The following is a 57,671-nucleotide window of genomic DNA, read 5'->3' on the forward strand; positions in this document are numbered from 1 at the left end:
GAAAATCCTCGAACCGCTGCGCGATCAGATTCCTGAGGAAGTGTTCACTCAAGTCTTCGAAGCGCCGAAGACCGATGGCAGCGGGATCATCCGTGACAAGCAATTGCAAGCGCTCGATTTGCTCGAGCAGGCCGGCTGGAAACCGGACGGCGATCAACTCGTCAACAACGCCGGTGAGCCATTGAGCTTCACCTTTCTGGTCAGCCAGAACGGCATGGACCGCCTCCTGCTGCCATACAAGCGCACGCTGAAGCAGATCGGCATTGAGCTCAACATCCGCCGCATTGACTCGTCGCAATACGTCAATCGCCTGATGAGCCGCGATTACGACATGATCGTTACCGGCTACCCCGTCACGACGTCTCCGGGCGGCGAGCTGCTCAACTACTTCGGCTCGGCAGCGGCCAACGATCCGGGCGCGAACAATTACATGGTGCTGAAAAACCCGGCGGTCGACACGTTGATCAACGGCCTGATCCGCGCCTCGACTCAATCGGACATGTTGCATTACGCCCATGCACTGGACCGAGTGCTGCAATGGAACTACTACTGGATTCCCAATTACTACCCGCCGGGCACTTCGACCGTCTGGTGGAACCGCTTCGGCATTCCCACGGTCCAGGCGAGCAATGACGAAGCCATCGAGAGCTGGTGGGAAATCAGCCGGACGCCGTTGACCAACCAACAAATGACCGCTGAGAAAATCAGTCGCAGCAGACCCGGAGGGCCGCACTGATGTGGGGTTACATACTGCGGCGCCTGCTGCTGATCATTCCGACGCTGGTGATCATCCTGCTGGTCAATTTCGTGATCATTCAGGCCGCGCCCGGCGGACCGGTGGAACAAGCCATCGCCCATCTGCAAGGCATCGGCGGCGCCAGCGTCGGCGGCGGAGCCAGCGAGACATCGAGCAACGCTTCGCGCGCCAGCCGTGGCCTCGACCCGCAACTGATCAAGGACATCGAGAAACAGTACGGCTTCGACAAGCCTGCCCACGAACGCCTGTGGCTGATGCTGAAAAACTACGCGCAGCTGGATTTCGGCAAGAGCTTCTTTCGCGGCGCGACCGTCACCGACCTGATTCTGGAGAAGATGCCGGTGACCATTTCCCTCGGGCTGTGGGCGACGCTGATCACCTATCTGGTGTCGATCCCGCTGGGCATCCGCAAGGCCGTGCACCATGGCAGCCATTTCGATATCTGGAGCAGCACGGCGATCATCATTGGCTATGCAATGCCAGCGTTTCTGTTTGCGATGTTCCTGATCGTGGTATTTGCCGGCGGCACTTCGCTGAACTGGTTTCCGGTGCGCGGACTGGTCTCGGACAACTTCGAATCGCTGTCGACGCTGGGCAAGATCGCCGACTATTTCTGGCATCTGGTGCTGCCGGTCACCGCACTCGTGATTGGCGGATTCGCCACCCTGACCATCCTGACGAAAAACTCGTTCCTCAATGAAATCACCCGACAGTACGTCGTCACGGCCCGGGCCAAAGGTTTGAGCGAACGCCGCGTACTGTACGGACACGTTTTTCGTAACGCGATGCTGCTGGTGGTCTCAGGCATACCTCAGGCGTTCATCAGCGTGTTCTTCGCCGGCTCGCTGCTGATCGAAGTGATTTTTTCCCTCGATGGCCTTGGGCGCATGAGTTACGAAGCGGCGGTTTCGCGGGACTATCCGGTGGTATTCGGCTCGCTGTTCATCTTCACCCTGTTTGGCCTGCTGATAAAACTGATCGGCGACCTCTGCTACACCCTGGTCGACCCGCGTATCGACTTCGCCGCGAGGAATGCCTGATGTTCAAGCTCTCGCCTTTGGGTCGTCGCCGTTTCGAACGTTTCAAGAAAAACCGTCGCGGCTGGTGGTCGCTGTGGCTGTTCATCGGCCTGTTCATCCTGACGCTGGGTGGTGAATTGATCGCCAACGACAAGCCGTTGGTAGTCAGTTATCAGGGCCAGTGGTGTTTCCCGGTGTTCAAGCGCCACACCGAACAGGAGTTCGGCGGGCAACTGCCCTTTCAGGCTGATTACCGCAGCGAATATGTGCAGAACCTGATCCGCAAGGACGGCGGCTGGTTATTGTTCCCGCCGATTCCGTTCAGCGATGACACGCCCAACTATGACCTGAACAAACCGGCGCCGAGCCCACCAACATCGGTCAACTGGCTGGGCACCGACGATCAGGCGCGTGATGTGCTGGCGCGCGTGATCTTTGGCGCTCGAGTATCGATACTGTTTGCCTTGATGCTCACGTTTGTCAGCGCGCTGATCGGTATCGCCGCCGGCGCGTTGCAGGGCTATTACGGTGGCTGGGTCGATCTGCTGGGGCAGCGGGTACTGGAAGTCTGGTCGGGACTGCCGGTGCTTTACCTGCTGATCATCCTCTCCGGTTTCGTCGAGCCGAATTTCTGGTGGTTACTGGGGATCATGGCGCTCTTTTCCTGGCTCGCACTGGTCGATGTGGTGCGTGCCGAGTTCTTGCGCGGGCGCAATCTGGAATACGTCAAAGCCGCACGCGCCTTGGGCCTGACTGACCGCAAGGTGATTTTCCGGCACATCCTGCCCAACGCGATGAACGCGACACTTAGCTATTTGCCGTTCATTTTGACCGGGGCGATTTCGACGTTGACCGCGCTGGATTTTCTTGGCTTCGGCATGCCGGCCGGCAGTGCCTCGCTGGGCGAACTGATCGGTCAGGGCAAGCAGAACCTGCAAGCGCCGTGGCTCGGGTTGACCGCGTTCTTTACCCTGGCGCTGATCCTTTCCTTGCTGGTATTCATCGGCGAAGCGTTACGTGACGCTTTTGACCCTCGATCCTGAAGCGTGACCATGACTGAAAACCTGATTGAAATCCGCAACCTCAATGTCGCCTTCCATGGCCAGACGGTGGTGCGAGAACTGTGCCTGGATATCCGCCCCGGTGAGTGCCTGGCGCTGGTCGGCGAATCGGGTTCGGGGAAATCGGTGACCGCGCATTCGATCCTGCAACTGCTGCCCGATACGGAGGCGCAAACCCGTGGCAGCATCCGCTATCGCGGACAGGAACTGCTCGGTGCCGAGCCGAAAGTCTTGCGAGAACTACGCGGCAATCGCATTGCGATGATCTTTCAAGAGCCAATGACCTCGCTCAATCCGCTGCACACCATCGAAAAGCAGATCGGCGAAACCCTGTTACTGCACCGTGGCCTCGGCGGCAAGCAAGCGCAGCAGCGTATTCTCGAATTGCTCGGACTGGTCGGCATTCAAAAGCCCAAGGAACGCTTGAAAGCTTATCCGCATCAGCTCTCTGGCGGGCAACGGCAACGGGTGATGATCGCCATGGCCCTGGCCTGCGAACCGGAGTTGTTGATTGCCGACGAGCCTACCACGGCGCTGGATGTCACCGTGCAGCGCAAGATTCTCTTGCTGCTCAAGTCCTTGCAACAGCGGCTCGGCATGTCGCTGCTGCTGATCAGTCACGATCTCAATCTGGTGCGCAGCATCGCGCAGCGGGTGTGCGTGATGAAGGCTGGCGAGATCGTCGAGCAGGCACCCTGCGAAACCCTGTTTACCGAACCCAAACACCCTTACAGCTGCGTGCTGTTGAACGCAGAACCGGAAGGTGAAGCCCTGCCCCGTGACGAACGTGAAAATGTGCTGGAAGTCGCTGACCTGCGTGTCGATTTCCAGGTCGGTGGCGGACTGTTTCGCCGCAAGCAATATTTGCGCGCAGTTGATGGCATCAGCCTGAATATTCAGCGCGGCAAGACCTTGGGCATTGTTGGCGAGTCCGGTTCGGGCAAGTCGACGCTGGGGCAGGCGATTCTGCGCTTGCTCGACTCCGAAGGCAGTATCCGCTTTCAGGGCGAAGCGCTTGATGGTCTCAATCAGAAGCAACTGCGGCCGTGGCGCCGAAAGATGCAAGTGGTGTTTCAGGATCCGTTTGGCAGCCTGAGCCCGCGCATGTCGGTAGCACAGATCATCAGCGAAGGCCTGGAAGTGCATTGCGAATCGACGGCTGACGAATGCGACGAGCAGGTAATTCGTGTTCTCAAGGAAGTCGGTCTGGATCCGGAGAGCCGCCATCGCTACCCGCATGAATTTTCCGGCGGTCAGCGCCAGCGCATCGCCATTGCCCGGGCACTGGTGCTCAAACCCGCGCTGATCCTTCTTGATGAACCGACCTCGGCCCTCGACCGCACCGTACAGAAACAAGTGGTCGCCCTGCTCCGTGATCTGCAGGAAAAACACGGTCTGACCTACCTGTTCATCAGCCATGATCTGGCGGTGGTGCGCGCCCTCGCCCATGACATGATCGTGATCAAGGACGGCCAGGTCGTCGAGCGGGGCGCCAGTCACGACGTGTTCGACAACCCGCAGCATCCGTACACCAAAGAGCTGTTGGCGGCGGCGCATCCGGGGTAGGCATAATCGGCGCTCGCCTCGGAACCGAGTCATGGCTATCGCGAGCAGGCTCACTCCTGCAATTGGAATGCGTTCCCCTGTAGGAGTGAGCCTGCTCGCGATGACGCCTTAACAGGCGAAATATTTTCAGGACCCTGCAGATGAACACCACCGAAAGCCTCAAGGACTATCAACGGGTTCGCACTCTGGCGATCCGTTCGCTGTTCGAGATCATCGAGCAGTCCAGCGAAGGCACGGTGATCGTCGATCGCGAAGCGAACATCGTCTGGATGAACGAACGCTACGCGCGACGCTTTGGTCTCGAATCGGCGGCAGGCGCCATCGGCAAATCCTGCGAAAGTGTGATCCCCGGCAGCTTGCTGCGCGAAGTGGTGCGCACCGGTCGCCCCATTCTGCTGGACATGCAGGACACGCCGAAGGAACCGCTGGTAGTGATGCGCCTGCCGATCCACGACGACGCCGGCAGCGTAATTGGCGCCATCGGTTTTGCCCTGTTCGACGAGTTGCGTACGCTGTCGCCGATGCTCAAGCGCTACCTGAGCATGCAGGAAGAGCTCGCTTCGACCCGCTCGCTGCTGCGTGCGCGGCAGACCAAATACAATTTCGCCCATTTCATCGGCACCAGCGCCGCCAGCCTCGAAGTCAAACGCCGCGCCCGGCGCAGTGCCAGCGCTGATTCGCCCGTTTTGCTGCTGGGGGAAACCGGCACCGGCAAAGAGCTGCTTGCCCAAGCGATTCACAGCGCCTCACCTCGGGCGCACAAAGCCTTCGTCAGCATCAACAGTGCGGCGATTCCCGAAGCGCTGCTGGAAGCCGAATTCTTTGGCACGGCACCCGGCGCTTTTACCGGCGCCGATCGCAAGGGTCGCACCGGCAAACTGCAGGTCGCTCAAGGCGGCACGCTGTTTCTCGACGAGATCGGCGACATGCCGCTGCCGCTGCAAAGCAAACTGCTGCGGGTGTTGCAGGAAAAAGAGTACGAACCGGTCGGCTCCAACGAAGTGATCCAGAGCGATGTGCGGGTAATCGCCGCGACCTCGACGGATCTGCAGGCGGCGATCAAGCGCGGCGAATTCCGCGCCGATTTGTACTACCGCCTCAACGTACTGCCGATCCAGGTGCCGCCGCTGCGCGAACGTCTCGATGATCTGCCGGCGCTGAGCGAGGCGATTCTGGAAGAACTGCGCAGCCAGCATGAACTGCACCGCGATGCGCTGGCGTTGCTGGGCCAGCATGCGTGGCCGGGCAACATTCGCGAATTGCGCAACGTACTGGAGCGGGCGGCGTTGCTCAGTGATGATCTGATGTTGACCGAACAGGATATTCGCGCGGCGATTGGCACGTTCACTCCGGTTGAGCGAACGCCCGAACCGAGTCTGCAAGCGCCGGCCGGTGAGACATTTGCCCAGGCGCGGGCGCGGTTTGATCGGCAGTTGATCGAGTCGACCTTGGCGCAATGCAATGGGAAAGTACCGGAAGCTGCGGCTCGGCTGGGGCTGGGGCGGTCGACCCTGTACAAGAAGATGGCTGCGCTGGGGATCGTCGAGTCTACATAAAGAGACATTGATCTCTTATCTTGGATAGTTTTTTAAGATCAAAAGATCGCAGCCTTCGGCGGCTCCTACAGGGTTGATAAGTATTTCCTTGTAGGAGCGGCCGGAGGCTGCGATTTTTTCGGTCTCACAAACGAGACAAATTTTCCGGCGCAATCTCACTTTTTCATGAAATATCTATAGATATCCACGTGTTAGGCACTTGGCACAGTAATCGCTAACACCTCTCCACACCCGTTCCACCCATAAAAACAACAATTCTGGAGAGACACACCATGAGTGTGATCATTGCCTTGGCAGCCCTGACGCTGCTGATGCTCGCCGCCTACCGTGGCTACAGCGTCATCCTCTTCGCCCCGATCGCCGCCCTCGGCGCGGTGCTGCTCACCGATCCGTCTGCCGTCGCACCCGCGTTCACCGGGGTGTTCATGGACAAAATGGTCGGTTTCATCAAGCTCTACTTCCCGGTATTTCTCCTCGGCGCGGTGTTCGGCAAGTTGATCGAGCTGTCCGGGTTCTCACGCTCGATCGTGGCTGCTGCGATTCGCTTGCTCGGGACTAAGCAAGCGATGCTGGTGATCGTACTGGTCTGCGCACTGCTGACTTATGGCGGCGTGTCGTTGTTCGTTGTGGTCTTTGCCGTTTACCCGTTTGCAGCGGAGATGTTCCGCCAGAGCAATATTCCCAAGCGCCTGATCCCGGCGACCATTGCCCTCGGTGCGTTCTCGTTCACCATGGACGCCCTGCCCGGCACCCCGCAGATCCAGAACATCATCCCCAGCACCTTCTTCAACACCACCGCCTGGGCGGCGCCGTGGCTGGGGGTGATCGGCACGATCTTCGTATTCTGCGCCGGGATGCTGTTCCTGCAGCGTCAGCGCAACAAGGCGCAGCGTGCCGGCGAAGGTTACGGCACCGAACTGCGCAACGAACCGGAAACGGCAGAAGATCTCAAGCTGCCGAACCCTTGGATTGCGCTGTCGCCACTGCTGGCCGTGGGCATCATGAATCTGCTGTTCACCCAGTGGATTCCGCAGTGGTACGGCAAGACCCATAGCCTCGCGCTGCCGGGCATGGCCGCGCCGGTCACCACCGAGATCGCCAAACTCACGGCGATCTGGGCGGTGCAGGCGGCGTTGCTGATCGGCATCCTCATGGTGTTAGCGTTCGGCTTTCAGGCGATTCGCAGCAAGCTTGCCGAAGGCAGCAAAAGCGCGGTCAGCGGTGCGCTGCTGGCGGCCATGAACACCGCTTCCGAATACGGCTTTGGCGCGGTGATTGCGTCGCTGCCCGGTTTCCTCGTGCTGGCTGACTGGCTCAAGCAGATTCCCAATCCGTTGGTCAACGAAGCGATCACCGTGACGCTGCTGGCCGGCATCACCGGTTCGGCCTCGGGCGGCATGAGCATTGCGCTGGCGGCGATGTCCGAGCAGTTCATCAGTGCGGCGCACGCGGCGAATATTCCGCTGGAAGTGCTGCACCGCGTCGCAGCGATGGCCAGTGGCGGCATGGACACCCTGCCGCACAACGGCGCGGTGATCACGCTGTTGGCGGTGACCGGGCTGACCCACCGCGAAGCCTATAAAGACATTTTCTGTATTACGCTGATCAAGACCCTGGCAGTTTTCGTGGTGATCGGCACTTTCTACGCCACTGGCATTGTGTGAGGTATTCATGACCACTCTTTCCGGCAAGACAGCTTTGGTGACCGGCTCCACCAGCGGCATCGGCCTGGGCATCGCGCTGAGCCTGGCTAAGGCCGGCGCCAATCTGATTCTCAATGGTTTCGGCGACGCCTCGAAAGTGATCGCTGACGTCGCTCAGTACGGCGGCAAGGTCGGCCATCATCCCGCCGATGTCAGCGACCCGGCGCAGATTGCCGACATGGTTGCTTACGCCGAGCGTGAGTTTGGCGGCGTCGACATTCTGGTCAACAACGCGGGTATTCAGCATGTCGCGGCAGTGGAAGAGTTCCCGGTGGAGCGCTGGGATTCGATCATCGCGATCAACCTGTCGTCGGTGTTTCACAGCACGCGTCTGAGCCTGCCGGGCATGCGCCAGAAAAACTGGGGGCGCATCATCAACATCGCCTCGGTGCATGGTCAGGTCGGCTCCACCGGCAAAGCCGCATATGTCGCCGCAAAGCATGGTGTGATCGGCCTGACCAAAGTGGTCGGGCTCGAAACCGCGACCAGCCATGTCACCTGCAACGCAATCTGTCCAGGTTGGGTGTTGACGCCGCTGGTGCAGAAGCAGATCGATGATCGCGCGGCCAAGGGCGTCGATCCGCAGCAGGCGCAGCATGATCTGCTCGCCGAAAAACAGCCGTCGCTGGAGTTCGTCACACCGCAGCATTTGGGTGAGCTGGTGCTGTTCTTGTGCAGCGAAGCTGGCAGCCAGGTGCGCGGCGCGGCGTGGAATATTGATGGTGGCTGGCTGGCGCAATAAACACCTGGCCCTCTGTAGGAGTGAGCCTGCTCGCGATAGCGGTACATCAGTCACCTGTTACGGGTCTGGCACACCGCTATCGCGAGCAGGCTCACTCCTACAGGGTATGTGTAATCCGATAAGAAGAGGCAACCCCATGTCCGAGATCCTCTGGCAACCCGACGCCCAGCGTATCGCCCGTTCGCGTCTGGACGCCTTTCGGCGCGAGATCAATCAACGGCATTCGCTGCAGCTCGATGGCTACCCTGCCCTGCACCAATGGAGCATCGAGCAGCGCCCCGCTTTCTGGCAGGCGATCGTCGATTTTTTCGACATCCGTTTTCACACCCAGCCTGACGCCGTCTTGCGTGAGGGTGCAGAGATGCCGAGTGCCGAATGGTTTCCGGGCGCGACGCTGAACTTCGCTGAACACCTGCTGCGCCGTCGCGATGATGCGGTAGCAGTGGTCGCCGTCGCGGAAAATGGCCAGCGCGAACAGCTGACCTGGGCCGAACTGGCCGAACACGTCGCCGGTTTTCAGGCGAGCCTGCGCGCGGCCGGTGTGGCTCAAGGTGATCGCGTGGCGGCGTGCATGCCCAACACCTGGCAGACGCTGGTGGCAATGCTGGCCACCACCAGCCTCGGCGCGATCTGGTCCTGCTCGTCGCCAGACTTCGGCACCCACGGCGTGATCGATCGCTTCGGCCAGATCGAACCGAAAGTGCTGCTCACCTGCGCCGGTTATCAATACGCCGGAAAAACCCTCGATCAGACCGCCAAGCTCAACGAAATCCTGGCGCAACTGCCGTCGCTGCAGCAGTTGATCATCGTGCCGTACGCTCGCCCGCAAGCTCGCATCGAGGACTACCAAACCCTAGCCTGCGTCTCCATCTGGGAAGATTTTTATCTACCCGGTGGCGAGCCGGATTTCACCCCGGTGCCGTTCAACCATCCGCTTTACGTGCTGTACTCCAGCGGCACCACCGGCGTACCGAAATGCATCGTCCACAGCACCGGCGGCGTGCTGCTGCAACACGTCAAGGAGCACGGCCTACATTGCGACCTCGGACCTGGTGATCGCCTGTTCTACTACACAACCTGCGGCTGGATGATGTGGAACTGGCTGGTCTCTGCCCTTGCCGTGGGCAGTGCCGTAGTGCTTTACGACGGCTCGCCGTTTCATCCGGACCCTCAGCGTCTGCTCGACCTGATCGACGACGAACGCATCAGCGTGTTTGGCACCAGTCCCAAATTCCTCGCCACGCTGGAAAGCAGCGGCGCCAGGCCCAGGGAAAGTCATGACTTGAGCAGCTTGAAAACGCTGTTGTGTACAGGCTCGGCGCTGTCGCCGCAAAGTTACGATTTCATTTACCGCGACTTGAAAACCGACGTGTGCCTGGCCTCGATGTCAGGTGGCACCGACATCGTGTCCTGTTTCGTCAACGGCAACCCGCTGTCACCGGTACGGCGTGGGGAAATCATGGGCAAAAGCCTCGGCATGGCCGTGGAGGTATGGAACGACGCAGGCCAGCCGGTAATCGGTGAAAAAGGCGAAATGGTCTGCACCCGACATTTCCCGGCGATGCCGATTGGTTTGTGGAATGACCCTGACGGCGCGAAGCTGCGACAGTCTTATTTCAGCCTGTTTCCTGGCGTCTGGGCGCAGGGTGACTACGCCGAACAATTGCCCCACGGCGCGATGATGATTCATGGCCGTTCGGATGCGGTGCTCAACCCGGGCGGCGTACGGATCGGCACGGCGGAAATTTATCGTCAGGTCGAGAAAATCACCGACGTGCTGGACAGCGTCGCCATTGGCCAGCAGTGGCAGGATGATGTGCGGGTCGTGTTATTTGTGCGATTGCGCGAAGGACTGATGCTCAACGACCAGCTGCAACAGCGCATTCGTGAAGTCATCCGCGCCAATACCACCCCTAGGCATGTACCGGCGAAGATTGTTGCGGTGACGGATATTCCACGCACCATCAGCGGTAAGGTTGTCGAGCTGGCGGTGCGAGACGTGGTGCATGGGCGGCCGGTGAAGAACACCGATGCGCTGGCCAATCCCGAAGCGCTGGAGCAGTTTCGAGATCGGCGTGAGCTCAGCGACTGCGCGCCATGAAGCAACGCTGCCCCATGCCAGCATGGGGCAGCGTTACGAATCAATCACCGTTCAACTCAATGAGAACTTCACTTTCTATCGTCCGACCGATGTGACGGCTGACCGCTGCATTGAGGATTTGGACGTTCTTGAAGTATGCAGCAGCATCCGTTTCCACCTGACTCAGCAGCGCAGTCAACACTGCATAAGAGTCGGCATTCGAACGAGCTTCAGCGGCACTGTGAAACCCGCCACCCGGTTTCGGCAGGCGCCCAGCCGCGAGATTCAGCAACGGTGCCACATCGAGGACGGCAGTGTTGTTCTGCATACTGGCCGGGGCGGTAATCAAATCAGTTTTGCCTGCCCCTGCGCGGAACATCTCATGAAGCAGATCGTCCGCAACCTCACCGTAATTAAAACCTGCTGCATTGAAACGGGAATTGAGATTTCGGTTGTTGATGATCAGGTACTCGACACTTTCCTTCTCGTGCAAGCCGGCCTTTTTCCATTCGCTGTATTGGGTCTGGCTGACTTCAATGGTTTGATCATCGATTTTTGCACTGTCCAGCACGAAATTGCTGGCGGACGTGTCGTAGACGTTCAATCGAACAGCCGTCAATAAAGTCGCAAACTCATCTCGCCCTCCAGGGGTGCTGCCTAAAAACAGGCCAATGGCAAAATCGGTCTTGGTATTGAGCTTTGGCATGCTGAGCAGGTTGACTGCCGCGTCAACCTTTTCCCGCGCAATCGGCAGACTGTTCTGAACGATATGTCGCGTATAGCTCTCGGGACGCACGCCGGGCACAGTGAACGCGTGCTGAAACTGGAAGTCAGCCAGCGTTTCCCCCACGGAGTACCGCGACTGCTTATCGCATACCATTGATTGTTTCTGTTCAACGCACATACGTTAACCACATCGGCGGCACCCGCCCGGGGTTTCCATTTGCCCTGACCGGCTTGGGGCAAACTGGATAACTTCAGAAAGTCCACGGATTGACGTCTACTGGTCAATCGATGCAATTGCGAGGTCGCTGAGTCGAGTAGCTTGACGCCCTGCCTGCTTAATTCAAGGCCGCTTTTCAAAAGTGACTTGGTCGCGAGGTATCCGGCCGTCGGTAACCCATCTATGGGGTTGAATGTCGACACCGTCAACTTCAAGGAATATTTCACGACGCTGGCGAGTTTCGCCGTCAGCGAAACTGTTCTTGCTGCAATCGTCAGTATCTTTGCCGGGGCGCCCAAGACAGTGAAGAAAATCCCGATCGCATCCATCGTGCAGGCATAAATGCCATCCACGACTTTGTTGCGCTCACCCGAAGCAATGTCTTCAATGCATCGTTTGAAGGGCACAACGAGATCAATTACAAACGTCACCCATTCGTCGGTCTTCTTGGTAAGAGACTCTCTTTCCGTAAGTTCTGTAAACGCCAATATCAGTTCATCGACGCTGCCGACAGGCCGGTGGGTTATCACGAATTGCGCGATATTGTTTATATGTTCGTCCATGAAGAACTGATAAAGACTGTGCTTGTCCGCTGGCGCAGTTGTCGGGGCAGCAAGCGTCCCCAGCTTTTCTATGACCATGATATCGGAGGCATTAGGGCGGGGGCGTGTGCCCTGCGTATAACTCTGAAAGTCAGTTGGAACCTGATGGGTTTCGGGCAGAGGAAAAAAGGCATCATTGCTATTCCCTTTGAAATCCAGCCTGGCCGGCATATTCATCTTTTGCGTTTTCAGAACAAGCTCACCCAGAGCGTCATTTCGTCGGCACTCGCCCAAAAGACTGAATAACTCATAGCACAGCATTTGATTATCGCCGTAAGAGGCGATCATGATCACCGCGAAGCGCCCCCTTGCCTGATCTTTCTTCGCTTGCACCTCGACGCGTTGAGGGCCTTTATTGCCTACGCCAACCAAGTTGTAATTGCTGTTTGGATAGACCAATTCAGTAACTGGCGCCCGAACAGTAAAAAACGTTATCCGGCTTTTAGCGAAAATATCGCGATCTTGCCGGGGCATACCCGACAAGGCTAGTTTGATATTGGATGCGATCGCGCTATGCAGGCACCGATGATACTGTCGAACTTCATCCTCAAAAACACTTTGATTGATCGCCAGCCTCATCAATTGCGGATACTGAGTGAGAATGTGCGGTGTTTCATTCCAGTCCCATTCGCCCGAAGTCAGTACACCCTCGATGTGCAAATCCAGCATTGAGACTCGTGTACCAGAGAACGTTTCTGGCCGAAGTAGCGGATCCTCCAGGAAATCACATTCCGGTAAAGCTTTTTGCAAAGCCTCCAGCGCAAGCTTCTTCCGATTGGGTACGAGCGCGGAAAACGCCTTCACGCCGTTGACCATCGTTTCTACATGTATTTGATAAGCACCCAGCGCTTTCTCGGCGGCATTGGCGACAGATGCATTCAGATCACTTTGCGCGATCACCTCGTTGATCAACGCCCAATCAATGATAACATCAACTGCAGCCAGGCCTTGGAGTTGGCCCAGTGCCTGACTGATCGACCCCATGTCGGCAAACAGCATTGCGTCATTGTAATGGACAAAGCGTGCAGCTCCTCTAACGCTGAGCTCGATCATGCCGACCGCCTGAGACAACGTTACCCATCCGATTGAACCCGCAGTCAGCCATGTCGGCACACCATCCATCAAAAGTGCCGGGGCCACCGCGGACAACAGCATATGTGATGCCAAAGGCACCAACGTGCGGGGCACGATTTTCTGGCCGACAAGATACTGCTCAAAGCTCTGCCGAATACTGGCCAGGCTCTTATCGGTGGCAACGGCCGGATGATAAATATCATAGCCAGCGATTACGTTGCGCTGTTTCTTGTTGCCAATACCTGGATCAAGTTGAAGAAGAATGGCCGTGTAGAGAACCTGCACGTAATCATTCGCATCACACTCCTCGCCAGCACGAGCGCCCCACCACTGCAGTGCATCAATATATTTCTTCGCCAAATCATAGGAAAACTGATGATGCACAAGTTCCTGCAGCACCTCGTCGGCAGTTTCCCAATCAACCCCATCATGTAAAACGGGCTTGACGTTTTCATACAACATACCCAGCAAACCTTTTCCGGCGGGAACCAGCTTCGCGGTCAATGTCCGAATTTCTTGACACTGAGTTACGGTCAATGCAGCTGAACCACCGTCGTGGCCGTTGATGTAGTCCCAATAATTGGCGATACGGTCACTACGGCGGAATTCCCATTGCAGAAAATTCAGCAGAGATTCCAGTTGCTCGACATCAGTCGGGACCAACAGCCCGTGAAAGCGCAGCCATTGAGCATAACTGGCATCGTCTGTTACCGAGCGGACTGCTCCACCCGATTGCGCTGCGCCCTCCATGATTATTTTCAGGACTGCCTGCTTATTCGGGTCAGATTGTATTTTCTGTCGTATGCTTTCAGCGCCACTTCCATTGTTGATCCAGACGTCAAGCCCGGCGCTGGTGACGATTGCAACCGCGTTACGATCGTATGGCTTGATCAGATCCGCCAGCATTTTGCTGAAGGTCTTGTGCACATAATAAAAAGAGGATTCCTCCTCCAAGGTCAAAGTAATTGACTCCATATCGATCAACGCTGCACTTTGTCGCACTTTATACAACGCATAAAGCACTGACGTTATTTTTTTCCGCTCTAACCCATCAGCTTTAATGCATAACTGATTTTCCTGCGCAGCCATAACTGCACTACCAGAGGAACCACTTCTGATCTTCATGTTCTGTCCTAGTTTAAATTCATTAGCGTCATAATCGACGCCTTTAAACTTTAAACAGAACCAAACATCAATCAACCAGTTAGTTATTAACCGACATTTCAGAGCGAAAACTTCAACAGAACAAACACGAACTCAGTAAACATCCACTTTACTCAATCAACCCCCAACCACCCGACGAGTCATCTTTGATTCTATCGTCTGAGTGCAGCTTTATCCGCAATCTTAAATTATTCACAGAATCTGCATGTTTAATTGCTTCATCTACATCGACGACACCTTCTTCAACCAGCTTATAAAGCGCGGAGTCGAATGTTTGCATACCTGCACCCTCCGACTTTTCCATAACGCTTTTAAGTTCTCCCAGTTCATTTCGCCGAACCAGATCTCCCACCGTTGGCGTGCCTAGCAATACCTCAACAGCAGCCCTTCGTTGACCATCAACAGTACGCACCAAGCGCTGTGAGATAAATGCTTTCAGGTTATTGCCTAGCGCTTGCAGCAACTGCGGTCGCCGCTCTTCAGGGAACATATTGATAATCCGATCCAGCGCCTGATTGGCATTGGTCGCGTGCAAGGTCGACAACACCAGATGCCCGGTATCGGCGAATGACAACGCATGCTCCATGGTTTCGCGATCACGTATTTCGCCGATCAATACCACATCCGGGGCCTGGCGCAGCGTGTTCTTCAAAGCAGCTTGGAAACTGCGTGTGTCGACACCGACTTCGCGCTGATTGACGATCGAGCGCTGGTGCCGGTGGATATATTCGATCGGGTCTTCGATCGTCACGATGTGCCCGGCACTGTGGCGGTTGCGGTGATCGATGAGTGCCGCCAGCGACGTCGACTTGCCTGAACTGGTTGCGCCTACAAACAGGATCAACCCTCGCTTGAGCATCACCGTTTCCAGCAACACCGGCGGCAGCTTCAGGTCTTCGAATCGCGGGATGTCGAGTTTGACATTGCGGATGACAATCGACACGTCGTTGCGCTGCTTGAAAATGTTTACCCGGAAGCGCCCGACGCCCGTTCGGGAGATTGCCAGGTTCATTTCCAGATCCCGGTCGAACTCCCGGCGTTGCTCGGCGTCCATCAGGGAGGCGGCGATGGCCGCGGTTTCGCCGGGTTTGAATGGCTGATCGCTCAACGCTCTCAGCACACCGTCAATGCGCGCGCTCGGCGCTGCGCCGGTAGAGAGGAACAGATCAGAACCGTTTTTTTGCGACAATATTGTCAACAGTGCATCGATTTCCATGGCTGACAGCACCCGCGAAGCATTGAATGAGCAGATTTGGCCTACGCTTGGCGCGGCTCCTGCAACAATGATAGACCCCGTCTCACCGAACCACGCTCAGGATTGAAACATGAATGCTGTACCCACCACCGATGACGCTCAGGCCCTGATTGCCCGCACCGACTGGAGCCGCAGCCCGCTGGGCCCCGCCGGCACCTGGCCGCAGAGCTTGCGCACGGCGGTGGATATCGTCATTCATTCACCGATGCCGATGCTGCTGTTATGGGGTCCGCAACTCACGCAGATCTACAACAATGGTTTTGCCCTGCTCGCTGGCAGCAAACATCCCGAAGCGTTCGGGCAACCGACTCATGACGTCTGGCCGGAAGTCCGGGATTTCTCCGAACCGATTTATCAGGCGGTGTTACAGGGCCAGGTACGCAGCTTCAGCGAGCAACGTTTCAGCGTGCAACGCGACGGCAAGAAAACCGATTTCTGGCTGGATCTGACCTATAGCCCGATTCGCGATGAAACCGCCCAGGTGGCTGGAATTCTGATCACCGCCATCGAAACCAACGAACGCCGCCGCATTGCCCTGGAATTGCAGCGCCGTTCCGAGGAAAGCCTCAAGGCCCAGCGCCAGTCCGAAGAACGCCTGCAACTGGCCTTGGCCGCCACCGACGCGGTAGGTACCTGGGACTGGGACATTGGCGAAGACCGCTTCATCGCCGATGCGCACTTTGCCGAATTGCACGGTGTCGATCCGGCCAGGGCCGGGCAGTTGCCGATCAGCGAATATCTGCACGGGGTACACCCCGAAGACCGCGCCATGGTCGCGCGCGGCATCAAGTATTGCATTACTCATGGCACTGAGTACGCCGAGGAATACCGCTTGCTGCAGGCTGATGGCACGCTGCGCTGGGTGTTCGCACGCGGCCGTTGCTACAAGGATCATCATGGTCGGCCGGTGCGTTTTCTCGGCGCGGCGCTGGACCTGACCGAACGCAAACACACCGAACAAGCGCTGCGTCAGAGCCAGACCGAATTGCAGCTGATCATCAACGCCATGCCGATCCTGATCAGCTATGTCGACGCCGAAGAACGTTTTCGTCTGAACAACGCGGCCTATCTCGACTGGTACGGGCTGACTCCGCAAGAGCTGTACGGTCGTACGATTCGCGAAGTCATCGGCGAAGAGGCGTATTTCCTGCGTGCACCTTTTATCGCTGAAGCGCTGGCAGGACGCTCCTGTTCGTTCAGTTTCTACACGCCGCACCGCGACGGCAGCACCCGTCACGCGTTGATGAACTATCTGCCCCGTCATGGCGCGGACGGTGCGGTCAACGGTTTCTACATCTTTGTCATCGATGAGACCGAGCGCAAAAAAACCGAGGAAGCCCTGCGCAATCTCAATGAAACCCTCGAAGAGCGCGTCAGCGCCCGCACCGAACAACTGGCCCAGGCCAACCAGCGTTTGCAGAACGAGATGTTCGAGCGCGAGCGCGCCGAAGATGCTCTGCGCCACGCGCAGAAAATGGAAGCTGTCGGCCAGCTCACCGGCGGCATCGCTCACGACTTCAACAACATGCTCACGGGCATCATCGGCAGTCTGGATTTGATGCAGCGCTATATCGCCAACGGACGCGCCGACGAGATTGGCCGCTTCACCGAGGCGGCGGTGTCATCGGCCAATCGCGCAGCGGCGCTGACCCACCGCTTGCTGGCGTTCTCGCGGCGCCAGTCGCTGGACCGCAAACAACTGAACGTCAACGAGTTGGTGCACTCGCTGGAAGACCTGATCCGGCGCACCAAGGGCGATGCCATCGATCTGCAATTGCGCCTGCCCGACGACGTGTGGCCCGTCAGCACCGACGTCAGTCAGTTGGAAAATGCCCTGCTCAACCTGGTGATCAACGCCCGCGATGCGATGCCGGAGGGCGGCGCGTTGCTGATCCAGACCGCGAACGTGTACCTCGACAGCAGCGACATCACCATTCTCGAGCCGGTAAAGGCCGGGGAATACGTCATGCTCGCGGTCAGCGATAACGGCACCGGCATGACGCCGTCAATTCGCTCCAAGGCGTTCGACCCGTTTTTTACCACCAAGCCGATCGGCCAGGGCACCGGACTGGGGCTGTCGATGATCTACGGATTTGCCCAGCAGTCCGGCGGCCATGTCAGCCTCGACAGTGTGCCGGGACAAGGCACTTGCGTACGTCTGTACTTGCCGCGTTTGCTTGAACTGGATGCCGAGGCGGTGTCGGTGAAGAATGCCGAACCGATCGCGGCGTCATCGACCGGTGAAACCGCGCTGGTCGTTGAAGATGATCCGGCGGTGCGCATGCTGGTGCTCGATCTGCTCAAGGAACTGGGCTACAAAACCTTCGAAGCGGAAAACGCGCAGACCGCCCTGCCGCTGCTCGAATCCGCACAACGCATCGATCTGCTGGTCACTGATGTCGGGCTGCCGGGCATGAACGGTCGCCAGTTGGCGGAGATTGCTCGCCAGCATCGGCCGGCTCTTAAAGTGCTGTTCATGACCGGTTACGCGCAAATAGCAGCCGAGCGTCAGGGCTTTCTCGAAGCAGGCATGGACATGGTCGCCAAGCCGTTTGTACTTGAGGTCCTGGCGAGCAAGATCCGCAAGTTGAGCACCCCGACCCCGTGACTTGAGGCATAATCTCGCGCCCCGCCGTCACCCGTTATCAGGTATCGCACGATGAAAGCCCAAGCCCGCCACATTCTGGTGAAAACTGCCGAAGAGGCCGAACAACTCAAACAGCGCATCGCCAAGGGTGAAGCGTTCGATGTGCTGGCGAAGAAGTTTTCCACCTGCCCGTCCGGCAAGCGCGGCGGCGATCTGGGCGAAGTGCGGCCGGGACAGATGGTCGGGGCGATTGATGCGGTGATTTTCAAGAAACCGCTGCGCACCGTGCATGGGCCGATCAAGAGCAAGTTTGGCTATCACCTGGTGCAGGTGTTTTATCGGGATTGATCACTGCTGCTGTGTAGGAGCTGACGAGTGCCACGAGGCTGCGATCTGTTGATTCTGCGTTTGCGGATCAAGATCAAAAGATCGCAGCCTCGTTGCACTCGTCAGCTCCTACAAGGGATTGCATTTCAAATTCTGGGGATCAGCGCTCCGGGTACTTGAATCACCCGACTGGCCAATTCATGCCCCGCCGCTGCCGCCTCCGCCGGACTGCCGCCGAGCAAGCGCCTGGCCAGATACGCCGCGCTGAACGAGTCCCCCGCCGCTGTGGTGTCGACGACCTTGTCGACCTTCTGCGCCGGCACTTCGAACGCCTCACCATCGCAGCGAATCAGACACGCCTCGGCGCCGCGCTTGAGCACCACTTCCGCCGTGCCGATCTGTGCATACGTGGCAAACACCTCAGCGCAATCGGCAAACCCGAACAATGCCTGTTCGTCATCCACCGTCAGCAACGCCAGATCGACATAAGACAGGACGCTGCGATACGCCGCGCGCGCCTCTTCCACAGACGCCCACAGGCGTGGGCGGTAGTTGTTGTCGAAAACGATGCGTGCGCCGCGCTGTCTGGCTTCAATCAGGGTCTTGATCAGTCGGGCGCGGCCTTGCATTCCGAGTACAGCGAGGGTGATCCCGCTGAAATACAGCACGTCGTAGTCCGGCAACGCCGCGAGGATCCGCTCGGCCGCAGGGGTGGTGAAGCAATCGCGTACCGCCGCTTCGTTGCGCCAGTACAGGAAGCGCCGCTCGCCGTTGGCGTCGGTCTGGATGCAGTACAGACCAGGCAACCGACCGGGCAAACGCTGTACCAGATCAAGGCCGATGCCTTCGCTGCGCCAGATCTGGCACATCGCGTCGCTGAAACTGTCGTCACCCAGCGCGGTGACGTAGTCGACGTGCGCCTTATCGCCCAGCGCACGGGACAGATACACCGCTGTGTTGAGGGTATCGCCACCGAAGCTTTGCTGCAGACTGCCGTCGGCGCGTTGCTGCAGTTCGATCATGCATTCGCCGATCAGGGCGATGCGCGGGGTGTTGCGGAGGATTTTCATCGGGTGGGATCTCTGGTGGTTCGGTGGTGGCTGTCCGGACGCTTTCGCGAGCAGGCTCGCTCCCACAATGGAGCGCATTGTCCTTGTGGGAGCGAGCCTTCTCGCGAATAGCCGCCGCAACGCAATCGCAAGCCTTAGAAGCAAGTCTCCATGGTCTCGATGACCGCCAACTGTTCATCCACCAGCAACCCCACCCGCCACTTGTCAAACGTCAGGCACGGATGCGATGTACCAAAGGAAATGATGTCGCCAACCCGCAGCTGTACCCCCGGCGCCACGGTCATGAACGCATGCTGATCCATCACCGCCGTGACCTTGCACGCACCGACGTCATCGCCCACCGCCGGAACTGCGCCGGCCTTGTAGCGCAGCAGCGGCACCGGCAAACCGGCATCGAACGCGACGTCACGCTTGCCCAGAGCAATCACCGCAAAACCCGGCTCCGGCAACGACTGCACGTGAGCCCAGACTTCCAGCGCCGGGCGCAGGCCCTCGTGCAGATCGCTGCGACGGTCGAGCACGCAGCACTGCGCTTCTTTGTAGATGCCGTGGTCGTGCGCCACGTAACTGCCCGGGCGCAACACGCTCAGGAAGCGGCCAGCGGCGTTTTGCGTTTCGAAGGATTCGGCAATCAGGTCATACCAGGCCGAGCCGGACGCGGTGATGATCGGTTTGGCGATAGCAAAGGCGCCGCTGTCCTGCAGCTGCACCGCCAGGCGCACAAGCGATGCGGCGAATTCGCGAATGCCGCTGACTGCGTGGTCGCCGTGGATCACGCCTTCGTAACCTTCGATGCCGGTCAGGGCCAGCGCCGGTTGCGCGTCGATGGCCTTGGCCAGTTCGATGACTTCCTGCTCGCTACGGCAACCGCAGCGTCCGCCGACCACGCCGTATTCGATCATCACGTTGAGCTTCACGCCCCGCGAAGCGAAGTAAGCCCCGAGGTCGGCGACGTTATCCGGGTGATCGACCATGCAATAGAAATCGAACGTCGGATCGGCGAGCAGATCGGCAATCAGCGCCATGTTCGGCGTGCCGACCAGTTGGTTGGCCATCAGCACCCGGCGCACGCCGTGGGCATAAGCGGCGCGTGTCTGCGTGGCGCTGGCGAGGGTGATGCCCCAGGCGCCGGCGTCGAGCTGTCGCTTGAACAGGGCTGGGGTCATGCTGGTTTTGCCATGGGGCGCCAGTTCCGCGCCACTGTCGCTGACAAACTTCTGCATCCAGCGAATGTTGTGCTCCAGCGCCTCGCGGTGCAGCACCAGCGCCGGCAGGCTGACGTCGCGGGTCAGTTGCGCACCGATGGCGGCATCGCCTTTTTCTACGGCAGAGTTGATGGCAGTGGTCATGTCGAATCCTCACAGGCGCGGCCGCAGGCAGCCGCGGTTATTCGTTGATCCGCCGGGCGAGGCTGTTGGCGCTCTCGATCAATACCCGGCGATAGTCGTTGTAATTGTTTTTCGCATCGGCCCGTGGGGCGACGATGCACAAAGTACAAATGGCCACGCCTTGCGGGTCTTTGACCGGCGCGGCGAAGCAGTGGGTGAAGGTGTCGGCGACGCTGTCGAAGGAGAAGAAGCCATCGATGCCAGCCTGACGAATTTCCGCCAGAAAACGTTCCAGTGGCAGGCGTTCGCCGTCGGGCAGGATGTAGTCGTCTTCGTCGATCAGGTCGATGATCTGCTGGTCGCTCAAATGCGCGAGCAGCAGGCGCCCGGAGGCGGTCCACGGGATTGGCGCGTTTTCGCCAATATCGGAGGAAATGCGAAAATGCCGCTCGCCCTCCTTCATCAGCGCCACCGTGTATTTGCGCCCGTTGAGCAGGCACATCTGCGCGGTTTCGCGAGTCTGACTGACGATTTCCTGCAGGGCGTGATCGGCCTCACGACTGAGGTCGAAATGGCGCAGATGCGCCTGGCCGAGGAAGTACAACTGGCGGCCCAGATAGACGTGACCGTCCTTGCCCACCGGCTCCAGAATTCGCCGTTCCAGCAAGGATGCGACCAGTTCGTAGACCGTCGATTTCGGGCTGCCAATGCCATTGGCGATGTCATTGGGGCGCAGCGGCTGGCCGATTTCCTTGAGAAAATCGAGGATATCGAACGCCCGGTCCAGACCGCGAGCCCGGCGCTTGATGGTGTCTTCGGTCATTTCAGTGGGTTCCATTCAAAGTCGCCGGAGTTTACAGCCAATGATCGTTCCCATGCTCCGCGTGGGAATGCCTCACCGGACGCTCCGCGTCCGCTTTTGGGGCGCAGAGCGTCCCGGGCTGCATTCCCACTCAGAGCGTGGGAACGATCGGCATGTATCAGGCCTTCTTCTTGTAGGCAATGCAGTCGATCTCAACCTTGCAATCAACCATCATGCTCGCCTGCACACAGGCCCGCGCCGGGGCGTGTTCGGGTTTGAAGTACTCGGCGAAGACCTTGTTGAAGCTGCTGAAATCCCGATGATCGTCCAGCCACACACCGGCCCGTACCACGTCTTCCAGGCCATAACCGGCCTCTTCCAGGATCGCGATCAGGTTCTTCATGGTCTGATGGGTCTGCTCGACGATGCCGCCAACAATGATCTCGCCATCCACCGCCGGTACCTGACCGGACACATGCAGCCAGCCATCCGCTTCGACAGCGCGGGCGAATGGACGAGGCTGGCCGCCGGCGGCGGTGCTGCCGGTGCCGTAACGCGTAATACTCATGGGTGTTTCTCCTGATTGCAAAAGTGCAGATTCAAAACCGCGTGCTCTTGAGAAATTCCGCCAGACGCGGCGATTGCGGGCGTTCGAACAGTTCCTTGGGAGGTCCCTGCTCTTCGATTCGCCCTTGATTCATGAAAACGATCTTGTCCGAAACCTCGAAAGCGAAACGCATTTCGTGGGTCACCAGCAACATGGTCATGCCGTCCTCGGCCAGGCCCTTGATCACGTTGAGCACCTCGCCGACCAGCTCCGGGTCAAGGGCCGAGGTGACTTCGTCAAAAAGCATCAGGCTCGGATTCATCGCAATCGCTCGGGCAATCGCCACGCGCTGTTGCTGGCCACCGGACAACTGACCGGGAAAGTGATTGCGCCGCTCCAGCAGGCCGACGCGCTCCAGCCATTTTTCCGCGAGCACCACGGCTTCGTCCTTGTGCATTTTCTTCACCTTGAGCAGGCCCAAGGTGACGTTCTGCAACGCGGTCAGGTGCGGGAAGAGGTTGAATTGCTGGAAGGCCATGCCGGTCATCGCACGATGGCGGGCAATGACCTTTTCCGCATGGCGCACACGTTTACCGTTGGTCTCGTCGTAACCGATGGATTCGCCGTCGAGCAGGATCTGCCCGCCCTGGAATTCTTCGAGCATGTTCACGCAGCGCAGCAACGTGGTCTTGCCCGAGCCGCTGGAACCGATCAGCGTGACCACATTGCCGCGCTGCATGCTCAGGTCGACACCCTTGAGCACTTCCACCGCGCCGTACTGTTTGTGCAGGCTGCGAATGTCCAGCAATGCCTGATCCTGTGAAGCAACTTGAGCTTGAGTCATGGCAGGGCCACCCGCTTTTCAATGTGCCGGCCGAGTAATTCGATGCCGTAGTTGATGACGAAGAACAGAAAACCGGCGAACAGATAGAACTCCAGGGTCATGAAGTTCCGGGCAATGATCTGTTGCGTGCTGAGCAGCAGTTCAGCCACGCCGATCACCGAGAGCAAGGTCGAAGCCTTGACTATTTCGGTGGACGAGTTGACCCAGGTCGGCAGGATCTGCCGCAGCGCCTGAGGCAACAGGACGTAGCCGAGGGATTGGTAGAACGTCAGGCCGATGGCTTTGCCCGCCTCCAGCTGCCCGCGCGGCAAGGCTTGCAGCGCACCACGAACGATTTCGGCGACGTGCGAGCCGCAAAACAGCGTCAGGCCCAGGGCTCCGGCCTGAAACGCGCTGATCTGCCAACCGAGCGCAGGCGCCATATAGAAGCAGGCCAGCACCAGCACAAACACAGGCGTGCCGCGAATCAGATCGACGTAAACGCGGAACGGTGCACGCATCCAGAATCTGCCGTAAGTCAGGACCAGGCCGGCAACCACGCCGAGCATGGTGCCCAAGACGATGGCCAACGCCGAGACCTGCACACTGGTCAGAAAGCCCTGCCACAACGGCTCGCGAGCGAGCCACAATTCATGCAACCAACTGGGTGATTGGTACATCGCAGCCTCCTATCGGCGGATCGCCAGACGCTGCTCGAGGTAACGCAGCAGCATGGCAATGAGGTAACAGGCCGCGACATACAACGCCGTGGTCACCAGCCAGGTTTCGATCACCCGGTAGCTTTCGACGTTGATCTTGCGCGCGTAATAGGTCAGCTCCGGCACTGCAATCGCAGCCGCCAGCGAGGTGTCCTTGAACAGCGAAATGAAGTTGTTCGACAGCGCCGGCAACACGTTGCGCAGCATTACCGGCACGGTGACGTAAGCCTTGACCTGCCATTCACCGAGACCGATTGCCAGCCCGGCTTCGCGCTGGCCTTTGGGAATGCTCAACAAGCCGCCACGGAAGACTTCGGTCAGGTACGCGCCGGCATACAGCGACAGCGTGATGATGAACGAAGGAATCTTGTCCAGACGAATCCCCAGACTTGGCAAGGCAAAGTAGATCAACAGAATCAACACCAGGATCGGCGTGTTACGCACTACCGTGACGTACACCGAGGCCAACACCCGCAAGGCGCGATGTTTGGAGAGCAAGGCAAACGCCATCAGCAGGCCGATCACGCAGCCGATGGCGATCGACACCAGCGCCAGCTGCAAGCCCAGACCGAGCCCCGCCAGCAAGGTGTCGAAATCGCGCCACACGGCGGCAAAGTTCAACTGATAGTTCATGGTCAGCAGTACCTTGAGCGGGGCGACTTAAATCGCCCCACTCTCACGGGATCATTTGAATTCGACTGGGAAACCGATGGCTGGAGATGGCAGATCAACACCGAACCATTGTTTGAACGAAGCGGCGTAGGTCGGGAACTCAACTCCGGTCATGGCTTCATGAAGAGCGGTGTTGACGAAGTTCAGCCAGTCCTGATCGCCACGTTTGACCGCGCAGGCGTAAGTTTGCGGGCTCCACGCGTAAGCCGGGCTGCGATAGCGGCCTGGGTTCTGCACCATCAGGTATTTGACCGACGATTGATCGGTAGCGGCGGCATCGGCGCGACCGGAGTTCACCGCCTGGTACATCAGATCGACGCTGTCGTACTGATCGACTTTGGCCTTGGGCAATGCCTGATGCACCAGTTCTTCCGCGTAGACGTTCTGCAGCACCGCGACAGTTACATCATCGCCCGCCGCCTGCAGGTCTTCGATTTCCTTGTACTTGCTGTTGTTCGGTAAAAGCAGGCCGACGCCTTCGCGGTAGTACGGCAAGGTGAATGCCACTTGCTGAGCGCGGCTGGCGGTGACGGTGATGAACTGGCAGCTCATGTCGACCTTGTCGGTGAGCAGGTTGGGAATCCGCGCATCGGACGACTGCACCACGAACTCGACTTTGCTCGGGTCGTTGAACAACCCCTTGGCCACCATCCTGGCGATGTCGATATCAAAACCCTGCAACTTGCCGTCCGCGCCCTGAAAGTGCCACGGCGCATTGGTGCTGCCGGTGCCGACAATCAACTTGCCACGCGCCAGGACACTGTCGAGTTTGCTGTCGGCAGCCTGGGCCATACCCATGACTGCGGACGAAGCTGCAAGAACAAAAACACACGCTTTGAACAACGAAGGACGGCGATGCATGGCAAGCACTCCAGATTGTGTTTATTCCGCTATACCGGAACACGGTTTGTTACTACGGAATAGACAGCAGAAAGTGTGCCACAGCCTCAGCGTAAAATGCGACAGCCGTGAAAGTTGAAATTATTCAGTGAGTTAACGGACGGAGTGTATCCGCGCATAGTGGCTGCCCCGAAAGCCCGCGTCCCGTAATTACCCGGTATCGGGAAAGTAACGTCACATTTGGGAGCACGTTGTGAGTTTTTATGAGGCGAGCGCAAATACCAATTGAGATCGTTTTGCCTGCATACCGCTCATCGGATTTAGCTGTCTACCTGTCAGAGTTGACAGTTGTGCGCGATGAACTCCGCAGGCTAACTGGGTCAGCCCATACGAGGGCTGCAGCATCACTTGTAACTCTGACTCAATAAGGAATATTGACATGGCTAATCTGATCAAGAACGGCGACTTTTCCCAAGAAGGCACACATTGGACGGTGTCCAATCCATCTGACGTCAAGTTCGTGGCCGGTGACTGCGTCATTGCAACGCCGCATTCCATTAGTCAGGAGGTGCTGACTGGGGAAGGCGGCGGCGGGACATTTATGTTGTCGGCAAGGATGATGACGCTGGGCGGATTTGCGGGTCGCATTACCGTGCAGCCTGTCCCGACTGGCGAGCCGGTTCACCTCAACGTCGGGGGTGGTCAGGAGTGGACAGTGAAATTCGAAAAATTCACGACGCAGATTTCGACTCTGAAGTTCATTGTCAAACTGGAATCCGATGACGGGACTTTCGGTGAGTTTGGTGCCTACTTCGGTGATGTAACTCTGTCGAAGCTGCTCTGACGCATAGTTGTAGAAAACGAGTTGCCAGCCAGGGGTAACTCGTTTTTTCCACGAACACGTAACCGTTTCACTCGAAAAAAGGATCATTCGATGAGTTCCAGAGCACCGATGACAGTCCTGCCTGATACGTACCGCAAAGCCCTGAAAACCTGGCGTCCGGTCATTCTTTATTTCGCTAATGAACACTGCCCCGCCTGCGAATGGGCCGGGCCGATCGTTCGGCAGATTGCCGAGCCTTACCGACTGCGCGCCAACATCTATATGCTTAACACCAGCCAATCGCCTCGCCACCCGAACGTGACCGGCACGCCTACAGTGCTGTTTTACAAAAATGGCAGGCTGATCAAAAAGCTCAAAGGCATTGGCACTGAAGAAACTCTCGCACGGGATTTCGCGGTGCATATCGGCAAGACCAAAGCGCCCGTTGCCGCGCGCAAACGAACGCATGATCTGACTTGGTTGCGTCGGACACTCCGTACTTTGCGTACCGTTCCACGTGGACGCCTACGCCGGATGTTCTGAACGAGCCTCACCAGACTACCAAATCGCATTCGCGAGCAAGCTCGCTCCCACATTGGAACGCGTTTCAAATGTGGGAGCGAGCTTGCTCGCGAAGAGGCCGGCATCGCCTGTAGAGAGCTCAAGTATTACGCGGCAGCACGCTCCAGCAGCACCCGCGTCACGCGTCGTTCTTCAACGGCTTTGACGGTCAGTTGCCAGCCTTCGTATTCCAGTCGATCGCCCATCATCGGCAACCGATCCAGCAGGCTCATGACCAACCCGGCCATGGTCTGATAATCCTCGGTCGGCTCGGCATCGAAGCCGGTACGCTGGCGAACGCGAGCCAAGGGCAGCGCGCCGCTGACCAGAAACCCGCCGCGCTCTTCGACCACGTCCGGGCCTTCGATTTCGCTGGCGTCGGGTAACTCGCCGGCGATCGATTCGAGGATGTCGGTCATGGTCAGTACGCCGACAAAATCGCCGAATTCGTTGACCACGAAGGCGATGTGCGTCGATGCCGCGCGCATTTGCTCCAGCGCATTGAGGATCGAATAGCTGTCGAGCAGATTGATCGCCTTGCGCGCCAGATGCTCAAGGCTCGGCTCGTTTCCGGCCAGATATTCCTTGAGCAGTTCCTTCTTGTGTACGAAGCCCAACGGCTCATCCACCGCACCATCGCGAATCAACGGCAAGCGCGAGTACGACGAATGCATCAACTTCGTACGAATGGTTTCGGCATCATCGGCAAGATCAATCAGGTCAACGTCGGCGCGCACCGTCATCAGGTTGCGAATCGGCCGTTCCGCCAGTTGCAGCACACCGCTGATCATCACCCGCTCACGACGGTCGAACAGCTCGGTCACCGGCGCTTCACCGTTGTCCAGCAGGTCGGAGGTTTCCTCGCCAACCTCCTCCGCCGCCAGCTTGCGGCCACCGAGCAGACGCATCACCGCATGGGCTGTGCGCTCGCGCATCGGGCGCACGCCCTGCATCGAACGTTTGCGCCGAGCCCGGGCGATCTGGTTGAACACCTCGATGAGGATGGAGAAACCGATGGCCGCGTACAGGTAACCTTTCGGAATATGGAAGCCCAGACCTTCTGCGGTCAGGGCAAAACCGATCATCATCAGGAAGCCCAGACACAGCATGATCACGGTCGGATGCGCGTTGACGAAGCGGGTCAGCGGCTTGCTGGCGACGATCATCAGGCCGATGGAAATGATCACCGCGATCATCATCACCGCCAGTTCATCGACCATGCCCACGGCGGTGATCACCGCATCAAGGGAGAACACCGCGTCGAGCACCACGATTTGCGCCACGATCGGCCAGAACAGCGCGTAGGTTGTGTTGGTCGAGCGCTCGCCAACATGGCCTTCGAGGCGTTCATGCAACTCCATCGTCGCCTTGAACAACAGGAACACACCACCGAACAGCATGATCAGATCACGCCCGGAGAAACTCTTGTCGAACACCTCGAACAACGGCTGTGTGAGCGTGACCAGCCAGGAAATGCTCGCCAACAGGCCCAGACGCATGATCAATGCCAGCGAAAGGCCGATGATCCGCGCACGATCACGCTGATGCGGCGGCAGTTTGTCGGCAAGAATTGCGATGAACACCAGGTTGTCGATACCCAGTACCAGTTCCAGCACGATCAGAGTCAACAGGCCTAACCAGGCCGTGGGATCCGCTAACCATTCCATAAAACGTCTCGATCTCTCTTCGGTGAATTCAGGCTGCCGGACACGGCGAAGTGCAACGCGAAGGCTCAAGAGCCGCGTTATCAACCATAGTCGGGAGTCGGAAGACGGGATGCTGCGAATGGATCAAGACCGCGCGAAGGCGCGCTGGAGAATGCTGACTGGGAGGCTCCGAGAGGGTGTTCATGTAAATCCTGAATGAAAAATGGCCTTTGAGCGTACAGGGTCGACCGGCCCGTTCCACAGCGGCAAATCATTTCAAAATCTGTATGAATGAACTCGACCGGAGATTTTCAGCGCTGCTGAAGACGCCTTCCCGAGCAAGCTCGCTCCCACAGGGTTTGAGCGGCGCAGCGGATTTCAGCGTAAACCCAGCTCATCGATATGCTGATACTGCGCTTGTAGCGCGGTCGCCAGTTCTTTCGCTCGGCCCAGGCGAATCGGCCCGCGCTCAATGTCGATGAGCAATCCGGGGCACGCCAGCACGGGCAACCCAGACACGTCCTTCAGGCGACCATCGGTCACGATCAGGCAGCGCTGCCGTTCGGCGGGAAAGCGCTTGTGCCGCACTGTCAGCCACTGCTGCGCCTGCGCCAGCGCCGCGAGCAATGGCGTGCCGCCACCGGCGCCGAGGCCGTCGAGCCAGACGCTCAGGCCGCTTGAGGCCTTCAATCCTTGCACCTGCCATTTCGGCGCGGTGCCACTGGCCGTCAGCAAAGCCAGCCGCGCCCGCTGGCGGTAAGCGTCGTCGAACAGTTGCGCGAGCAGGCCCTTGGCATCGCTCAAGGCCTGATGGCGACGAGTCGAAGCCGACGCATCGATGATCACCAGCCAGATCTCATGGGGTGAGCGGGTGCGTTGCTGGAACAGCAGATCGGCGCGGCGCCGGGGGCGGCCATTGAGGAGCGTGCCCGGCCAGTTCACCGATCCGCTGCCGGCCCCATTCCGCTGGCCCTGGCGGCCATTGTCGAGTTGTCCGGCACGGGGTCTGGCATTCGCCCCCGCGTCGGATCGGGGGCGAATGCCTAGGGCTTTTTTGCCAGCGGCGGCCAGCTCGGAACTTCGCGGCGGGCACCGGTGGCTTGCGCCGTTGCCGGCATCTCGCCCCACTGGCCCTGCCCTTCGCCAGATTTGCTGTCTGCGCCTGACGGCGCTGACGCAGAAGATTCTGCCTGGGTCGAAGGTTGCTCGCGACGGCGATGGCGCAGGGCAAATTCAGCCACCGCGTCGATATCCTCTGCAGCAATCGCGTCCGACCCACGCCACGCGGCATGGGCGCGCGCTGCGCGCAACCACACCAGATCGGCGCGCAGGCCATCAACGCCAGCGGCAAAGCAACGCTCGGTAATCAGCGCCAGTGCCGCATCATCCAGCGGGATGGCTGCCAAGCGCTCGCGGGCGCGTTCACAACGCGAACGCAAAATCTGCTGCTGGCTTTCCCATTGCGCGCAGAACCCTTGTGGATCGCTGTCGAAATCCAGCCGCCGGCGAATGATCTGTCCGCGCTCGGCGGGCGCGGTGTGCCCGCTGAGGGCGACGTTCAGGCCGAACCGGTCAAGCAGTTGCGGCCGCAATTCGCCCTCTTCCGGGTTCATGGTGCCGATCAGGACGAACCTCGCCGAATGCCGGTGGGAAATGCCGTCACGCTCGATCAGGTTGGTGCCACTGGCGGCGACATCGAGCAACAGGTCCACCAGGTGATCGGGCAGCAGATTGACTTCATCGACGTACAGCACGCCACCGTCAGCCTTGGCCAATACTCCGGGGGAGAATTGCGCGCGCCCGTCGCTCAGGGCAGCGTCGAGATCGAGGGTGCCGACCAGGCGTTCTTCAGTTGCGCCCAACGGCAAAGTGACGAACTGGCCACTGGCGAGCAGATCCGCCAGGCCCCGGGCCAATGTCGACTTCGCCATGCCGCGCGGCCCTTCGATGAGTACGCCGCCGATTTTCGGGTCAATGGCCGTCAGGCACAGGGCGAGCTTCAAGTCATCGGCGCCGACCACGGCGGAGAGCGGAAAATGCGGGGTGTCGGTCATTTTGGGTACTCGGTCATGGTCGGTGAATTGTTTCAACTGTAGGAGTGAGCCTGCTCGCGATGGCGGTGTATCAGTCAACTTATGGATTTGCTGAACTATCGCTATCGCGAGCAGGCTCGCTCCTACAGGGGATCGCGTTGTGTCAGGTGTCTTCTTCTATGTCCAGCAGGAGGTTTTCCAGCGCTTCTTTATACGCTCCCGGCTCCTGCCACATCCCCCGCTGCTGCGCCTCAAGCATGCGCTCAGTCATGTCGCGCAACGCATGCGGATTATGCTCACGGACAAAATCCCGGGTCGCCGGGTCAAGCAAGTACGCATCCGCCAGCAACGCATATTGATGGTCGTCGATCAGCTGCGTCGTCGCATCGAAGGCGAACAGATTATCAACGGTCGCCGCCAGTTCGAACGCGCCTTTGTAGCCGTGACGCTTGACCCCGTCGATCCACTTCGGATTCGCCGCGCGCGAGCGCACCACGCGATTGAGCTCTTCCTTCAAGGTCCGAATCTTCGGCAGATCCGGCTGGCTGTGATCGCCGTGATAGCTGGCCGCCGCTTCGTCACGCAGCGTCTCCACCGCCGCGAGCATGCCGCCCTGGAACTGGTAGTAATCGTTGGAATCGAGCAAGTCATGCTCGCGGTTGTCCTGGTTTTGCAGAACTGCCTGCACCTGGCTCAGGCGCTGGCTGAACTGCTCGCGGGCAGCCGTGCCCTCGTCGGCGCCGCCGTAAGCGTAGGCGCCCCAGTTCAGGTAAACCTCGGCGAGGTCTTCGCGGCTCTGCCACAAACGCCCGTCGATGGCGCTTTGCACCCCGGCGCCATACGCCCCCGGTTTCGCGCCGAAGATGCGCCACCCGGCCTGACGCCGCGCGGTGTCTTCATCGACGCCCGACTGCAACAGCGCCTGGCGTTCGGCGCGCACCTTGGCTGCCAATGGATTCAAGTCGTCCGGCTCGTCCAGCGCGGCCACCGCTTGCACGGCGGCGTCGAACAAGCGGATGAGATTGGCAAACGCATCACGGAAAAACCCCGAAACCCGCAGCGTCACGTCGACCCGCGGACGATCGAGCAGACTCAGCGGCAGAATCTCGAAATCATCCACGCGCTGACTGCCCGTGGCCCAGACCGGACGCACGCCCATCAACGCCATGGCCTGAGCGATGTCATCGCCGCCGGTGCGCATGGTTGCGGTGCCCCAGACCGACAGGCCGAGCTGGCGCAAGTGATCGCCGTGATCCTGCAAGTGTCGTTCGAGAATCAGCGTTGCCGACTGGAATCCGATGCGCCACGCGGTAGTCGTGGGCAGATTGCGCACGTCGACCGAGTAAAAGTTGCGCCCGGTGGGCAACACGTCGAGGCGGCCACGGCTGGGCGCGCCGCTGGGGCCGGCGGGGACGAAACGACCGCTGAGGGCGTCGAGCAGACCGCGCATTTCAGCCGGCCCGCAAGCGTCGAGGCGCGGGGCGACGACTTCGCGCAGGGACTGGATGATCTCATTCACATCAGACCACCCTGGCCCCTGTGGGAGCGAGCCTGCTCGCGAAAGCGGTGTGTCATTCAAAACTGAATTGCCGGACCCGAGGCCTTCGCGAGCAGGCTCACTCCTACAGGGATTTTGTAGTGTCTGGGAGATCAGGTCTGCGGCAAACAATTCGAGGCGCTCGCGGGTGTCGCCGGCGGTGCGCCAGACTTCTTCGCTGATGGTCTGCAACTCGGTCGGCCGCCGGCCGCTCCAGGGATCGGCCAACGCGCAATCCAGCGGATCAAAACCGAGCTCAAACGCCTTGGCCAACGCTCGCAACAAGCTCGACTGCGCGCCCTTGCCGTCTCCGCGCGGGATGCGCAGCAGCGCCAGCAACGTGTCGATACGCAAGCGCCCGCTCGGCGATTCGCCAAATATGTGCAACCCATCGCGAATCTGCGATTCCTTCAGATCGCACAGATAAGTGTCCAGACGCGGCAACCAGATCGCCGCATCGGCGTCGCTGTCCAGCGCAGCATCCAGTTGCAGTTCGCGGTCGATCTGCGTGTCTCGCACCAATTGCAGAATGTCGCGCTGTAGCTCACGGGCGCGGCGCGGATCGAGCAGTTGCGCCTCGTAATATTCGTCGGCGAGCAACTCCAGATTGCGCAGCGGCCCGTAGGTTTCGGCGCGGGTCAGCGGCGGCATCAGGTGGTCGATGATCACCGCTTGGGTACGCCGCTTCGCCTGAGCGCCCTCGCCCGGGTCGTTGACGATGAACGGATAGATATTCGGCAGCGGCCCGAGCAACGCATCCGGCCAGCAGTTTTCCGATAGCCCAACGCCCTTGCCCGGCAGCCATTCGAGATTGCCGTGCTTGCCGACGTGGATCACGCCGTGAGCGCCGTAGGTGTTGCGCAACCAGAAATAGAACGCCAGATAACCGTGCGGCGGCACCAGATCCGGGTCGTGATACACCGCGCTCGGATCGACCTGATAACCCCGGGCCGGCTGAATGCCGACAAAGGTCAGACCGAAACGCAGACCGGCGATCATCAGGCGGCCGTCGCGGCACATCGGATCGTTGTGTGGTGATCCCCAACGTTCGACCACCGCCGCGCGATTTGCCTCCGGCAGCGCGTTGAACATTGCCAGGTAATCGTCCATCGCCAGGCTCTGCTGACAGGGACGCAGATCGAGGCTGTCGAGGTCATTGCTGACGCCGCCGAGCAGTAGCTGGATCAGCTCGGTGCCGGTGTCGGGCAATTCAGCCGTGATCGGATAACCTTCGGCACGCAATGCCCGCAGGATGTTCAGCGCCGCCGCCGGCGTATCGAGGCCCACACCGTTGCCGATGCGGCCGTCCCGGGTCGGGTAGTTGGCAAGGATCAGGGCGATGCGTTTTTCGCCGTTCGGCACGCGTGCCAAAGCAACCCAACGCCGCGCCAGTTCGGCGACGAAATCCATGCGTTCGGGCTGAGCGCGGTAGCAGACCACATCGGACTGACTGCGCTCGCTGCGCCAGGCCAGATCCTTGAAGCTGATCGGTCGGCTGATGATGCGCCCGTCGAGTTCCGGCAAGGCAATGTGCATCGCCAGATCGCGCGGCCCCAGGCCCTGCTCGCTGTCGCGCCAGCCGGGTTCGTTGTCCTGAGCGCAGATCGCTTGAATCACCGGGATGTTGCGGCGGAACGGGCGCAGATGCGGCGCCTCGGGACTGGACTGAGCGAAACCGGTGGTGTTGAGAATCACCCCCGCCTCGACTTCATCCAGCCAGTCCTCAACCACCGACAGGCAGCCGGGTTCTTTCAGACTGGCCACCGCGATCGGCAGCGGATTGAGTCCGGCTGCCTGCAAACGCTGACAGAACACATCGATGAACGCCGTGTTCGCCGCCTGCAAATGCGAGCGATAAAACAACAGCGCCGCCACGGGCTGATTGGGCAGCCAATCGGCTTGCCAGTCACTCAGGCCAGCGCTGGTTTTCTGTGGGTGATAAATCGCCGTGCGCGGCAGGGTGTGCGGCTCGCTCCACGGGTAATCGCGGGCGAACCATTGGTTGCCCAGGCAATGGAAGAAATCCAGCGCATTGCCCATGCCGCCTTGACGCAGAAATTGCCAGAGTCGATCGCGGACTTCGGCGCTGACCGTGCTCAAGTCGCTGAGCTCGGGGTCCGGGCGGTCATCGCCAGGCACCAGAATCAGTTGCACGCCGCGTTCGGACAACTCGACCAGCCGCTCGACGCCGTAGCGCCAATAGGCAATGCCGCCGTGCAGTGAGATCAGAATGACCTTGGCGTGGCGCAGCACTTCGTCCACGTACAGATCGACCGAGGCATGATTCTGCACCTGCATCGGGTTGGCCAGACGCAGGCTCGGGTAGTCATCGGGCAATTGCTGCGCAGCCTCGGCGAGCAGCGCCAGGCTGGAATCGCCGCTGCACAGGATCACCAGCTCGGCGGGGGTTTGTCCGAGATCGGCAATGTTGTCGTCCGAGACGAATCCGCCGGGCTGGGTCCTGAGCAGGTGCATGGCTTAAACGCTGAGCGCGGCGCGCAGTTGCGCTTCGAGTTGCACGGCATCGAGTTCCTGACCGATCAGCACCAGGCGCGTGACGCGCGCTTCCTCGGCACCCCACTGGCGGTCGAAATGCTTGTCGAAACGCGTGCCCACACCCTGGATCAACAGGCGCATCGGCTTGTTCGGAATCGCCGCGAAACCTTTCACGCGCAGAATGCCGTGTTGCACCACGAGTTGCGTCAGCGCGTCGAGCAGCAGGCTTTCATCGGCTTGCGGCAGTTCGATGGAGATCGAATCGAAGGCGTCGTGATCGTGATCGTCGTCATCACCGTCATGGTGGTGATCGTGGTGACTGTGGCGGCTGTCGATATGCTCCTCAGAGCCGGTACCGAGGCCGATCAACACGTCGAGCGGCAGGCGGCCGTTGCTGGCTTCGATGATTTTTACCGCTGGCGGCAGCTCTTCGGCGACTTCAGCGCGCACCCGAGCCAGATCTTCCGCGCTGGTCTGGTCGGCTTTGTTGAGGATGACCAGGTCAGCACTGGCCAGTTGATCGGCGAACAATTCGTGCAGCGGCGACTCGTGATCAAGGTTCGGATCGAGTTTGCGCTGGGCATCGACCTGATCCGGGAACGCGGCGAAGGTGCCAGCAGCAACAGCCGGGCTGTCGACTACGGTGATGACTGCGTCGACGGTGCAGGCGCTGCGGATTTCCGGCCACTGGAAGGCTTGCACCAACGGCTTGGGCAGGGCCAGGCCGGAGGTTTCGATAAGGATGTGATCGAGGTCACCGCGACGGGCGACCAGTTCGCGCATTACCGGAAAGAACTCTTCCTGCACCGTGCAGCACAGGCAGCCGTTGGCCAGCTCATAAACACGGCCACTGGCCTCTTCTTCGGTGCAGCCGATGGTGCATTGCTTGAGGATTTCACCGTCGATGCCGAGCTCACCAAACTCGTTGACGATCACCGCGATGCGCCGGCCCTGAGCGTTATCGAGCATGTGCCGTAGCAGCGTGGTTTTGCCCGAACCGAGGAAACCGGTGACGATGGTGACGGGGAGTTTGGCCAGTGTTTTCATCGGTATGCCCTTTGGCAAGCGGCGGGCATACGGGACGAGAACCGGCAGCGCGCGTGCACGCCGGAAGCATTCGCCACCGGATCACCCCGCCCGGTTGTAGTGAGAATCTGTGACGAGGCAGGTCTCCTGGCTGACGGCGTTCAGGCGCGGGGCTTGGCATTCGCTGCGCCTTCCCGCTGGCTCATCGGTTGAGCTGGCAGTGGCGTGGCAACGAACATCACCGTTCACAGTTGCGGGGGCAGCCGCGGCTTCGACCGCGTTCCCTTCTTAGCTTCGGCGAGTGCCGAAGAACCTCGAAAGCGCAAGGCTACGCATGGGTCCGTCGTGGGTCAATGGTCGGTGAGTCTGAAACTGGGGGTATATCCGTTGCTGCGGTAACGGCTTCCTATGGTTTCGCTCTTACAGCGAGTCCCTTTTTCAAACGCCGGAGTGCCGGCCCAGCAAAAAGGAACCAAAAGGCTTTGCCCCGGCGTACGGCCCGCTCGCTGGAACTCGGGGCACCTTCGTTACGGGACCGATCCCGGAGCGAAGGAACCCGAGCCTGCGAGGGCCGAACGTAGGAGCAAGCGTTTTTTTGCTTACTTTTTTTAGGCGTTTGTAAAAAAAGTGAGTCGCCGTAAGGGCGAAACCCTAAGCAGCCGTTACCGCAGCAACGGATATACACACAAAAACACCCGAAAAAAACGCCCCCCCGCAGCAACGGATCCGCCCCCGGAAATTGACTAAAAACCCAAACCCATGTTCTCCTGCCCACCTTGTTTCGGGTGCCCTTCACAGGGTGAAACGGGAAACCGGTGAATCATGTGCTTTACTCAAAGCCATGTCAGTCCGGTGCTGCCCCCGCAACGGTAAGCGAGCGAAGCGTCAGATCCACTGTGCCCCGGCATGGGAAGGTGACGCTTGCAGATCGGCCTCGTGCCAACCCCTCGTGAGCCCGGAGACCGGCCCGCAACACCCAGCGCGCGCAAGCGCCGCTGACCACAAACAAACCCGCGGTGGGCGGGCGCTGTTCGAAATCCCTGCGTGCCCGGCTCGCAGGGATTTTCATGCGCTCTGTTTACCCGCTGACATTTCAGAGGGAAGCGCTATGTCGATCATCAGCAATACCGTTAGCCACACTGACCACATTTCCAGCAGTACCACACTCGGCCAACGCGTGGCCGCCGCCCTCTTCGCCTCGATCCTCGGTGCCAGCCTTGTCTGGTTCGCCGGTTTCTCGCACATCGAAGCGGTGCACAACGCCGCCCACGATACCCGCCACAGCGCTGCGTTCCCGTGCCACTGAGGCTTGCCGAGATGATCAAGCGTATCGCGCAAACCGCAGGCTTCAGCGGCTTGCTGGCCGCCCTGCTGCTGACCTTGCTGCAGAGTTTCTGGGTTTCGCCACTGATTTTGGAGGCGGAAACCTTCGAGAAATCCGAACCGGTCGCGCAAGTCCACGAACACGCCGCTGGCACTGCCGCGCACAGCCACGATGGCGAAGCCTGGGAGCCGGAAGACGGCTGGCAGCGGGTGGTCTCGACCACTGGCGGCAATCTGGTGGTGGCGGTGGGTTTCGCCTTGATGCTTGCCGGTCTGTACACCCTGCGCGCGCCGACCAAGACCTCGCAAGGACTGCTCTGGGGTCTGGCCGGTTACGCGACGTTCGTTCTCGCGCCGACCTTGGGCCTGCCACCTGAATTGCCGGGCACTGCGGCCGCCGATCTGGCATCGCGGCAGATCTGGTGGATCGGCGCTGCCGCTTCGACCGCCGTCGGCCTGGCACTGATCGCCTTCAGTCGTCACTGGCTGATGAAGCTTCTTGGTGTGGCGATTCTCGCCGTGCCGCATGTAATCGGCGCGCCGCAACCGCAGGTGCATTCGATGCTCGCTCCAGAGGCATTGGAAACCCAGTTCAAAATCGCTTCGCAGCTGACCAACGTTGCATTCTGGCTGGCTCTAGGCCTGATCAGCGCCTGGTTGTTCCGCCGCAAAAGCGCAGGGCACTATCAGGCATGACCGATGACCGCGCAGCGCCGACTCTGGTGGTCGGCTTCGGCTGCCAGCGCGGCTGCCCGGCCAGTACGTTGCGTGCGTTACTCGATCAGGCGTTGCAGGCGCATCGCATTGAACTGCGAGCAGTCAGGGCTTTGGCCAGTATCGATCTCAAGCGCGACGAACCGGGTCTGCTTGAACTGGCCACCCAACTGAACCTGCCGCTGCAGTATTTCAACAGTGCCGAGCTGGCGCCCTATCAACAGCGTCTCAGCCATCAATCGCAAATCGCCTTTGAGCGCACCGGCTGCTACGGCGTGGCAGAAAGCGCCGCGCTGGCGCTGGCCGAGCAACTGATCCAGGCGCCGGCGAAACTGCTGATTCCCCGGCAGAAATATGCGCAGGCGACGCTGGCGTTGGCCGGCGCTGCATAAAATCCCGATAATCCCCGCCATCGATCATGAGCACACTTCATCTGAGGTGCGGCTGCGCTTCTTACCAAGGATTCAACGATGACCGTCTACTTCATCGGCGCCGGCCCCGGCGACCCCGAATTGATCACCGTGAAAGGCCAGCGCCTGATTCGCAACTGCCCGGTAATAATCTACGCCGGTTCGCTGGTACCGGCGGCCGTTCTGGAAGGTCACCAAGCCGAAAGCGTGGTCAACAGCGCTGAGCTGCACCTTGAGCAGATCATCGACTTGATCAAGAGCGCCCACGCCAAAGGCCAGGATGTGGCCCGCGTGCACTCCGGAGATCCCAGTCTGTACGGCGCGATTGGCGAGCAGATTCGCTATTTGCGTGAGCTGGGCATTCCTTTCGAGATCATTCCCGGCGTGACGGCCACCGCGGCATGCGCAGCGCTGCTCGGCGCCGAGTTGACTCTGCCGGACATCTCGCAAAGCGTGATTTTGACCCGTTACGCCGACAAGACCGCGATGCCGGCGGGGGAAGAACTGGCCAGCCTGGCGCAGCACGGCGCGACCATGGCGATCCACTTGGGGGTCAATCATCTGGAGAAGATCCTGGTTGAATTGCTGCCGCATTACGGCGCGGATTGCCCGATTGCCGTTATTCATCGCGCGACATGGCCGGATCAGGATTGGGTGATAGGTACGTTGGCGGACATTGCCGACAAGGTCCAGGCCAAAGGCTTTCGACGTACGGCGCTGATTCTGGTCGGGCGGGTGCTGGGCAGTGAGGTATTCAGCGAGTCTTCGCTGTACCGCGCCGGGCATGCACATCTTTATCGCCCTTGAAGGCGCTTTCGCGAGCAGGCTTACTCCCACAGGGGAATACATTTCAATCTGGGAGCGAGCCTGCTAGCGAATAGCGCACAGCAAATGTTGCCCCATAAAAAAACGGCGCTCACGGGGCGCCGTTTTTCATGTTCGCAGCGAACGCCTTAGTAGTAGGCGTTTTCTTTCTGCGTGTGGTCGGTCACGTCGCGAACGCCCTTGAGCTCAGGAATGCGCTCGAGCAAAGTGCGCTCGATGCCTTCCTTCAAGGTCACGTCGGCCTGGCCGCAGCCCTGGCAACCGCCACCGAACTGCAACACGGCAATGCCGTCCTCGACCACATCGATCAGGCTGACCTGACCGCCGTGGCTGGCCAGCCCCGGGTTGATCTCGGTTTGCAGGTAGTAGTTGATGCGCTCGTTGACCGGGCTGTCGGCATTGACCATCGGCACTTTGGCGTTCGGCGCCTTGATGGTCAGCTGGCCGCCCATGCGATCGGTGGCATAGTCAACAACGGCGTCGTCAAGAAAAGCTTCGCTGAACGAGTCGATGTAGGCGGTGAAGCTTTTCAGCCCCAGCGCGGTATCTTCAGGCTTCTCTTCGCCCGGCTTGCAGTAGGCAATGCAGGTTTCGGCGTACTGGGTGCCAGGCTGGGTGATGAAAACGCGGATGCCGATGCCTGGGGTGTTCTGCTTGGAGAGCAGATCGGCCAGGTAATCATGGGCGGCGTCGGTAATGGTAATAGCGGTCATAAAAACTCCTCGCAGGCTTGGGCGCAGTTTACGCCAATCGGCGCGACTGACAAAGTCCTAGTATTTTTGTCGGGAAAGAATCTCGGCACACGCCTGCGAATGCTCAAAGGTTCTCGTACCGGTTCATATCCAGCACACCCTCTTCCACCGGATCGGTTTCGTGGATGTACTGGCTCAGATCGTGGAAATACAGCCAGAACTGTGGATGACTGCGACGAATGCCCCAGCGCTCGACGATTTTTTCGAACCGATTGGCATCCCGGGCATTCTCCATCGCATCCACAAACGCTGGCACCTGCTCGGCCGGTACGTTGAACATGAAGTTCGGGTAACTGGTGAGTACGCCCGGATAGATCGTCAAGGTGTCGAGACCCGGTTGATAGCGCCGCGACTCACCGAGCAAAAACGCCACGTTGCTGTGGGCACGGTTGCGCAGCACGCTGTAGACCTCGCGCTTGCCACTGGCGGTTTCAACGCGCAGCAAGGTCGCTTCGGGCAACTGGTCGATGACTTTCAACCCTGCGGCCGGTCGCGAGGCCAGGCGGCTCAAGGCCTGCTCTGCGTTCTGCAATGCCGGATCGATATTCGGCCGTGAGCAATAAGCGCCGCCACAGCGATTGATCGGGTCTGGCCGCGCGTTCAGATCGCCATAGCGCGCCAGCAACTGCAGGGCGAAGTCGCGTTTCGGGTCTTTTTCGTCGAGTTTCAGCGCGGTCGGTTTGTCGTCATCGATGGCCTCGTAATCGAGCCACATCTTGAACTGGCCGCCGTCCTGATACCAATCGTTGAGGTAGTCCTCGCGCGAGTCGGCGGGCATCAGGCGCAGGAAGTTCTGCTCGGCGCCGTTGCGGATCAGGTCGAAATACAGGCGCGTCTGCGCCTGATGGGAGACGTTGCCGAAGACATCGAAGTTGACCGCAAGCTGGTAATAGGTGCGCTCCAGCAGCGGATAGTCGAACAGCCACATCGTCTGCGGCACCTCACCGATCAAACCCTTGGTAACCGAGGCGCTGTCAAAGTGGCGGAAAATGCTCAGCAAGGCGTTGTTGTTGCCGGCCCACAGCGTCGACCAGCTCGGCGCCGGCAGTTCGGCATAGCTGTCACGGCGCAGGGCTTCGTACTCGTTGCGCTTGTCGCGATAGTTGCGCCACAGGCTCAGCACGCTGCCGACATCATCGTTCTGCCCCGGCATCGCCAGCAGCGGCGTGGCCTGGCCACGGTAGTTCGGGTCGGTGATGTAGAGATCATGTTCCGGCGCCTGGAACAGCGCCCAGAAGTTGTCGCGAATCACGTCGGTCGCGATCTGCCCACGGCACACCGGGCCGCGAATAAAGGTGCGGACGAAGTATTCAGCGTTATCGAGCATGAACTGATAGCGCGCCTGCGCCGGAATCGCCTCGAAGGTGGCAAACGGATTGGCACGGCTCTGCGGGCCGTAACCCGGCAGCGCGTTGACCTGCCAGTTGCCGCTGTAGAACAGACTTTTGATCCGGGCCATTTTCGCCGCGCTCAGCGGATAGGTGATGTGCGTCTTGTGCACGATCACCCCTTGCACCGGCCACAAGCGGTAATACACCTGCGTGCCCGGGTCGTCGTTCGGGCGGCGCGTGGCGATCAGATCGATCGGCTGGCCGCTCGGGGTGCGCGAACGCACCCACTGGAAATAATGCCCCGGCTCGCCGTCCTTGAAATAGATGTGCGCCAGATACCAGTGTTCGAACAGCCAGCGCCCGACCAGACTCTGCCGGGCGCCGGGGGCGTTGATCAGGTTTTCCCATTGCGCGATTTGCAGCGCCTCTTGCGCACTCGGCGTCAGGCTCTGCTCATCAATCGGTGCGCCAGACGCCAGCCAGCGCTGCAAGGTCTGGTATTGCTGGTCGGTCAGGCCAGTGACCGCCAGCGGCATGCCCTCTTTCGGGTGCGCGCCGGCATAGCCGTCGAACTCGGCAGGCATCGGACATAGATTGTTGCGATTGAGCCCAAGAACAATTTCTTCGGGCAGCTTGGCGTTGGGCGTCAGCGGCGTCTTGTGGCCGAGTTCGAGCATGCGCGCCATCAGCGCGGCCTGACTGCCCTGGGCGTCGAGCACCGAGTAAAAGTCTTTCTGCTGCCAGGCGCGCTTGCCGAAGGCGTCGTAAAACAAGCGCGTGGTCGGTGCAGCCTGGGTACGTTCGCCGTCGTACACCGGCATCTTGCTCGCGCCACGGGCGGCGCCTTCGCCACTGCCCAAATTGAGCTGGCACGCCGAGTCGTAACAGGCATGGCAGGCCACGCACTTCTCGGTGAAGATCGGCTGTATATCCCGGCTATAGGAGATAACAGAAGAAATGGCAGGATCTTGCGCCGCAACGCTCCCGCTCAGGACCAGCAACCATAAACTAATGAAGCGGTAAGGCATGCTGCTGATCCTGATGGTAAAAAAAGGCTGCGATTCTACCGTTATGACGTCCGTACCAACATGAGCGATATTCATGCAAAAGCTGCGCATGCTCCAAAAGCGCACAGGTTTGCTATGATCCCGCTCCTTCGTAATGGTCTTTCCGAGTAGTCCACATGTCCGATCGCAGCGTCCGCCTTCAAGCTCTCAAGCAAGCCCTCAAAGAGCGCATCCTGATTCTCGACGGCGGGATGGGCACGATGATCCAGAGCTACAAGCTCGAAGAGCAGGATTATCGCGGCAAACGCTTCGCGGACTGGCCGAGCGACGTCAAGGGCAACAACGACCTGCTGGTGATCACCCGTCCGGACGTGATCGGCGGCATCGAAAAAGCTTATCTGGACGCCGGTGCCGACATTCTCGAAACCAACACTTTCAACGCCACGCGCATTTCCATGGCCGATTACGGCATGGAAGAGCTGGCGTACGAGTTAAACGTAGAAGGCGCACGTCTGGCGCGCAAGATTGCCGACGCCAAGACCGCCGAAAACCCGGCCAAGCCGCGCTTCGTTGCCGGCGTGCTCGGCCCGACCAGCCGCACCTGCTCGCTGTCGCCCGACGTCAACAACCCCGGCTACCGCAACGTCACTTTCGATGAGCTGGTGGAAAACTACACCGAAGCCACCAAAGGCCTGATCGAGGGCGGCGCCGACCTGATCCTGATCGAGACGATCTTCGACACCCTCAACGCGAAAGCGGCGATCTTTGCCGTGCAAGGAGTGTTCGAAGAGCTGCACCTCGAACTGCCGATCATGATTTCCGGGACCATCACCGACGCCTCCGGCCGTACCCTGTCGGGGCAGACCACCGAAGCGTTCTGGAACTCGGTGGCCCACGCCAAGCCGATTTCCGTAGGCCTGAACTGCGCCCTCGGCGCCAGCGAACTGCGACCGTACCTTGAAGAGCTGTCGAACAAGGCCAGTACCCACGTTTCCGCGCACCCGAACGCCGGCCTGCCGAACGAATTCGGCGAATACGATGAACTGCCGTCGCAGACCGCCAAAGTCATCGAAGAATTCGCCCAGAGCGGTTTTCTCAACATCGTCGGCGGCTGCTGCGGCACCACGCCGGGCCACATCGAAGCCATCGCCAAAGCCGTGGCCGGTTACGCGCCACGTCAGATTCCGGACATCCCCAAGGCCTGCCGCCTCTCGGGTCTGGAGCCGTTCACCATCGATCGCAGCTCGCTGTTCGTCAACGTCGGCGAGCGCACCAACATCACCGGTTCGGCAAAATTCGCCCGCCTGATCCGTGAAGACAACTACACCGAAGCCCTCGAAGTCGCTCTGCAGCAGGTCGAGGCCGGCGCGCAGATCATCGACATCAACATGGACGAGGGCATGCTCGATTCGAAGAAGGCCATGGTCACCTTCCTCAATCTGATCGCCGGCGAGCCGGATATCTCGCGCGTGCCAATCATGATCGACTCGTCGAAATGGGAAGTCATCGAAGCCGGCCTCAAATGCATTCAGGGCAAGGGCATCGTCAACTCGATCAGCATGAAAGAAGGCGTCGAGCAGTTCATCCATCACGCCAAGCTGTGCAAGCGCTACGGCGCTGCGGTGGTGGTGATGGCCTTCGACGAAGCCGGCCAGGCCGACACCGAAGCGCGCAAGAAAGAGATCTGCAAACGCTCCTACGACATTCTGGTCAATGAGGTCGGCTTCCCGCCGGAAGACATCATCTTCGACCCGAACATCTTCGCCGTCGCTACCGGCATCGAAGAGCACAACAACTACGCCGTCGATTTCATCAACGCCTGTGCCTACATCCGCGATGAGCTGCCGTATGCACTGAGCTCCGGCGGTGTGTCGAACGTATCGTTCTCGTTCCGAGGCAACAACCCGGTGCGTGAGGCGATTCACTCGGTGTTCCTGCTCTACGCCATCCGCGCCGGCCTGACCATGGGCATCGTCAACGCCGGTCAGCTGGAGATCTACGACCAGATCCCGGTCGAGCTGCGCGACGCCGTCGAAGACGTGATTCTCAACCGCACCCCGGATGGCACCGACGCCCTCCTAGCTATTGCCGACAAGTACAAAGGCGACGGCAGCGTCAAGGAAGCCGAGACTGAAGAGTGGCGCAACTGGGACGTCAACAAACGTCTGGAACACGCGCTGGTCAAGGGCATCACCACGCACATCGTCGAAGACACCGAAGAATCCCGGCAGTCGTTTGCGCGGCCGATCGAGGTGATCGAAGGCCCGTTGATGTCCGGCATGAACATCGTCGGCGACCTGTTCGGCGCCGGCAAAATGTTCCTCCCGCAAGTGGTGAAATCCGCGCGGGTGATGAAGCAGGCCGTGGCGCACCTGATCCCGTTCATCGAACTGGAAAAAGGCGACAAACCGGAAGCCAAGGGCAAGATCCTCATGGCTACGGTCAAGGGCGACGTGCACGACATCGGCAAGAACATCGTCGGCGTGGTGCTCGGTTGCAACGGCTATGACATCGTCGACCTCGGCGTGATGGTCCCGGCCGAGAAAATCCTGCAGGTTGCCAAAGAAGAAAAGTGCGACATCATCGGCCTCTCCGGCCTGATCACGCCGTCGCTGGACGAGATGGTCCACGTTGCCCGCGAAATGCAGCGTCAGGATTTCCATCTGCCACTGATGATCGGTGGCGCGACGACGTCGAAAGCGCACACCGCGGTGAAGATCGAACCGAAGTACAGCAACGATGCCGTGGTCTACGTGACCGACGCCTCGCGCGCCGTCGGCGTGGCGACGCAGTTGCTGTCCAAGGAATTGAAAGCCGGTTTCGTCGAGAAGACGCGCCTGGAATACATCGACGTGCGCGAGCGTACGTCCAACCGCAGCGCCCGCACCGAACGCCTGAGCTACGCCGCTGCCATCGCCAAGAAGCCGCAATTCGACTGGGCCAATTATCAGCCAGTGAAACCGACCTTCACTGGCAGCAAGGTGCTCGACAATATCGATTTGAAGGTGCTGGCCGAATACATCGACTGGACGCCGTTTTTCATCTCCTGGGACCTGGCCGGCAAGTTCCCGCGCATCCTCGAAGACGAAGTGGTCGGTGAAGCCGCCACTGCGCTGTACAAGGACGCCCAGGAAATGCTCGCCAAGCTGATCGACGAGAAGCTGATCAGCGCCCGTGCGGTGTTCGGTTTCTGGCCGGCCAATCAGGTCAACGAAGACGACATCGAGCTGTACGACGACAACGGCAAGCCGCTGGCCAAGCTGCATCACTTGCGTCAGCAGATCATCAAGACCGACGGCAAACCGAACTTCTGCCTCGCCGACTTCGTTGCGCCGAAGGACAGCGAAGTCACCGACTACGTCGGCGGCTTTATCACCACCGCCGGCATCGGCGCCGAAGAAGTGGCCAAGGCCTATCGAGATGCTGGTGACGACTACAACTCGATCATGGTCAAGGCCCTCGCCGACCGCTTGGCCGAAGCCTGCGCCGAATGGCTGCACCAGCAGGTGCGTAAAGAGCACTGGGGTTATGCGAAGGACGAGACCCTCGACAACGATGCGCTGATCAAAGAGCAATACCGTGGCATCCGCCCCGCCCCCGGCTACCCGGCCTGCCCGGATCACACCGAGAAAGCCGCGCTGTTCACCTTGCTTGATCCCGAAGCGGCTGAAATGCGTGCCGGACGCAGCGGCGTGTTCCTCACCGAGCATTACGCGATGTTCCCCGCCGCTGCGGTCAGTGGCTGGTACTTCGCCCATCCGCAGGCGCAGTACTTCGCCGTGGGCAAGATCGACAAGGATCAGGTGCAAAGCTACACCGCGCGCAAAGGCCAGGATCTGAGCGTGACTGAGCGCTGGCTGGCGCCGAACCTGGGTTACGACAGCTGATACACCGCCAGGGCCTGAGGCTCTCAGGCCCTGGCGGGCTCTATCGGTTTCAGGGTCGAGAAGGCCCAGGTTGCGGTGACGCTGGGCCCGTTTGTGCCTGGACCGCTGGCGTTTTTGCCAGTTCCGCGCGGGTCAGCTCCTTGAGCTTGAGAGTCCCGATTCGGTATTTCAGGGACGCGACGATGGCCCGGATTCCGGTGAGGTGCGGCCAGGCGGCTGCGACTCGCCAGCGACCTGCTGTAGCTCGTCGATCGCCCGACGCGTCAGTGCGACCAGTTTTTCCACGCGCAGCGTTTCCATCGCCTGGCCCAGGGCATCCAGTTCCAGGTCATATTGTCCGGCATCGATCTCAGCCCGCTCGAGGCGTCCGTCCAACGCTCCCCAGAGCTGAAAACGCTGATCATCGACCGATCCATTCAGATCGTTTATCTCCTGCGGATAGCGTTCTCGCAGATAGTCCGTCCAGTAATCGCGGGCCACCATGCTGATTGGCAGCGCGTCGGTCCGCTCTGCCGCAAGGATGGATTCACGGGTCTGCGTGAGCAAATCCCCGCTGAGGGGATCGAAATAGGACATGAAAACCGGCTGCCCGGGCAAATCCACACCGTCGCCCCAATTGCCAGTCAGCCCGATGCGGTACTGCAAGCGCACCTCGGCGCGGTCCAGTCTCTCAGCCGCGGCCGCGGCTTCAGCAAGGGTCTCGACCCGGTCCAGACGAAACATTTGCCGGGACAAACGCACCAGTGCCTGCCCCCTGAGTGCTGTTTGATCCGGCGCAATTTGGCGCAAAACGCGATCCGCCCAGACCCGGACCTCCATGTCGCTGAACGTCAGAATCCGCCCGTCAACGCAGGTGCCGTGGGTTTCAGCGCTGTGAAACAACAAATCTCGCAACGATGTATCGTCGTAGGCAGCTTGCATGACCTCCCACACTCTGCGCGTGAGATCAGCCCGCACGCGATTGAAATCCTTGGTATCGCGCAATAGCCGCAGCAGCTGGAAAAAACGTTCGTGGTTCGGTTCCTGTGCCAACCGCGTCCAGATCACGGTTCGTTGTTCTGCCACTGATGCGGAGGTGTCCTGGAGCCAAGGCGCAAGCGAGCGCGGTGCAATGTCAGTTGCCGGATCCAACAGTTCTTCGACAGGTGCTACGGCGGCGTGCACATCAAAATCAACGCCGCCCTCCTCCTCAGGGATCCCGACCGGCTCCTCCAAACCGATGCCGTCGTAAAATATCTGCCTGTTGATCATGTCGTCGATCCGTGCGCGCGATACACCCAACACGGGTCGCCCCGGACGCTCGCGCGAGTAGCGCCGCAGATCCTGCAACGCTGACAACGACAAACGTTCATTCGCGGACAAGTCGGTGCCCTCGAGCAGATTGCCGTGCCCACCGCTGAACAAGCCAACAGGCAACTCCTCGATCCGGTTGCCGCTCAGATTCAGCGTGTGCAGACGAGGCGCCATCAACACGCCGTCCGGCCATTCGCTCAACTGGTTGAAGCGTAAATCCAGGGTTTCGAGAGCGCCGAACGCCGGCGGGTGAAAAGCGCGGATCTCGTTGTAACCCAGATCCAGCGCGCGCAGTCGGCCGCTACCGAGCAATGGGTACAGGCTCGTCGCGCTGTGCAGATTGCAATACTGCATTTCCAGACGCTGCAGATGCCGCATGCGTTGCACCGGCGCGGGCAACGCCAGCAATTCATTGCCGCTGACAAACAAGGTTTCGAGGTTGGGAAAGGCCTGCAGGAAAGCGTCAGAGCCGCGCGTGGTGATACCGACGCGGGTCAAGTCCAGGCTCGTCACACCTGGCAACTGCACGTCCAGCTCCGGCAGGTCACCGGTTTGCCGCTCTGAAAATTCCAGCTCCAGCCGGGGCGTGCCTGGGCTTTCGCTGAGCCCATCGAGCCATGCGGCGCGGATGCGCCGTGCAGCGAAGGAGCGACTGCGCGCATTGATGAACACGCCTTCTCCAGTGACCTCGCGGGTATACAACCAGTCGTTCAAACGGCGGGTCAGCGCGTCGAACGTTTGATGCCACTCAGTGATTCGTGCGTCGATCTGCACGTCGCTGAGCGCCATCCTGCGCAGACTGTGCAAGCTGAGCCGAGCACGCTCGTCTGGAAAAATCTGCCGCAACCGCTGCAAATGCGCAGCCGCGCCGGTCTCGCCCGCCACCGCAGCGGATTGCGCAAGCGGCAACAGCTCGTCGATGAACGATGCGCCGGTTTCCGTTGGCGGAAATCGTTCCGGCACGGGTTCGGCTGCGAATCGCGCCAGCGTGCCGTGCGCCAGGCCCGTTTGCTGCTCAATACGCTGCAGCGCCATGTTCAACGCAGCTTCACCCTGCGGGCTGAACACGTTGCCGGCCAGGTTGGTTCTCATCAGCAAATCCGTGTGCGTCAACGCCCTCGGCGACACAGAGTCGATGCGGTTATCGCGCAAGTCCAGCCAGGACAATCGGCTCAGATCCTCGACACCAGCGGGCCAGACTTGCAGCCTCGTCGACCGCAGGCCTAATGCCTGCAACGCATTCAAGGCGCTGACATCGACATCCCCGAGCGGGTTATGACTCAAGTCCAGCGCCCTGAGGCGCTGCAAGCCATTGATCTGGCGCTGCACCACTGGGGTCATGGCAATCCGGTTATTGGCAGCATCGAGCTGTGCCAGACCTTCCAGTTCGGCTGCAGCAAAGGGCAGTTCCGTGAAGGTGTTGCCGCTGATCTGCAGGGTTTCGGTCCGGCTGAAGGCGCGGATGAAACGGCGGGCCGCTCGGGCGGAAACGTCCAGTCCTCCCAGGCGCAGCGTGCGCACATGGGCAAAACTGCCTGGCGGCAATACGGGCAATTGCACAACGCGTTCGGCCCCCGTTGGAGTGCTGAGTTCGAAGATGGTCACGCGGGACGGCAGGCCGTACCGCTGCCGTACGGCGCCTTGCCAACTGTTTCTAAGCGCATTGAAAATCTTGGCGTTGCTGCCTGTTGTCCATTGCGGGCTGAGCGCTGCGTAGCGAGTACCGTGCGGGGCTGGGGCATGGAATCGAGCAAAAATACTGTCATGCTCGGCGCGCAGCGCGGTGATCGCGGCCAGCCGTGCCTCGGGCGTAGCCGATGCGGCATCGAACGCCAGCGGCAACGGATCAATCAGCCCGGACGCGGCGAGCATGGAATCGAGTTCGGCCCGGCAGAACTCGCTGACCATCTGGTGCACATCGAGCAGATGCCCCAAGGGACCGGCGTAGTTGCTGACGTATTCATAAGCGCGCAGAAACGTGTCCGGAGTGACGCTCGACCAGTCCAGCGACAGACCGGCCCACAGGCGTTCCTGCCCGTGGTAGAGCGACGACGGCAGCGTCTCGATCAAGGTATGACTGAGGTCCAGACGCTGCAATTGCCCAAGCCGTTCGACCGACGCCGGCCATCGCCACAAAGCACGAGGCGCGTCGATGCGTAACGTGCGCAGCTGCCTGAGCCTTGAAAAATCGAGTCCATGCAAGGACGTTGAATCGGTACCCGAGTAGTCGATGCGCAGCGCTTCGAGCGAAGACAACGCTTCGAGCCGCTGCGCGAAGTTCTCCGCCAGTAACGGCGCGTCGGTGGCGAAGCGCAGGCGGGTCAGCTCAGGCATGCGGCCCACCGCTAAAGGCAGCGTGGTCAGTGATCCGTTCACCAGCGTCTGCTCGATCCCAAGGCCGGGCTCGCCAATCGACAGATCGGTGACCTGGGGGAACGCTGCCAGAAAACCCTCGGCATTGGCGTCGGTGAGGCCGCTGCCCGTCACCGACAATTCACGCACATGGTCAAACCTCGTGGTCAGCGCAGGCAGCGGCGCATCGCAGACCAATGACAGCTGCGCCACTTCCCGGGTCTGCGCCGCCAACGGCTCATTGCGCCAGGCCTCTCTGAGGGCCTGGGCCACTTGCGCACGGTGCGCTGCGGTCTGACTGCTCGAGGGGCCTGCCTGCCATCGGTCGAGGGTGGCATTGAGTGTTTCCCAATCCTTCAGTCGAGACTCCAGCTCATCGAAGATCTGCGCGTCGGTTCTGCCGCGTCGCCGAGCGAAAAACGCTTCGACCTGGCGCGGCTCCGGATACAAATGCTGCGCGCGGCTGCGCAGATGCGGATTCCAACTGGCGCCGCGTCCGCTGGCGTAATAACCGCTCAACCGGGCACTCACTCGCGTCGGAGGCTTGAACCACCTGGCTTGCGGCTCCAGTAACCGTGCAGCATCAAGACGATGCGCGTGGGCTGACCGGATGATGCTCTGTTGCAGTTCGCGGCCTGTGCGCACATCCGCCAGCCACAGCGCTGACCGGGTTTCATCAGGCAAGGCGGCCAACAGCGACCGGTAAAAACTGTCTTCCACCCGGGGCACTTGATCAAGCGCTTGGGCACGGGCATCGAAGGCCTGATAGAAAGGCCCGTTTTTCACCAGGTAGCGTTTAACCGGTGCGGTGATTTCGCCAATACCGTCGAGCAAAGCACCGGTTGTACTGCCGTCACGGATCTCCAGCCGCAAGGTTTGCGGCCATTGCGGCAATTGTTCCAGTGCATGCAATGCCAGGCGTCGGCTGTCTGCGGAGGCGAGGTTTTCGCCGTGCAAACCGGCGAATGCCCGAATCTGTCGGCCTTGGCGAGCGTACCAGCGGGCCTCTTCCAGCAGCTTCAAGGGCGAGCGTCGGGTCGCGTCCAGTCGGGCAAGCTCGGCGGCCGATGCGTGGTTGAGCACGTCTTGCGCGGCTTCGTCGCTGAGCCCCGGGCATTCGTGTTGCAGAATGCGCACCCGCCCACTCGCGGGCCCGTTGCGCCGGTAGAGACTGTCGAAGATGGCTGGCTGTCGGGTGTAGGCGTATTCGGTGAGTCTCGCAGTGAATTCATCTGGCCTCGCCGGACGCAATTGCGCGCCCCTGCTCCCCAGCAGATGAACAATTTCATTTTCCTCCAGCGCAGCGATGATTCGTGCCGGCAGTTCGCCGTTCAGCACTTGCTCGCGGCTGATCCGGATCGCCGGTTTGTGCTCAATCCCCGACAGCAGTTTTTGTGCGCCGTACTGGATGGATCTCGCCGCCTCCCCCACGCCCTCAACGATCTCCAGCACGCGGCCCGACGGCCAACGGGGCATTTCGGGGACCAGCGGCAGCGCGTACAGGTACTGCTCATCAATTGCCTGGGCACCGCGCAACTGCTCGATCATTTGTCTGGCTCCCTGATCGGCGGCAAACAAGCGCATGGCGTCACGCAGTTCGGCAGGCGGCGGTAAATGGTCCATGTGCATTTTGCGCAGCGTGTTGTCACTGATACCGCTGGTATCGGCCAGCATCAGCAGGGCGTCGTCGGAAAAACCGTCAGTCAGCGGCCCCATGCGGCGCAGCAAGTCCAGACGCCCCCAGGTCATGGGTTGTTCCAGTGCCAGACGCCAGCCACCGTGGCCGTTGTTGACCAGGACCGGCCGGTAGGCATCGGGATCGCTGGGATGTTTGAGCAGCCACTGCGCGGTCGTCTGATCCTGGACCTGCTCGTAGACCTTGCTGCCCTGGCGGATATACGTTTTGCCTTCGAACCAATACTGCGCCAGTGCGTTGGGTTCGCCCAAGGCGTCAAATGTGACGTCCTGTTCGTAACCACTGAAGTCGGGTTTCCACAGTCGGGTTTTACCGCTGGGCAAGGTCACCGGGTGCAGGTTCTCGATGACCGGTTCCGGCTTGACAGGCCTCAACCGGCTCAAACCTGCACCCGCAACGGCGGTGACCCCGATCAGTGCGAGGTTTTCGGCAACATCGACCAGATGGGCCTTGGCCGCGTGCTTGTCGCCGTCGCTCCATTCGACGACCCCCTCAACGGTTTCATACAACAATTGGCCAGCCATGATCACCATCATCGCTTCGCCGAGTACGGGGATGAACATCGACGCCACGTTCGCTGCCAGCAGACCGAACTGCAGCAGCGCAGCGAGTTTGGCGTCGCGCGCCTTGGCATCGACGTCTTCAGTGGGCACTGCGTGGCTGCGGGCATCATCGAACAGCTTGTCGCGGTGTTTTTCGTAGAGACAGTTCCAGAGGTCAGGGTTTGTGCCCTTGAAATAAGCGTTCGGGTCCGGAAACGGCGCGGCCGCCACGAAAGGATCGGTATCCGGAATCATTTGCGGATCCTTGTGCGGCGTCTCCCAAGGCCCTAGAGGCGTCACTGTTTGCCCTATCGTTCGCCATGCCGACCACAACCACTCGGACGCGGGATGGGCGGGCTTGATGAACCGGTTGAAATATTCAGCGCGCTTCCTATAAGGAAAGAACTGGCTGAAAAACGCCTGATAGGCCGTCGGCGCGGTGCTTTGCGGATGCTGTGGATCCCGAGCAGACAACAAGCGTTTCAGTGTGTCCTGCATTTGCGTGCCGGTGTAGCGCTTGAGCGGATGCTCGGGGTCGTTGGGCACGTAAAGAATTACTTCGTCATATGACGGATATCTGTCGTAAATCACAAAGACAACGCAGCCAACCAGTCTATGGCGCATCACGCCCAAATCCTGAAACGAGACTGTTTTGTTATCCAGTCTGGGGGTCCTGTTGCCCGCAAGAACGGAAAGAATCATCGCGTGATCCTGGCGGCGGATGTCCTTGGTCAACAACGCTTGTTCGGCCGCCGCGTGTAAAGCGCTCTTCTGAGCCAAGATGAACTGGCGGCGCAGCGCGGCTTCCGTCTTGGGGTCGGCTGGATGGAAAAACGAAGTCAGGTAGGCTTGATATTTCGCGCCAATGTCCAGCTCACGGCACAGACTGAGAAAGTTCCTGATCGAGACATTGACCGGGACTGCCTTGTAGTTACCGGGCGTGCCGGTTGCTACTGCGAAGGTTGAGCTTTTGTGAAAGGCGCCGTACTTGCATTCGTCACTTTCAAAGTTGTGCAGGGCTGCCTGCAGCATGGGCAGCGTCAGTACCTCGTGAGTGCCAACTTCCACGCGAGCAACAGTTACGAGAATCGGTCGCTTCAAACACAACAGCGTCTTGTCGACATCCACTTCCACCTGATAGCGGCTTTTCAGCGCCTCCAGCAGCAAAGGCCTGGCAAAGGCGTCAATGTCTTTGAACGATGACATGGTTTTATCCAGCTGCACCTGCGCCTGGAAGCTGTCTCTGAAGCGTTTGTGCAGCACGTCGCGTTGCGCGGGCGACGCGCTTTTGTACCAGTCGGGGGTTGCCTTGGTGGCCTGTTTGAACTCAGCTCTTCTGCGCGCGGGAGCATCAATCAACCATTGCGGTACCGACGCTTCCAGCAACGGCGCGTGCAGACTCTGCGTTGCCGCCGGTTTGATCAGGGGGGCCGCGCTTTTGGATACGAGGGAATCGGGGGACATACATCGCTCCTGTAAATGAAGCGACAGCACATCATCCGCACCGACCGGTGCGGCGGTACATAGTTATCGAGTCCAGACAGAGTTGTTACGACGTGTCTGAACGGTCGGGCGCAGAGTTGACTATGCTTGTAACGCACGATTTAGCGGAGAGGGATTTATGGACGATCCAGTCGACAACAAACCGCCGACCTTCTGGCAGATGCTGCACAGCGTCATGGCTGCAGCCTTCGGCGTACAGAGTGGCAAGAACCGGGAAAGGGATTTCGCCCACGGCAAGCCCAGCCATTTCGTGATACTGGGCGTTTTGTTCACAGCTGTTTTCGGTCTGACGCTGTTCGGAATCGTCAAACTGGTGCTGCATCTGGCCGGTGTTTGAGGCCAATATGAGAAATCCGGGCCTTGGCGAAGCGATCGAGCCTTGTCACTGGCGAACCACCGGCGACAGGCATGCGGTCAGACCCGGAATTTCACTCACTGGTGACTGACCCAGAAGACCGCTGTTCCTACAACGAGAATGATCAGGAACAAAATGGCCCATGCGTCGACGCTACTGTCGCTTTTCCTGGCTTTGGTCGGGTTGCTCATTGCATCGCCTCTTGTCGGTTTTATCGGTGATTGCACAAAGACTCGATCACAGTTAAGACGATGATTGTCCGCACGACAAATGTGGATTAGATGACCGGCATTCGCGTTAGGCGATTTGGTTCTTTACATATACTCAAACATCACTTTTGCGCATAACTGCAAACGGGTATATTGCCCCGGCTCCGTGACGGAGTGCGCGGCCGTGCGCGCAGAATTGCAGAGGCATCATCGGACTCCAGCAAGCGAAAACGCAGCGTTTTCCGAGTAGCCCAAGCCTGAGAACAGGACTTATATGTACGTATACGACGAGTACGATCAGCGGATCATCGAGGACCGCGTCAAGCAGTTCCGTGATCAGACCCGACGCTATCTGGCAGGTGAGCTGAGCGAAGAAGAATTCCGCCCCCTGCGCCTGCAAAATGGCCTGTACATCCAGCGCTTCGCGCCGATGTTGCGCGTGGCGGTGCCTTACGGCCAACTGACTTCGCGCCAGGTGCGCATGATGGCCAAAATCGCCCGTGACTACGACAAGGGCTACGCCCACATCAGTACGCGGCAGAACGTGCAGTTCAACTGGCCGGCGGTGGAAGACATCCCGGACATCCTCGCTGAACTTGCGACCGTGCAGATGCACGCTATCCAGACCAGCGGCAACTGCCTGCGCAACGTCACCACCGACCAGTTTGCCGGCGTCGCCGCCGATGAAGTGATCGATCCACGGCCATGGTGCGAAATCGTCCGCCAGTGGACCACGTTCCACCCGGAATTCGCTTACCTGCCGCGCAAATTCAAGATCGCCGTGAATGGCTCGACCAGCGACCGCGCAGCCATTGAAGTTCACGACATCGGTCTGGAACCGGTCTACAACGCCGCTGGCGAGCTGGGCTTCCGCGTGCTGGTCGGCGGCGGTCTCGGTCGTACGCCGGTGGTCGGCGCGTTCATCAATGAATTCCTGCCGTGGCAAGACCTGCTGAGCTACCTCGACGCCATCCTGCGTGTGTACAACCGCTACGGCCGTCGTGACAACAAATACAAGGCGCGGATCAAGATCCTCGTCAAGGCGCTCACGCCTGAAGTGTTCGCGCAGAAAGTCGACGCGGAAATGGAGCATCTGCGCGGTGGCCAGACCACGCTGACCGAGGCCGAACTGCATCGGGTTGCCAAGCACTTCGTCGATCCGGACTACAAGTCCCTCGACAACCAGACCGCACAACTGGCCGACCTGGATAAAGAACATCCGGGCTTCGCTCGCTGGCGCAGCCGCAATACCCTGGCGCACAAGAAGCCGGGCTATGTTGCTGTAACGCTGTCGTTGAAGCCGACCGGTGTTGCCCCCGGCGACATCACTGACAAGCAGCTCGACGCCGTTGCCGACCTGGCCGACCGCTACAGCTTCGGTCAACTGCGCACCTCCCACGAGCAGAACATCATTCTCGCCGATGTCGAGCAGAGTCAGTTGTTCGCCTTGTGGGGCGAGTTGCGCGAAGGCGGTTTCGCCACGCCGAACATCGGCCTGCTGACCGACATCATCTGCTGCCCGGGCGGCGATTTCTGCTCGCTGGCCAACGCCAAGTCGATCCCGATTGCCGAGTCGATCCAGCGTCGCTTCGATGACCTGGACTACCTGTTCGACATCGGTGAGCTGGACCTGAACATCTCCGGTTGCATGAACGCCTGCGGTCATCACCACGTTGGCCACATCGGCATTCTCGGCGTGGACAAGAAAGGCGAAGAGTTCTATCAGGTTTCTCTCGGCGGCAGCGCCAGCCGTGATGCGAGCCTGGGCAAGATCCTCGGCCCGTCCTTCGCCCAGGAAGCCATGCCTGACGTGATCTCGAAGCTGATCGATGTGTACGTTGAACAACGCACCGAAGACGAGCGCTTCATCGACACCTATCAGCGTATTGGCATCGACCTCTTCAAGGAACGCGTCTATGCAGCGAATCATTAAGAACAACGAAGTCGTCGACGAGACCTGGCACTTGCTGCCGAAGGATTTCAACATCGACGAGATCAGCAACTGCGACGATCTGATCGTTCCTCTGCAGTTGTGGCGCGAGCACAGCCGCATGCTCAAGGCCCGCGATGGCGGTCTGGGCGTGTGGCTGGATGCCGACGAAGAAGCCGAAGAAATCGGTGAAGACGTCAGTGAGTTTCAAGTGATCGCGCTTAACTTCCCGGCGTTCACCGATGGCCGCAGTTACTCCAATGCCCGTCTGCTGCGTGACCGTTATGGCTTCAAAGGCGAACTGCGCGCAATTGGCGATGTTCTACGGGACCAACTGTTCTACATGCATCGTTGCGGTTTCGACGCCTTCGCCATTCGCGCGGATAAAGACCCGTACGAAGCGCTGGAAGGTCTCAAGGACTTCTCGGTGACCTACCAGGCTGCCAGTGACGAACCGCTGCCGTTGTTCCGTCGGCGTTAAGCCTCAGGGCTTTGGGTGCGGACAGAAAAACGCCGGTCATTGACCGGCGTTTTTTTATGCCTGGTGTTTACCAGAAGCGTTGTTGGGTCAGGCGACTCCACCAGCTCAGCAGCACGCGGTCAACCGAGCCGCTGGCGGCCATGCCGATGCGTTCTTGCAGGCTTTTGCGCTCGGCGTAGTGCAGATGGTAGACCTCGGCCAGTTTGGCCTTTTGCGCCAGGTATTCATCGCTGGTCTTCAGTTCGTCCACCAGTTGGTTTTCCAGCGCAGCGATACCGAGCCACACCTCACCGGTGGCTACCTCGTCGATCGCCAGTTGCGGGCGATAACGGGCGACGAAGTTTTTGAACAAGCGATGGGTGATGTCGAGGTCTTCCTGAAACTTTTCGCGGCCCTTTTCGGTGTTTTCGCCAAACACGGTCAGGGTGCGTTTGTATTCACCGGCGGTCAGCACTTCGAAATCGATATCGTGCTTTTTCAACAGACGATTGACGTTAGGTAGCTGCGCGACTACGCCAATCGAACCGAGAATGGCGAACGGTGCGCTGATGATCTTGTCACCGATGCACGCCATCATGTAGCCGCCGCTGGCAGCAACCTTGTCGATGCACACGGTCAGTGGGACCCCGGCGTCGCGAATGCGCGCCAATTGTGATGACGCCAGACCGTAGCTGTGCACCATGCCGCCGCCACTTTCCAGACGCAGAACCACTTCGTCTTTCGGCGTGGCCAGGGTCAGCAGCGCGGTGATCTCGTGGCGCAGGCTCTCGGTGGCGGAAGCCTTGATATCGCCATCGAAGTCGAGCACGAATACCCGGGACTTGGTCTCAGGCTTGTTCTTCTGCTTCTTCGCACTTTTATCGGTTTTCGCTTCGCCCTTGCGTAAAGCCTTGAGCTGGTCCTTGTCGAGCAGCGTCTGCTCCAGGCGTTCACGCAGGCCCTTGTAGAAATCGTTGAGCTTGCTGACCTGCAACTGGCCCGCCGATTTGCGCCGGCCCTTGCTGCGTAACGCGGCGAAACTGGCCAGGACCACCAGAATGGCGATCACCAGCGTGACAGTCTTGGCCAGAAAGCTGGCGTATTCGGTGAAAAAATCCACAGAGACTCCTCAAAGCAATGCGTGAACATGTAATACACGCGGAATGGCTCCAGCATACCCATGCGCCGGCTCATCGGCCAGCCGTGAAACCTCTGGCAACACGCCTGTAACGGGCATTTCAAACAAGCGTATGTTTTTTCATTGACAGCCTTACGCCATCCTCATAACCTCGCCTGACCTTCAACGTACCGGGACGACGCGGACGTGGGCAGCATCTACTTGATACGACATGGCCAGGCCTCCTTTGGTGCAGACGATTACGACGTGCTGTCACCGACCGGCGTGCGTCAGGCAGAAATCCTCGGCCAGCACCTCGCCGATCTGGGCATCAGCTTTGATCGTTGCCTTGCCGGTGACCTGCGTCGTCAACAGCACACGGCCACCAGCGCACTCGAGCAACTCAGCGCCAGGGGCCTGCCAGTACCCGTTCTGGAAACCGATTCCGCCTTCAACGAATTCGACGCCGATGCAGTGATCCGCGCCCTGCTCCCCGCCATGCTGCCGGAAGAGCCGGAAGCCCTCGACATCCTGCGCAACGCCGCACAGAACCGTGGCGAATTCCAGCGCATCTTCGCCCTCATCGTCGAGCGCTGGCTTGCTGGC

Annotated in this window: 41 protein-coding genes and 2 riboswitches (2 of these 43 running past the window's edge); of the genes, 21 read left to right on the top strand and 20 right to left on the bottom strand. The window is 59.8% G+C overall.

Going from position 1 to position 57,671, the window contains the following annotated elements:
- The 8 genes from ACMYUN_RS02125 to ACMYUN_RS02160 form a co-directional block, all read left to right on the top strand.
- Positions 1 to 736, top strand: partial view of an extracellular solute-binding protein gene (locus ACMYUN_RS02125; protein ID WP_415762632.1) — the end only. It extends 1,133 nt beyond the left edge of the window; 736 of the gene's 1,869 nt are visible here — the last part of the coding sequence; the start codon falls outside the window, past its left edge; it ends in the stop codon at positions 734 to 736.
- A complete protein-coding gene (locus ACMYUN_RS02130) occupies positions 736 to 1,797 on the top strand; it encodes a microcin C ABC transporter permease YejB (RefSeq protein WP_039758569.1) in 1,062 nt (353 codons plus the stop codon). The genes ACMYUN_RS02125 and ACMYUN_RS02130 overlap by 1 nt, the downstream gene beginning before the upstream one ends.
- Positions 1,797 to 2,819 carry an ABC transporter permease gene (locus ACMYUN_RS02135; RefSeq protein WP_415762633.1) on the top strand — a complete coding sequence of 341 codons (1,023 nt, stop codon included), beginning with the start codon at positions 1,797 to 1,799 and terminating at the stop codon, positions 2,817 to 2,819. The genes ACMYUN_RS02130 and ACMYUN_RS02135 overlap by 1 nt, the downstream gene beginning before the upstream one ends.
- Positions 2,820 to 2,828: 9 nt before the next feature.
- Entirely contained in the window at positions 2,829 to 4,403 is a 1,575-nt protein-coding gene (locus ACMYUN_RS02140) for an ABC transporter ATP-binding protein (protein WP_415762634.1), read from the top strand.
- Between the two features lie 140 nt (positions 4,404 to 4,543).
- The gene (locus ACMYUN_RS02145; RefSeq protein WP_415762635.1) at positions 4,544 to 5,959 is read left to right on the top strand and encodes a sigma-54 interaction domain-containing protein; all 1,416 of its coding nucleotides are present in this window, start codon (positions 4,544 to 4,546) and stop codon (positions 5,957 to 5,959) included.
- Positions 5,960 to 6,231: 272 nt separating this feature from the next.
- On the top strand, positions 6,232 to 7,623 hold the full coding sequence (locus ACMYUN_RS02150; protein WP_415762637.1) for a GntP family permease: 1,392 nt from the start codon (positions 6,232 to 6,234) through the stop codon (positions 7,621 to 7,623).
- Between the two features lie 7 nt (positions 7,624 to 7,630).
- The gene (gene hbdH / locus ACMYUN_RS02155; RefSeq protein ID WP_415762638.1) at positions 7,631 to 8,404 is read left to right on the top strand and encodes a 3-hydroxybutyrate dehydrogenase; all 774 of its coding nucleotides are present in this window, start codon (positions 7,631 to 7,633) and stop codon (positions 8,402 to 8,404) included.
- 136 nt (positions 8,405 to 8,540) lie between these two features.
- Positions 8,541 to 10,505, top strand: a complete 1,965-nt coding sequence (locus ACMYUN_RS02160) for an acetoacetate--CoA ligase (RefSeq protein WP_415762639.1) — start codon at positions 8,541 to 8,543, stop codon at positions 10,503 to 10,505.
- 40 nt (positions 10,506 to 10,545) lie between these two features.
- On the opposite strand, the gene ACMYUN_RS02165 is transcribed toward ACMYUN_RS02160, so the two are convergent.
- The 3 genes from ACMYUN_RS02165 to ACMYUN_RS02175 form a co-directional block, all read right to left on the bottom strand.
- Positions 10,546 to 11,190, bottom strand: a complete 645-nt coding sequence (locus ACMYUN_RS02165) for a hypothetical protein (RefSeq protein WP_415762640.1) — start codon at positions 11,188 to 11,190, stop codon at positions 10,546 to 10,548.
- On the bottom strand, positions 11,142 to 14,228 hold the full coding sequence (locus ACMYUN_RS02170; protein WP_415762641.1) for a hypothetical protein: 3,087 nt from the start codon (positions 14,226 to 14,228) through the stop codon (positions 11,142 to 11,144). Before ACMYUN_RS02170 ends, ACMYUN_RS02165 begins: the two co-directional genes overlap by 49 nt.
- Positions 14,229 to 14,376: 148 nt before the next feature.
- On the bottom strand, positions 14,377 to 15,483 hold the full coding sequence (locus tag ACMYUN_RS02175) for a PilT/PilU family type 4a pilus ATPase (RefSeq protein ID WP_415762642.1): 1,107 nt from the start codon (positions 15,481 to 15,483) through the stop codon (positions 14,377 to 14,379).
- A 109-nt stretch (positions 15,484 to 15,592) separates the two neighbouring features.
- On the opposite strand from ACMYUN_RS02175, the gene ACMYUN_RS02180 reads away from it, so the two are divergent.
- Together ACMYUN_RS02180 and ACMYUN_RS02185 are read left to right on the top strand one after the other, a co-directional pair.
- Positions 15,593 to 18,130: a PAS domain-containing protein gene (locus ACMYUN_RS02180; protein WP_415762643.1), complete on the top strand. Its 2,538-nt coding sequence runs from the start codon at positions 15,593 to 15,595 to the stop codon at positions 18,128 to 18,130.
- A 51-nt stretch (positions 18,131 to 18,181) separates the two neighbouring features.
- On the top strand, positions 18,182 to 18,457 hold the full coding sequence (locus ACMYUN_RS02185) for a peptidylprolyl isomerase (RefSeq protein WP_007912322.1): 276 nt from the start codon (positions 18,182 to 18,184) through the stop codon (positions 18,455 to 18,457).
- 125 nt (positions 18,458 to 18,582) lie between these two features.
- Here ACMYUN_RS02185 and ACMYUN_RS02190 read toward each other — a convergent pair whose 3' ends face one another.
- From ACMYUN_RS02190 to ACMYUN_RS02225, 8 genes are all read right to left on the bottom strand, one after another.
- A complete protein-coding gene (locus tag ACMYUN_RS02190; protein ID WP_415762644.1) occupies positions 18,583 to 19,506 on the bottom strand; it encodes a sugar kinase in 924 nt (307 codons plus the stop codon).
- Between the two features lie 134 nt (positions 19,507 to 19,640).
- Entirely contained in the window at positions 19,641 to 20,855 is a 1,215-nt protein-coding gene (locus ACMYUN_RS02195) for an amino acid deaminase (RefSeq protein WP_415762645.1), read from the bottom strand.
- Positions 20,856 to 20,892: 37 nt separating this feature from the next.
- Entirely contained in the window at positions 20,893 to 21,657 is a 765-nt protein-coding gene (locus ACMYUN_RS02200; protein WP_415762646.1) for an IclR family transcriptional regulator, read from the bottom strand.
- A gap of 157 nt (positions 21,658 to 21,814) precedes the next feature.
- Positions 21,815 to 22,204, bottom strand: a complete 390-nt coding sequence (locus ACMYUN_RS02205; protein ID WP_415762647.1) for a RidA family protein — start codon at positions 22,202 to 22,204, stop codon at positions 21,815 to 21,817.
- Between the two features lie 31 nt (positions 22,205 to 22,235).
- Positions 22,236 to 23,027 carry an amino acid ABC transporter ATP-binding protein gene (locus tag ACMYUN_RS02210; RefSeq protein WP_415762648.1) on the bottom strand — a complete coding sequence of 264 codons (792 nt, stop codon included), beginning with the start codon at positions 23,025 to 23,027 and terminating at the stop codon, positions 22,236 to 22,238.
- Entirely contained in the window at positions 23,024 to 23,686 is a 663-nt protein-coding gene (locus ACMYUN_RS02215; protein WP_415762649.1) for an amino acid ABC transporter permease, read from the bottom strand. The genes ACMYUN_RS02210 and ACMYUN_RS02215 overlap by 4 nt, the downstream gene beginning before the upstream one ends.
- A gap of 9 nt (positions 23,687 to 23,695) precedes the next feature.
- Entirely contained in the window at positions 23,696 to 24,358 is a 663-nt protein-coding gene (locus tag ACMYUN_RS02220) for an amino acid ABC transporter permease (RefSeq protein WP_024012746.1), read from the bottom strand.
- 51 nt (positions 24,359 to 24,409) lie between these two features.
- Positions 24,410 to 25,258, bottom strand: a complete 849-nt coding sequence (locus tag ACMYUN_RS02225) for a transporter substrate-binding domain-containing protein (RefSeq protein WP_415762650.1) — start codon at positions 25,256 to 25,258, stop codon at positions 24,410 to 24,412.
- A 418-nt stretch (positions 25,259 to 25,676) separates the two neighbouring features.
- Here ACMYUN_RS02225 and ACMYUN_RS02230 point away from each other — a divergent pair, with 418 nt between their 5' ends.
- Both ACMYUN_RS02230 and ACMYUN_RS02235 read left to right on the top strand, forming a co-directional pair.
- A complete protein-coding gene (locus ACMYUN_RS02230; RefSeq protein WP_415762651.1) occupies positions 25,677 to 26,081 on the top strand; it encodes a hypothetical protein in 405 nt (134 codons plus the stop codon).
- A gap of 90 nt (positions 26,082 to 26,171) precedes the next feature.
- Positions 26,172 to 26,603, top strand: a complete 432-nt coding sequence (locus tag ACMYUN_RS02235; protein ID WP_415762653.1) for a thioredoxin family protein — start codon at positions 26,172 to 26,174, stop codon at positions 26,601 to 26,603.
- 125 nt (positions 26,604 to 26,728) lie between these two features.
- Here ACMYUN_RS02235 and ACMYUN_RS02240 read toward each other — a convergent pair whose 3' ends face one another.
- From ACMYUN_RS02240 to cobW, 5 genes are all read right to left on the bottom strand, one after another.
- Positions 26,729 to 28,288: a TerC family protein gene (locus tag ACMYUN_RS02240; protein ID WP_415762655.1), complete on the bottom strand. Its 1,560-nt coding sequence runs from the start codon at positions 28,286 to 28,288 to the stop codon at positions 26,729 to 26,731.
- 357 nt (positions 28,289 to 28,645) lie between these two features.
- Entirely contained in the window at positions 28,646 to 29,338 is a 693-nt protein-coding gene (locus ACMYUN_RS02245) for a vWA domain-containing protein (RefSeq protein ID WP_415764020.1), read from the bottom strand.
- Positions 29,311 to 30,321 (bottom strand): ATP-binding protein, encoded by a 1,011-nt coding sequence (locus tag ACMYUN_RS02250; protein WP_415762656.1) that lies wholly within the window; start codon positions 30,319 to 30,321, stop codon positions 29,311 to 29,313. The genes ACMYUN_RS02245 and ACMYUN_RS02250 overlap by 28 nt, the downstream gene beginning before the upstream one ends.
- 142 nt (positions 30,322 to 30,463) lie before the next feature.
- Positions 30,464 to 34,312, bottom strand: coding sequence for a cobaltochelatase subunit CobN (cobN, locus tag ACMYUN_RS02255; protein WP_415762657.1), 3,849 nt, complete (start codon positions 34,310 to 34,312; stop codon positions 30,464 to 30,466).
- 3 nt (positions 34,313 to 34,315) lie between these two features.
- A complete protein-coding gene (cobW, locus tag ACMYUN_RS02260; protein ID WP_415762658.1) occupies positions 34,316 to 35,380 on the bottom strand; it encodes a cobalamin biosynthesis protein CobW in 1,065 nt (354 codons plus the stop codon).
- Between the two features lie 98 nt (positions 35,381 to 35,478).
- A riboswitch (cobalamin riboswitch) is annotated at positions 35,479 to 35,691 on the bottom strand.
- A gap of 434 nt (positions 35,692 to 36,125) precedes the next feature.
- Positions 36,126 to 36,345, top strand: a riboswitch (cobalamin riboswitch).
- A gap of 122 nt (positions 36,346 to 36,467) precedes the next feature.
- On the opposite strand from cobW, the gene ACMYUN_RS02265 reads away from it, so the two are divergent.
- The 4 genes from ACMYUN_RS02265 (at position 36,468) to cobM (ending at position 38,613) form a co-directional block, all read left to right on the top strand.
- Positions 36,468 to 36,665, top strand: coding sequence for a CbtB domain-containing protein (locus tag ACMYUN_RS02265; protein ID WP_016774486.1), 198 nt, complete (start codon positions 36,468 to 36,470; stop codon positions 36,663 to 36,665).
- A gap of 11 nt (positions 36,666 to 36,676) precedes the next feature.
- Positions 36,677 to 37,378, top strand: coding sequence for a CbtA family protein (locus tag ACMYUN_RS02270; RefSeq protein ID WP_415762659.1), 702 nt, complete (start codon positions 36,677 to 36,679; stop codon positions 37,376 to 37,378).
- Positions 37,375 to 37,788, top strand: coding sequence for a cobalamin biosynthesis protein (locus ACMYUN_RS02275; RefSeq protein ID WP_415762660.1), 414 nt, complete (start codon positions 37,375 to 37,377; stop codon positions 37,786 to 37,788). Before ACMYUN_RS02270 ends, ACMYUN_RS02275 begins: the two co-directional genes overlap by 4 nt.
- A 78-nt stretch (positions 37,789 to 37,866) precedes the next feature.
- Positions 37,867 to 38,613: a precorrin-4 C(11)-methyltransferase gene (cobM, locus tag ACMYUN_RS02280; RefSeq protein ID WP_415762661.1), complete on the top strand. Its 747-nt coding sequence runs from the start codon at positions 37,867 to 37,869 to the stop codon at positions 38,611 to 38,613.
- Between the two features lie 146 nt (positions 38,614 to 38,759).
- Here cobM and nfuA read toward each other — a convergent pair whose 3' ends face one another.
- Positions 38,760 to 39,344 (bottom strand): Fe-S biogenesis protein NfuA, encoded by a 585-nt coding sequence (gene nfuA / locus ACMYUN_RS02285; protein ID WP_003225494.1) that lies wholly within the window; start codon positions 39,342 to 39,344, stop codon positions 38,760 to 38,762.
- 103 nt (positions 39,345 to 39,447) lie between these two features.
- Positions 39,448 to 41,742: a fatty acid cis/trans isomerase gene (locus tag ACMYUN_RS02290; protein ID WP_415762662.1), complete on the bottom strand. Its 2,295-nt coding sequence runs from the start codon at positions 41,740 to 41,742 to the stop codon at positions 39,448 to 39,450.
- A 155-nt stretch (positions 41,743 to 41,897) separates the two neighbouring features.
- On the opposite strand from ACMYUN_RS02290, the gene metH reads away from it, so the two are divergent.
- Positions 41,898 to 45,608 (top strand): methionine synthase, encoded by a 3,711-nt coding sequence (metH, locus tag ACMYUN_RS02295; protein WP_415762664.1) that lies wholly within the window; start codon positions 41,898 to 41,900, stop codon positions 45,606 to 45,608.
- A gap of 168 nt (positions 45,609 to 45,776) precedes the next feature.
- Here the strand turns inward: metH and ACMYUN_RS02300 are convergent, their stop codons facing one another.
- Positions 45,777 to 52,955 carry an NEL-type E3 ubiquitin ligase domain-containing protein gene (locus ACMYUN_RS02300; RefSeq protein ID WP_415762665.1) on the bottom strand — a complete coding sequence of 2,393 codons (7,179 nt, stop codon included), beginning with the start codon at positions 52,953 to 52,955 and terminating at the stop codon, positions 45,777 to 45,779.
- Between the two features lie 157 nt (positions 52,956 to 53,112).
- Between ACMYUN_RS02300 and ACMYUN_RS02305 the strand changes: the two genes are divergently transcribed.
- The 3 genes from ACMYUN_RS02305 (at position 53,113) to ACMYUN_RS02315 (ending at position 55,969) form a co-directional block, all read left to right on the top strand.
- Complete coding sequence (locus tag ACMYUN_RS02305; RefSeq protein WP_039758638.1) at positions 53,113 to 53,331, top strand: DUF2970 domain-containing protein; 219 nt, start codon at positions 53,113 to 53,115, stop codon at positions 53,329 to 53,331.
- 501 nt (positions 53,332 to 53,832) lie between these two features.
- Positions 53,833 to 55,491 (top strand): nitrite/sulfite reductase, encoded by a 1,659-nt coding sequence (locus ACMYUN_RS02310; RefSeq protein ID WP_415762667.1) that lies wholly within the window; start codon positions 53,833 to 53,835, stop codon positions 55,489 to 55,491.
- The gene (locus tag ACMYUN_RS02315; RefSeq protein ID WP_039758643.1) at positions 55,475 to 55,969 is read left to right on the top strand and encodes a DUF934 domain-containing protein; all 495 of its coding nucleotides are present in this window, start codon (positions 55,475 to 55,477) and stop codon (positions 55,967 to 55,969) included. Before ACMYUN_RS02310 ends, ACMYUN_RS02315 begins: the two co-directional genes overlap by 17 nt.
- A 67-nt stretch (positions 55,970 to 56,036) precedes the next feature.
- Here the strand turns inward: ACMYUN_RS02315 and sohB are convergent, their stop codons facing one another.
- The gene (gene sohB / locus ACMYUN_RS02320; protein WP_039758645.1) at positions 56,037 to 57,068 is read right to left on the bottom strand and encodes a protease SohB; all 1,032 of its coding nucleotides are present in this window, start codon (positions 57,066 to 57,068) and stop codon (positions 56,037 to 56,039) included.
- Between the two features lie 204 nt (positions 57,069 to 57,272).
- On the opposite strand from sohB, the gene ACMYUN_RS02325 reads away from it, so the two are divergent.
- On the top strand, positions 57,273 to 57,671 hold the 5' portion of the coding sequence (locus tag ACMYUN_RS02325) for a histidine phosphatase family protein (protein WP_415762668.1). The gene runs 312 nt beyond the window's last position; the window shows 399 of its 711 coding nt (coding positions 1-399); the start codon lies at positions 57,273 to 57,275; the stop codon falls past the right edge of the window.

It is taken from the genome of Pseudomonas sp. CP4 (genome assembly GCF_047758505.1).
In the GTDB taxonomy this organism is placed as follows: Bacteria; Pseudomonadota; Gammaproteobacteria; order Pseudomonadales; family Pseudomonadaceae; genus Aquipseudomonas; species Aquipseudomonas fluorescens_AO.

Excerpts from the sequence above, each read along its gene's own strand:
- ACMYUN_RS02305 (WP_039758638.1), top strand. The coding sequence starts at position 53,113 with ATGGACGATCCAGTCGACAACAAACCGCCGACCTTCTGGCAGATGCTG.
- ACMYUN_RS02195 (WP_415762645.1), bottom strand. The coding sequence starts at position 20,855 with ATGACCACTGCCATCAACTCTGCCGTAGAAAAAGGCGATGCCGCCATC.
- ACMYUN_RS02175 (WP_415762642.1), bottom strand. The coding sequence starts at position 15,483 with ATGGAAATCGATGCACTGTTGACAATATTGTCGCAAAAAAACGGTTCT.
- ACMYUN_RS02185 (WP_007912322.1), top strand. The coding sequence starts at position 18,182 with ATGAAAGCCCAAGCCCGCCACATTCTGGTGAAAACTGCCGAAGAGGCC.
- ACMYUN_RS02270 (WP_415762659.1), top strand. The coding sequence starts at position 36,677 with ATGATCAAGCGTATCGCGCAAACCGCAGGCTTCAGCGGCTTGCTGGCC.
- ACMYUN_RS02145 (WP_415762635.1), top strand. The coding sequence starts at position 4,544 with ATGAACACCACCGAAAGCCTCAAGGACTATCAACGGGTTCGCACTCTG.
- ACMYUN_RS02275 (WP_415762660.1), top strand. The coding sequence starts at position 37,375 with ATGACCGATGACCGCGCAGCGCCGACTCTGGTGGTCGGCTTCGGCTGC.
- ACMYUN_RS02135 (WP_415762633.1), top strand. The coding sequence starts at position 1,797 with ATGTTCAAGCTCTCGCCTTTGGGTCGTCGCCGTTTCGAACGTTTCAAG.
- ACMYUN_RS02240 (WP_415762655.1), bottom strand. The coding sequence starts at position 28,288 with ATGGAATGGTTAGCGGATCCCACGGCCTGGTTAGGCCTGTTGACTCTG.
- ACMYUN_RS02215 (WP_415762649.1), bottom strand. The coding sequence starts at position 23,686 with ATGTACCAATCACCCAGTTGGTTGCATGAATTGTGGCTCGCTCGCGAG.
- ACMYUN_RS02315 (WP_039758643.1), top strand. The coding sequence starts at position 55,475 with ATGCAGCGAATCATTAAGAACAACGAAGTCGTCGACGAGACCTGGCAC.
- metH (WP_415762664.1), top strand. The coding sequence starts at position 41,898 with ATGTCCGATCGCAGCGTCCGCCTTCAAGCTCTCAAGCAAGCCCTCAAA.
- cobW (WP_415762658.1), bottom strand. The coding sequence starts at position 35,380 with ATGAAAACACTGGCCAAACTCCCCGTCACCATCGTCACCGGTTTCCTC.
- cobM (WP_415762661.1), top strand. The coding sequence starts at position 37,867 with ATGACCGTCTACTTCATCGGCGCCGGCCCCGGCGACCCCGAATTGATC.
- ACMYUN_RS02200 (WP_415762646.1), bottom strand. The coding sequence starts at position 21,657 with ATGACCGAAGACACCATCAAGCGCCGGGCTCGCGGTCTGGACCGGGCG.
- ACMYUN_RS02300 (WP_415762665.1), bottom strand. The coding sequence starts at position 52,955 with ATGTCCCCCGATTCCCTCGTATCCAAAAGCGCGGCCCCCCTGATCAAA.
- ACMYUN_RS02290 (WP_415762662.1), bottom strand. The coding sequence starts at position 41,742 with ATGCCTTACCGCTTCATTAGTTTATGGTTGCTGGTCCTGAGCGGGAGC.
- ACMYUN_RS02160 (WP_415762639.1), top strand. The coding sequence starts at position 8,541 with ATGTCCGAGATCCTCTGGCAACCCGACGCCCAGCGTATCGCCCGTTCG.
- ACMYUN_RS02210 (WP_415762648.1), bottom strand. The coding sequence starts at position 23,027 with ATGACTCAAGCTCAAGTTGCTTCACAGGATCAGGCATTGCTGGACATT.
- ACMYUN_RS02130 (WP_039758569.1), top strand. The coding sequence starts at position 736 with ATGTGGGGTTACATACTGCGGCGCCTGCTGCTGATCATTCCGACGCTG.
- nfuA (WP_003225494.1), bottom strand. The coding sequence starts at position 39,344 with ATGACCGCTATTACCATTACCGACGCCGCCCATGATTACCTGGCCGAT.
- ACMYUN_RS02140 (WP_415762634.1), top strand. The coding sequence starts at position 2,829 with ATGACTGAAAACCTGATTGAAATCCGCAACCTCAATGTCGCCTTCCAT.
- ACMYUN_RS02150 (WP_415762637.1), top strand. The coding sequence starts at position 6,232 with ATGAGTGTGATCATTGCCTTGGCAGCCCTGACGCTGCTGATGCTCGCC.
- ACMYUN_RS02310 (WP_415762667.1), top strand. The coding sequence starts at position 53,833 with ATGTACGTATACGACGAGTACGATCAGCGGATCATCGAGGACCGCGTC.
- ACMYUN_RS02220 (WP_024012746.1), bottom strand. The coding sequence starts at position 24,358 with ATGAACTATCAGTTGAACTTTGCCGCCGTGTGGCGCGATTTCGACACC.
- ACMYUN_RS02230 (WP_415762651.1), top strand. The coding sequence starts at position 25,677 with ATGGCTAATCTGATCAAGAACGGCGACTTTTCCCAAGAAGGCACACAT.
- ACMYUN_RS02170 (WP_415762641.1), bottom strand. The coding sequence starts at position 14,228 with ATGAAGATCAGAAGTGGTTCCTCTGGTAGTGCAGTTATGGCTGCGCAG.
- ACMYUN_RS02205 (WP_415762647.1), bottom strand. The coding sequence starts at position 22,204 with ATGAGTATTACGCGTTACGGCACCGGCAGCACCGCCGCCGGCGGCCAG.
- ACMYUN_RS02180 (WP_415762643.1), top strand. The coding sequence starts at position 15,593 with ATGAATGCTGTACCCACCACCGATGACGCTCAGGCCCTGATTGCCCGC.
- hbdH (WP_415762638.1), top strand. The coding sequence starts at position 7,631 with ATGACCACTCTTTCCGGCAAGACAGCTTTGGTGACCGGCTCCACCAGC.
- ACMYUN_RS02265 (WP_016774486.1), top strand. The coding sequence starts at position 36,468 with ATGTCGATCATCAGCAATACCGTTAGCCACACTGACCACATTTCCAGC.
- ACMYUN_RS02165 (WP_415762640.1), bottom strand. The coding sequence starts at position 11,190 with ATGCCAAAGCTCAATACCAAGACCGATTTTGCCATTGGCCTGTTTTTA.
- ACMYUN_RS02235 (WP_415762653.1), top strand. The coding sequence starts at position 26,172 with ATGAGTTCCAGAGCACCGATGACAGTCCTGCCTGATACGTACCGCAAA.
- cobN (WP_415762657.1), bottom strand. The coding sequence starts at position 34,312 with ATGCACCTGCTCAGGACCCAGCCCGGCGGATTCGTCTCGGACGACAAC.
- ACMYUN_RS02250 (WP_415762656.1), bottom strand. The coding sequence starts at position 30,321 with ATGACCGACACCCCGCATTTTCCGCTCTCCGCCGTGGTCGGCGCCGAT.
- ACMYUN_RS02225 (WP_415762650.1), bottom strand. The coding sequence starts at position 25,258 with ATGCATCGCCGTCCTTCGTTGTTCAAAGCGTGTGTTTTTGTTCTTGCA.
- ACMYUN_RS02190 (WP_415762644.1), bottom strand. The coding sequence starts at position 19,506 with ATGAAAATCCTCCGCAACACCCCGCGCATCGCCCTGATCGGCGAATGC.